40 protein-coding genes are annotated in these 45,088 nt (G+C 68.5%); 20 read left to right on the plus strand and 20 right to left on the minus strand.

Going from position 1 to position 45,088, the window contains the following annotated elements; all coding sequences use genetic code 11:
* Position 1: 1 nt before the first annotated feature.
* Positions 2 to 301, minus strand: a complete 300-nt coding sequence (locus EXQ71_10685; protein ID MSO87964.1) for a Dabb family protein — start codon at positions 299 to 301, stop codon at positions 2 to 4.
* Positions 302 to 497: 196 nt separating this feature from the next.
* On the opposite strand from EXQ71_10685, the gene EXQ71_10690 reads away from it, so the two are divergent.
* Positions 498 to 1,253, plus strand: a complete 756-nt coding sequence (locus tag EXQ71_10690; protein ID MSO87965.1) for an SDR family oxidoreductase — start codon at positions 498 to 500, stop codon at positions 1,251 to 1,253.
* Positions 1,254 to 1,352: 99 nt separating this feature from the next.
* Entirely contained in the window at positions 1,353 to 3,074 is a 1,722-nt protein-coding gene (locus EXQ71_10695; GenBank protein ID MSO87966.1) for a carotenoid oxygenase, read from the plus strand.
* A 9-nt stretch (positions 3,075 to 3,083) separates the two neighbouring features.
* Here EXQ71_10695 and EXQ71_10700 read toward each other — a convergent pair whose 3' ends face one another.
* The 4 genes from EXQ71_10700 to EXQ71_10715 all read right to left on the minus strand — a co-directional run bounded on the left by EXQ71_10700 (position 3,084) and on the right by EXQ71_10715 (position 7,793).
* Positions 3,084 to 4,523 carry a 9-cis-epoxycarotenoid dioxygenase gene (locus EXQ71_10700; GenBank protein MSO87967.1) on the minus strand — a complete coding sequence of 480 codons (1,440 nt, stop codon included), beginning with the start codon at positions 4,521 to 4,523 and terminating at the stop codon, positions 3,084 to 3,086.
* A 104-nt stretch (positions 4,524 to 4,627) separates the two neighbouring features.
* On the minus strand, positions 4,628 to 5,665 hold the full coding sequence (locus tag EXQ71_10705; GenBank protein MSO87968.1) for a hypothetical protein: 1,038 nt from the start codon (positions 5,663 to 5,665) through the stop codon (positions 4,628 to 4,630).
* Between the two features lie 62 nt (positions 5,666 to 5,727).
* Complete coding sequence (locus EXQ71_10710; GenBank protein MSO87969.1) at positions 5,728 to 6,540, minus strand: hypothetical protein; 813 nt, start codon at positions 6,538 to 6,540, stop codon at positions 5,728 to 5,730.
* Positions 6,537 to 7,793 (minus strand): hypothetical protein, encoded by a 1,257-nt coding sequence (locus EXQ71_10715; protein MSO87970.1) that lies wholly within the window; start codon positions 7,791 to 7,793, stop codon positions 6,537 to 6,539. Before EXQ71_10715 ends, EXQ71_10710 begins: the two co-directional genes overlap by 4 nt.
* A gap of 53 nt (positions 7,794 to 7,846) precedes the next feature.
* Here EXQ71_10715 and EXQ71_10720 point away from each other — a divergent pair, with 53 nt between their 5' ends.
* From EXQ71_10720 to EXQ71_10745, 6 genes are read left to right on the plus strand one after another with little or no spacing between them, the layout of a single operon-like run.
* Positions 7,847 to 9,193, plus strand: coding sequence for an amidohydrolase family protein (locus EXQ71_10720; GenBank protein MSO87971.1), 1,347 nt, complete (start codon positions 7,847 to 7,849; stop codon positions 9,191 to 9,193).
* Positions 9,190 to 9,990, plus strand: coding sequence for an SDR family oxidoreductase (locus tag EXQ71_10725; GenBank protein ID MSO87972.1), 801 nt, complete (start codon positions 9,190 to 9,192; stop codon positions 9,988 to 9,990). The genes EXQ71_10720 and EXQ71_10725 overlap by 4 nt, the downstream gene beginning before the upstream one ends.
* A 3-nt stretch (positions 9,991 to 9,993) precedes the next feature.
* On the plus strand, positions 9,994 to 10,734 hold the full coding sequence (locus EXQ71_10730) for a ThuA domain-containing protein (protein ID MSO87973.1): 741 nt from the start codon (positions 9,994 to 9,996) through the stop codon (positions 10,732 to 10,734).
* The gene (locus EXQ71_10735; GenBank protein ID MSO87974.1) at positions 10,731 to 11,942 is read left to right on the plus strand and encodes a cytochrome P450; all 1,212 of its coding nucleotides are present in this window, start codon (positions 10,731 to 10,733) and stop codon (positions 11,940 to 11,942) included. The genes EXQ71_10730 and EXQ71_10735 overlap by 4 nt, the downstream gene beginning before the upstream one ends.
* Entirely contained in the window at positions 11,939 to 12,958 is a 1,020-nt protein-coding gene (locus EXQ71_10740; protein MSO87975.1) for an amidohydrolase, read from the plus strand. The genes EXQ71_10735 and EXQ71_10740 overlap by 4 nt, the downstream gene beginning before the upstream one ends.
* Before the next feature lie 12 nt (positions 12,959 to 12,970).
* Positions 12,971 to 13,753: a DUF1295 domain-containing protein gene (locus EXQ71_10745; GenBank protein MSO87976.1), complete on the plus strand. Its 783-nt coding sequence runs from the start codon at positions 12,971 to 12,973 to the stop codon at positions 13,751 to 13,753.
* A 7-nt stretch (positions 13,754 to 13,760) separates the two neighbouring features.
* Here the strand turns inward: EXQ71_10745 and EXQ71_10750 are convergent, their stop codons facing one another.
* Both EXQ71_10750 and EXQ71_10755 read right to left on the minus strand, forming a co-directional pair.
* Entirely contained in the window at positions 13,761 to 15,173 is a 1,413-nt protein-coding gene (locus tag EXQ71_10750; protein ID MSO87977.1) for an amidohydrolase, read from the minus strand.
* Positions 15,170 to 16,444, minus strand: coding sequence for a hypothetical protein (locus EXQ71_10755; protein ID MSO87978.1), 1,275 nt, complete (start codon positions 16,442 to 16,444; stop codon positions 15,170 to 15,172). Before EXQ71_10755 ends, EXQ71_10750 begins: the two co-directional genes overlap by 4 nt.
* Positions 16,445 to 16,514: 70 nt before the next feature.
* Here EXQ71_10755 and EXQ71_10760 point away from each other — a divergent pair, with 70 nt between their 5' ends.
* The 5 genes from EXQ71_10760 (at position 16,515) to EXQ71_10780 (ending at position 21,797) form a co-directional block, all read left to right on the plus strand.
* Positions 16,515 to 16,709, plus strand: a complete 195-nt coding sequence (locus tag EXQ71_10760) for a ferredoxin (protein ID MSO87979.1) — start codon at positions 16,515 to 16,517, stop codon at positions 16,707 to 16,709.
* A gap of 64 nt (positions 16,710 to 16,773) precedes the next feature.
* Positions 16,774 to 18,174: a branched-chain amino acid ABC transporter substrate-binding protein gene (locus EXQ71_10765; GenBank protein ID MSO87980.1), complete on the plus strand. Its 1,401-nt coding sequence runs from the start codon at positions 16,774 to 16,776 to the stop codon at positions 18,172 to 18,174.
* A gap of 22 nt (positions 18,175 to 18,196) precedes the next feature.
* Positions 18,197 to 20,299: an ABC transporter permease gene (locus tag EXQ71_10770; protein ID MSO87981.1), complete on the plus strand. Its 2,103-nt coding sequence runs from the start codon at positions 18,197 to 18,199 to the stop codon at positions 20,297 to 20,299.
* A complete protein-coding gene (locus EXQ71_10775; protein MSO87982.1) occupies positions 20,296 to 21,069 on the plus strand; it encodes an ABC transporter ATP-binding protein in 774 nt (257 codons plus the stop codon). The genes EXQ71_10770 and EXQ71_10775 overlap by 4 nt, the downstream gene beginning before the upstream one ends.
* A complete protein-coding gene (locus EXQ71_10780; GenBank protein MSO87983.1) occupies positions 21,066 to 21,797 on the plus strand; it encodes an ABC transporter ATP-binding protein in 732 nt (243 codons plus the stop codon). The genes EXQ71_10775 and EXQ71_10780 overlap by 4 nt, the downstream gene beginning before the upstream one ends.
* A 7-nt stretch (positions 21,798 to 21,804) precedes the next feature.
* Here the strand turns inward: EXQ71_10780 and EXQ71_10785 are convergent, their stop codons facing one another.
* A complete protein-coding gene (locus EXQ71_10785; protein ID MSO87984.1) occupies positions 21,805 to 23,646 on the minus strand; it encodes a primary-amine oxidase in 1,842 nt (613 codons plus the stop codon).
* Between the two features lie 4 nt (positions 23,647 to 23,650).
* A complete protein-coding gene (locus tag EXQ71_10790) occupies positions 23,651 to 24,892 on the minus strand; it encodes an oxidoreductase (protein ID MSO87985.1) in 1,242 nt (413 codons plus the stop codon).
* A 41-nt stretch (positions 24,893 to 24,933) separates the two neighbouring features.
* On the opposite strand from EXQ71_10790, the gene EXQ71_10795 reads away from it, so the two are divergent.
* Entirely contained in the window at positions 24,934 to 25,944 is a 1,011-nt protein-coding gene (locus EXQ71_10795; protein ID MSO87986.1) for a hypothetical protein, read from the plus strand.
* Between the two features lie 270 nt (positions 25,945 to 26,214).
* The gene (locus EXQ71_10800; protein MSO87987.1) at positions 26,215 to 27,585 is read left to right on the plus strand and encodes a xylulose kinase; all 1,371 of its coding nucleotides are present in this window, start codon (positions 26,215 to 26,217) and stop codon (positions 27,583 to 27,585) included.
* 19 nt (positions 27,586 to 27,604) lie between these two features.
* Here the strand turns inward: EXQ71_10800 and EXQ71_10805 are convergent, their stop codons facing one another.
* From EXQ71_10805 to EXQ71_10850, 10 genes are read right to left on the minus strand one after another with little or no spacing between them, the layout of a single operon-like run.
* Positions 27,605 to 28,054 carry a hypothetical protein gene (locus tag EXQ71_10805; GenBank protein MSO87988.1) on the minus strand — a complete coding sequence of 150 codons (450 nt, stop codon included), beginning with the start codon at positions 28,052 to 28,054 and terminating at the stop codon, positions 27,605 to 27,607.
* Entirely contained in the window at positions 28,051 to 29,112 is a 1,062-nt protein-coding gene (locus EXQ71_10810) for a hypothetical protein (GenBank protein ID MSO87989.1), read from the minus strand. Before EXQ71_10810 ends, EXQ71_10805 begins: the two co-directional genes overlap by 4 nt.
* Positions 29,109 to 30,803, minus strand: a complete 1,695-nt coding sequence (locus EXQ71_10815; protein MSO87990.1) for a GMC family oxidoreductase — start codon at positions 30,801 to 30,803, stop codon at positions 29,109 to 29,111. The genes EXQ71_10810 and EXQ71_10815 overlap by 4 nt, the downstream gene beginning before the upstream one ends.
* Entirely contained in the window at positions 30,800 to 31,219 is a 420-nt protein-coding gene (locus tag EXQ71_10820) for a hypothetical protein (GenBank protein MSO87991.1), read from the minus strand. Before EXQ71_10820 ends, EXQ71_10815 begins: the two co-directional genes overlap by 4 nt.
* Before the next feature lie 31 nt (positions 31,220 to 31,250).
* Positions 31,251 to 31,850 carry a fuculose phosphate aldolase gene (locus EXQ71_10825; protein MSO87992.1) on the minus strand — a complete coding sequence of 200 codons (600 nt, stop codon included), beginning with the start codon at positions 31,848 to 31,850 and terminating at the stop codon, positions 31,251 to 31,253.
* 55 nt (positions 31,851 to 31,905) lie between these two features.
* On the minus strand, positions 31,906 to 32,886 hold the full coding sequence (locus tag EXQ71_10830) for a 3-phosphoglycerate dehydrogenase (GenBank protein MSO87993.1): 981 nt from the start codon (positions 32,884 to 32,886) through the stop codon (positions 31,906 to 31,908).
* The gene (locus EXQ71_10835) at positions 32,883 to 34,073 is read right to left on the minus strand and encodes a hypothetical protein (GenBank protein ID MSO87994.1); all 1,191 of its coding nucleotides are present in this window, start codon (positions 34,071 to 34,073) and stop codon (positions 32,883 to 32,885) included. The genes EXQ71_10830 and EXQ71_10835 overlap by 4 nt, the downstream gene beginning before the upstream one ends.
* Positions 34,070 to 35,704 (minus strand): long-chain fatty acid--CoA ligase, encoded by a 1,635-nt coding sequence (locus EXQ71_10840; protein ID MSO87995.1) that lies wholly within the window; start codon positions 35,702 to 35,704, stop codon positions 34,070 to 34,072. The genes EXQ71_10835 and EXQ71_10840 overlap by 4 nt, the downstream gene beginning before the upstream one ends.
* Positions 35,701 to 36,666, minus strand: a complete 966-nt coding sequence (locus EXQ71_10845) for an acyl-CoA dehydrogenase (protein MSO87996.1) — start codon at positions 36,664 to 36,666, stop codon at positions 35,701 to 35,703. Before EXQ71_10845 ends, EXQ71_10840 begins: the two co-directional genes overlap by 4 nt.
* Positions 36,663 to 37,811, minus strand: a complete 1,149-nt coding sequence (locus tag EXQ71_10850; GenBank protein MSO87997.1) for an acyl-CoA dehydrogenase — start codon at positions 37,809 to 37,811, stop codon at positions 36,663 to 36,665. The genes EXQ71_10845 and EXQ71_10850 overlap by 4 nt, the downstream gene beginning before the upstream one ends.
* A 60-nt stretch (positions 37,812 to 37,871) precedes the next feature.
* On the opposite strand from EXQ71_10850, the gene EXQ71_10855 reads away from it, so the two are divergent.
* Positions 37,872 to 39,353 carry a long-chain fatty acid--CoA ligase gene (locus tag EXQ71_10855; GenBank protein MSO87998.1) on the plus strand — a complete coding sequence of 494 codons (1,482 nt, stop codon included), beginning with the start codon at positions 37,872 to 37,874 and terminating at the stop codon, positions 39,351 to 39,353.
* Between the two features lie 30 nt (positions 39,354 to 39,383).
* On the opposite strand, the gene EXQ71_10860 is transcribed toward EXQ71_10855, so the two are convergent.
* On the minus strand, positions 39,384 to 40,205 hold the full coding sequence (locus tag EXQ71_10860; GenBank protein MSO87999.1) for an SDR family oxidoreductase: 822 nt from the start codon (positions 40,203 to 40,205) through the stop codon (positions 39,384 to 39,386).
* Here EXQ71_10860 and EXQ71_10865 point away from each other — a divergent pair.
* The 4 genes from EXQ71_10865 to EXQ71_10880 form a co-directional block, all read left to right on the plus strand.
* Complete coding sequence (locus EXQ71_10865) at positions 40,186 to 42,027, plus strand: NAD(P)/FAD-dependent oxidoreductase (protein ID MSO88000.1); 1,842 nt, start codon at positions 40,186 to 40,188, stop codon at positions 42,025 to 42,027. The two genes, EXQ71_10860 and EXQ71_10865, sit on opposite strands and share 20 nt — an antisense overlap.
* The gene (locus tag EXQ71_10870) at positions 42,024 to 43,679 is read left to right on the plus strand and encodes an SDR family oxidoreductase (GenBank protein ID MSO88001.1); all 1,656 of its coding nucleotides are present in this window, start codon (positions 42,024 to 42,026) and stop codon (positions 43,677 to 43,679) included. Before EXQ71_10865 ends, EXQ71_10870 begins: the two co-directional genes overlap by 4 nt.
* A complete protein-coding gene (locus tag EXQ71_10875) occupies positions 43,676 to 44,542 on the plus strand; it encodes a hydrolase (GenBank protein MSO88002.1) in 867 nt (288 codons plus the stop codon). The genes EXQ71_10870 and EXQ71_10875 overlap by 4 nt, the downstream gene beginning before the upstream one ends.
* Positions 44,517 to 45,088: arylsulfatase (locus EXQ71_10880; GenBank protein ID MSO88003.1), on the plus strand; the 572-nt coding region annotated here is incomplete at its 3' end. The genes EXQ71_10875 and EXQ71_10880, both read left to right, overlap by 26 nt.

The following is a 45,088-nucleotide window of genomic DNA, read 5'->3' on the forward strand; positions in this document are numbered from 1 at the left end:
GTTAGTCCCGTGCTTCGTATTGCACCGCGGCGCGCTCGGCCGAGATGGGGGCGATGTAGTCGGCGATGATGGCCTGATGGGTCGGGTCGGCCCGGTACGCCTCGTACCCGGCGCGGTCGTCGAAGTCGGCGACGACGGCGAAGTGGAAGTTTCCGGCGTTGACCTCAGCGTCGGGGCCGAAGCGGAACGCTCGGATCGAGGGGATGATTCCCGGCAAGGAACGGAGGCCGTTACTGACGGCCACTTTCTGGGCCTCGGTAGCTTCGGGGACCCACCGGAACATCACGACGTGGCGGAACATCACCTCACCGTAGGCCAGCGGCGACGGTCGGTAAACAGTGTTCAGGCTCCTGTTACGGTGTGCCCAGCGGAAACGAGGGAGACCCACATGTCGCTTGTTGCAGGGACAGCCATCGGCACGACCGCCTCGGCGGAGTGCTGCGATGGGGCCACCATCGCCGACCCCGCGCTGCCCACCGCCGAGGCGGGCTGATCCGATGGATCTTGGGCTCACGGGCCGGCGGGCCGCCGTGGCGGCATCATCGGCCGGTCTCGGGTTCCACGCCGCTCGCGCCCTGGGTCGCGAGGGGGCACGGGTGGCCATCAGCGGGCGCGACGACGCCCGGCGAGCTGCCGCCCTCACCGCCTTGCGAGCCGAGGGCATCGACGCCGTGGCCGTGGCGGCCGATGTCTCCACTCCCGCTGGGGCCGAGGCCTTCGTCGGCTCGTGCATCGATGAACTTGGTGGCGTCGACATCCTCATCGCCAACGCCGGTGGACCCCCACCCGGCACCTTCGCCACCACCACCCTCGACGCCTACCGCCAGGCGCTTGATCTCAACCTCCTCTCTACCGTCGCCATGTGTAAGCAGGCGGTGCCGGGCATGCAGGAAGCCCGCTGGGGACGCGTGGTGGCCATCACCTCCATCGCGGTACGGCAGCCCATCGCCTCGTTGATGGCCTCCACCACGGCGCGTGCCGGGGTCACCGGCTTCCTGAAGGTGCTCGCCACCGAGGTGGCCGCTGACGGGGTGACCGTGAACTCCCTCCAGCCCGGTGTGCACGCCACCGATCGCCTGGCGTCGATGCCGCCCGCCGCCCTGGCGGCACTCATGGCCGACATACCCATCGGTCGGCTCGGCGACCCGGCCGCCTTTGGTTCGGCGGTGGCGTTCCTGTGCAGCGTTGACGCCGGCTTCATCACCGGTACCTGCCTCCCCGTCGACGGGGGCGCCGCCCGGGGATTGTTGTGACCGGGGTGTTCCCGAGACAGGGTTGATCTCCTCCGGTAGGATGGTGAACACCGTTAGGCCGCAGTTTTGCGGGCGGCGCAAAGCCACCACGAAGGACTCATGTCGACCCCACACTCTTTGACGACCGCGCCACACGCCGATTTCGAACTTGAGGTGGTGGAGGGGGTCTGGCCCGAGGACATCAGCGGGGAAATGGTGTTCTCCAGCCCCCTGCGGTGCACGCCGATGGACTACTCCATCTTCGACTGGGGCTCGATTTGCCGCCTGTCCCTCGCCGCCGGAACGCGCGGGGCGGGCCCGGGGCGCTTCGCCTGGCAGACACGTTCGATTCAGTCGCCCGGCAAGCGACTGTGGGATCGGCTGCCCGAGCAGTTCACCACCACTGGCACCGGATACCAGTCCCCGCTGGGCCCGGCGAACGCCTCCAACACCGCCCCGCTGCCGTGGGGGGGACGTCTCTACACGACCTGGGATGCCGGACGACCGATCGAGTTGCACCCCGACACCCTCGAGTTCGTGGCGGAGGTTGGCCACCGCGACAGTTGGGGAGGGAACTCGCTGGAAATGCCCGGCATCATGCCGTTCCTGTTGTCGACCGCCCATCCCGTGGTGGACCCTGAGCGCGACTGCCTCTGGTCGGTGAAGTTGGAATTCGTGATGGAGCCCAGCATTGGTCTGCGCCCATCGGTGGTGCGCTACGACGCCACCGACGGGACCCAGGTGCGCCACTGGCCGCTGGAGGGGGTTTCCTTTTTGGGCTCCACTCACACCGTGAGCCAGACCCGCGACTGGCTGATCCTCGCCGACTCCGGCAACTTCAAGCCCGATCCGGCGGAAATGTTCGGCGGCGAGCGCGTGCTGACCATTGACCATGAGGTACCCGTCTGGCTGATCCGCAAGGACCAACTCGACGGCCTCGCCACCGGTACGCCGGTGACCCCCATCACCCTCACCATGGCACCCCCCGCCGGTCACTTCTACGCTCGCTGGGACGATTCCGACGGCATCTCGGTGGTGTGGGAAGGCATGGACCTCATGGACCTCGCCTTCTACCTGAAGGCCGATGACCTCGACGTCAACGGCAACCCCATGGACCCCGCCGCCGTGGGTCTCTACAACATGGCGATGGCCCCCGAGACGATCGTGGAGGTGCTCTTCGACCCCGAGTCGGGCAAGGCCATCGAACGGGGCCTCTATCGCGAAGACTGGACGTTCAACCTGCAGCTTTCCGCCATGGACTGGTCGACCGAAGGTCTGACCAAGCCCACCCTGCACCACGTGACCTACCAGGGCTGCCGCCCCTCCAACATCTCGCTCCGGGCCGCCACGCTCTACGCCGACCGCATCGACCTCGACCAACTCCGCCAGGCCACCCCCGGCGCGCTCGCCACCTTCGAGCGGGGTTCGATGGAACTCAAGGCCAAGTGGGACTACCCCAACCTGGACGATCACATCACCTCTCCTACCTTTGCCCCGCGGGGGTGCGGGAGCTCCGGCGCCCAGAGCGCCTATGCCGGTGGGGAACCCGGCGGCCACGACGGCTACGTGCTGCAACCGGTGATGTCCGATGACGGCTTCCGCCTGGAGCTCTTCGATGCGGCTGCCGTGGGGAAGGGTCCCATCGCGGTGCTGAAGGGCACGAACCGGGAGTGTGTGCCGATGGTCCTTCACTCAGCGTGGATGCCCTCCTACCACGACCTCGTGGACGCTGAGCGGCTGCGTTTCTCCGATGAGTTGAGCGACGACCTCATGGCCAGCGTGCCCGAGGAGTTGCACGGTGCGATCCGCGAGGTAGCGACGGAGTGTGACGAACTCTTCTGAGGCCGCCGCCTACCGCTCAGCGGCGGCGAACCAGTTGGCGTGGAACCCGAAGGGCATGCGTTGGGTTAGATGCACCCGGGCGATCGGCCCGGCGGTCACATTGCCAGCATCCAGTACGCAGACGTCGGTGCGATCAGTGGCGTCGTCGTACACGGCATTGAGGAGCCAGCCGTCGTCCTCGCCGTGGCCCTGCGGGTTCGGCACGAAGACGCTCTCCCCCACATGGCCGGTGGGGCCGGAGTTCCAGATCTGACGCTCCCCGCTGGCATCGTCGTATCTCACGATGCTGTCGAAGTCGCCCAGTCGTCGTTGGGGGGCGACGGTGGCGGACATGTAGTGATAGCGCGAGCGCACTCCGTTGAAATCGTCGTTGAAGCGGGCAAAATCGCCACCGAGGTCGTCGGTCTGATCCCAGCCGGCTTTGTCGGCGGCGAGGTCTACCCAGAAGCGCGCCGGATACGGCGGGGTGTTGTCGCCGCCCGGCGCATCCGGTGGGGCAGTGGAGTCGATGCCGAAGTCGGGGTGCTCGAATCGGGTACCGGAGAACTCGATACGGTCGCCGTCGGCCCAGCCGTTCCAGAAGTGCTGGACATGCCCGGCGTCGATATCGAACCAGCGCACCTCGTCGCCGGTGCCGTGGCGGGGGATCACGCCGATGCGGGCACCATTTTCCGGACGCCACTGCACCATGGGCCCTTTCCCCAGGTTGGCAATATCGAAGACGATGGGGGAGTCGAGGAACACGGCATGGTGCTCGGTGATGATGAAGTCGTGCATCATCACCGGCGCCGGCAGGGTGATCTTGGCGCGGTGCACGAGCGCGCCGTGGGCGTCGACGACGTAGTAGCGAATGACGGGTTCCAACACCGAGTAACCGAAGAAGAACATCTCGCCGGTGCGCGGATCGATCCGAGGATGGGCCGTCATGGCGCCGGTGAGACTTCCGTCGAAGGTGTACTCGCCCACCGTGTCGAGGTCGGCGGTGACCTCGGTGGGGAGCCCTCCCTCCCACAGCGCCAGGTACCGCCCGGCGTGGCGCACGATGTGGGTGTTGGCCGGGTTCTTCACCGGTCCGGCGTCGCCCACCAGCGCGGGTTCCGGGAAGTTCATGACATCGCCCAGACCCGGATAGACCGCCCGCCCGAGGTCGGCTTCGGCCCGCAACCCGCGCGACCGGATCCACCGATTGCGGTAGGACGCTCCGCCACCGTCGAAGGTCACCCCGTGCAGCATGCCGTCGCCGTCGAACATGTGGTACCGGCCCACCGGTTGGAACAGTGGGTTCGGCCCGTTACGGATGAAGGAGCCCTGCAGCCCGGCGGGAAGCTGGCCGGTGATGGCCAACTTGGCCACGTCAACCTCAACGTCCACCGGAAACAGATTGCCGGCTAGGTCGGGCTGGTTATCCTGGCGGCTGACGTTTCCGGTAAGGGTGGTGGCGACGTGCATGGATGCTCCTTGGTGGTGGCCCTGACGGGGCCGCTACCCCTATAACTTTACACCGTTTACCATCAGGGCACGCGTGCCGTCGTTGCTCAGGGTGGTCGCCCGCCCTACCCGGCCCGGCCCGGAAGGGCGGCGAAGAAGTCCCAGATCAGGCTGGTGGCATCGATGTCCAGGTTGGTGAGCAACACGTTTTGGGCCATCGAGGCCGGGGTCTCACCGATGGCGGGGGGGAGCGGATTGGCGGGTTGGGTAGCGTTCCCGGTGAGGACAGCAGTGAGGAGGTCCTCGGTAACGGGCATCGGATGCCCAGGCCAGGAGTGACCGTGCTTCCGTAACCGGTACAGCACCGTGGGGGCCGCACACCGAGTCCAGCGGACCGACTCCACCGTTGGGGTCACCGCCGCCACCTCCGGCGTTCCGGCACAGCCGTTACGGGCCGCGACGGCTTCGAGCGCGTCGGTTACGGGGACGAAGGTGCCGGCCTGTTCACTGCGGCGACCTTCGAAGGGGGTGATGATGTCGTCGAGGCCATGAAAAGCCAGCGTAGGGATGGCCCGGCCCGTCGGGGGACATTCGGCGGACTGGTAGGCCGCCGCCACCGCCGCCACCGCCACGATGCGCTCGGGGAGGGCGCAGGCCACGACCAGGGCGATGTAGCCGCCGGCGGAGAACCCGGTGGCGTAGACCCGCGACGGATCGATGCAGGTCTGAGCGCCGAGTTCGTCGAGCAGCGCCGCCACGAAGGCAGGTTCGTCAACCTCGTTTCCCTCGGGGTCCCATCCGCTGGCCCCGGTGACCTGGTCGGACAAGCCCACGAGGAGGCCCTCGGGGTGGACCGACACGAATCCGTGCTCGTCGGACTGGGCGGCCAAGCCGTCGGTGGCGCCTTGGAGGGCGGCGTTTCCGCTGAAGCCGTGGAACGACAGCACCACCGGGAGGGGCTCGGCGCGGGCGACCGTGGCGGTGGGGGAGGCGGGCAGATGCACGAGAGCGGTTCGCTCCCTGCCTTGGACCGTCACCTTGATCCGGTCGATGGGACCGTGGGGCAGACCATCGCTACAGGCGGCACTGGCCACGGCGGCGACGGTGGTGGGGGTGATGGCGGGCGTGGCGGTGTTGTTGCCCCCGCAGGCGGCGGTGGTCATCGCCAGAGCCCCGACCAACCCCGCAACCCGGACGATTCGGGACCCACGATGACCCCTGGTAATCACCAGTCGGCGAGGGGCTGGGGCGGGAAGATGCTGGCGCGCTCGGCGGCGAGTCGGTCGCAATCCCAGTCGGCTCCGACGCGTTTCCAAATCACCGGATTCCGGGCCGGATCGTCGATCTGCTTCCACTGGGCGGCCACCAGGAAAGCCGGATTGCTGGCGCCCAGGATCAGTTGCTCGGACTTATCGGTGATCGTCCCGGTGAGGAGGTCGGGGCTCTGGCTGGTGAGGTTGTAAATGAAGATCTCCCGCCGGGCCAGGTAGATATCGCCGCGCAGCGCGTCGCTGACCTTCACCGAGGAGGTCACCCCGGGATGGCCATCGCCGTCGGCATCAAAGATGCGAGGGTCGTTGGGATCACTGGGTAAGGCTTCGGTGGCGGGGTTGTCGATCTTGATGCCGATCGGGGTGGGCGTGGGGGGGCGTGCGATGTGCAGTTTGCCGTTTACCTCTGTCACCTCGACCGGCGTGGCGATAGGCACAATCGCCTGAGTGGCGGCGTCGGAGATCGTGATCTCCAGGTTCACGTCGTTGGCCACATCGGCATGACAGAACGTCATGGCGTTCCACAACTCGCCGTCGCGCAGTTCGAGGTCGGAGAATCCGGTGCTGATGATCAGGACCTTCATCGTGGTGTCTTCGTACGCCACTACGTCGTAGTGGGCGTAGCGACCGACGAGGTCCTCCGTCCCGGCGGGCAGGTCGCCGGCGTCGCTGGCCGTGTCGGTGTTCGAGCCCGAGGAACACGCCGCTACCACCAGGGCCAGCAGTAGGCCCAGCCCCAGAAGCCGTCGGGTCGGTGCCATGCTCATGCCGATTCCACGTAGCCGTCGAGCGCATCGGATACGGCCGTGCCGACCGGGAGGAGGTCGGGCCCGATGGCCAGGTCGACCGCCCGCTCGAAATGATGGATGAGCCGTTCGTGCCAGCCGATGTGGAACGGCCGGGCACCGGGCGAGGAAATCGAGGCCTGGATGGGGGCCATGTTGGCCTGGTCCTGCGCCATCACCGTGTCGAAAAGCACCATGCGGTCGAGGTGTTCTTGGGGCACCTCATCACCGGCCCAGGCCGGCGCATACCAGCGCAGTTCGAGATCGGTGGTGGTGCCACTGGTGGGCCACATGCACAAGAAGGTAAATGCCCCGGTGTCCATGGGGACCACCAGGTTGGGGAAGATACCGAAGGAGGTTGAGGTCTGACGCCACAGCAACGGGACCGCCGGGTTGTCGTTCTCCTCGGAGACCATGGCGAAGTCGCGGAAAGCGTCATGCTTCTCCACCGTGAGTCGACTGTTGCCGTGGGGCAGCATCGTGACCGTCGCCGACTGGTCGTTGTAGAGGAAGGCGGCGTTGTCGGGGTGCACCGTGCGCACGTGGTACACCTCGAGAAAAGCGTCGACCATGAGCTTCCAGTTGCAATCGAGCCGGTGCACCTGGGTGCCCACCGCCCGCATCGCCGGACCGTCGATCTCCGCCATCTGATCCGCAATGGGCCCGAGGAACTCAACCAGCGGCACGGCCTGGGCATCCTCGCTGATGAAGACCCAGCCGTCCCATGTCTCGCAACGCACCGGCACCAGCCCCAACGATCCCTGGTCGAGATCGGCGAAACTGCGGGAATCGGGAACCGACTTGAGGGTGCCGTCGGTGCCGTAGGACCAGGAGTGGTACTGACACGTCAGTCGCCGGGCGGTGCCGCACTCGTCGCGGGTGACGGGGGCGCCGCGGTGGCGACAGGCGTTGTAGAAGCCGCGTAGCTCGCCGTCGTCACCGCGCACCACCACGATGGGTGCTCCCGACCGAGTGGTGAGCCGATACGAGCCCGACTGCGGCCATTCGGACTCATGGCCGACGAACAGCCAACTGCGGCCAAAGATCCGTTGCTTCTCCAGTTCGTAAAACGCCGAGTCGGTGTAGCGGCCCACCGGAATGACCGGGATCTCTACCGCCTCGGCGGGCGGCGCGGTGCGGGCCTTCTCCTGGTCGATGCGCTCCCGGATGGTCCGTTCCAACGTGGCGTCCATGCGTCTCCTTGTGTCGGGCCCAGAGTGGTGGTGCGGCCTCATTTGCTACGGTACTGAACACTGTAAACTGTGCACGAGCAAAGGGGGCTCCGGCGGTGATTCCAAGCAACCCATCCGGGGTGCTGATCTCCGGTGGTTCGGTGATTTCCGGCCGGGGTGACGCGCGGCAGGCCGACACGGACGTGTTCATCAGCGGCGATGTGATCGTGGCGGTGGGGGAGCCGGCCCGGGAGTTGGCCCGCGTCGCCGGCCCGGGGGTGGAGCAGGTGGATGCCACCGGGCTCACCGTCATGCCCGGCCTCATCGACGCTCATTGCCACATCAGCTTCGGCGAACCGGCCAGTAACGACGAATTGTTCTTCCATCGCGATCAGTCCACCGCCGCCATGCTGGCGGCGTTCAACGTGCGGAAGTTGTTGCTCGCCGGTGTCACCGGCTTCCTCGATGCCGACTGCCTCTGGAACATCGGACCGGCGTTACGCGACAGCATCGAGGCCGGGATTGTTCCGGGCCCGAGAATGACCTCGGGGATGAACGCGCTCCTCACTACCGCCGGAGGCACGGCGGGCCGCCTGATTCCCGATACGGGCACCGCCGCCTACGCCCACGTGATGGGCAACCGCGACGAGATGGTGCGGACCACGCGGCAGCAGATCAAGTACGGAGCCGACTGGGTCAAGATCCACGTCACCGGGTCGCTCCCCAATCGCCAGGGCGAACTCACCGTGTGGAGCTTGGACGAACTCCGAGCCGTCACCGATACCGCCCACGCCCTCGACACGCCCACGATCGCCCACTGCCGCAACGCCCACGCCACCCGGTTGGCCGCCGAAGCGGGCGTGGACATGATCCTGCACGCCAGTTTCATCGACGAGCCCGCCCTGGCCGCCGTGGTGGAAGCAGGCTGTGCCATTGTCCCCACCTTCACCTTTCTGGCCAACCTGGCCGACCACGGCGCCAAGGTGGGCGCGCTCAGCACCCAGGTGGAGTTGTTCCGAGGTGAGATCGATGCCACCGCGACGATGTTGCGCACCGCCCACGACGCCGGCGTGCCAATCCTCTCGGGATCCGAGAGCGGCTTCGCCCTCACGCCCTACGGCCACTGGCACGCCCGCGAGATGGAGGTGCTGGTGGAGGCGATGGGACTCAGCGCGCTCGAGGCCATTCGCTGTGCCACCTATAACGGGGCACGGGCCCTGCGCATGGATGAGGGCACCATCGGGGTGGTGGAGGTGGGCGCGGCAGCCGATCTCCTCGTCGTGCACGGCGACCCATCTCGAGATGTGACGGTGCTCGGCGACCGATCCAACCTGCGTCACGTGTTCTCGCGGGGTCGGGCCGTAGATCTCGCCGGCCCCTGGCCCGAGCGTGACCCACTCCCCGGCGAGAAGGTGGGCCAGTGGGCTGCTGATCTACTCACCTGGGAACGGGCCCACCGATGAGCCTCACCGTGGTGGTCACCGGCGCGGGTCATGGCTTGGGCGCGGCCATTGCGGCCGCCGCCGCCGCCGTGGGCTGGCGCGTGGGGGTGCTCGACCGTGACGGGGAGGCCGCCGCCCGCACCGTCGCCGCCATCGGCGACCACGCCGTGGCCCTAACCGCCGACATAACCGTGGAAGCCGACATGGACCGGGCCCTCGATCTCTTTGCCGATGCCACCGGCCAAGCGGCCCCCGACGGGTTGGTGGCCAACGCCGGCATCGTGCGGTTCGGACCCCTCGCCACGGTGTCGGTGGAGGATTGGCGGGCCGTGGTGGACGTGAACCTGACCGGGACGTTCATTGCCGCCCGTGGGGTGGCCCGGCGCATGCGGGCGGCGGGGACCGCCGGGTCGCTGGTGACGGTCACCTCCATGAACGGGGTGGCGCCGGGACCCAACGCCGGCGCCTACGGCGCCACCAAAGCCGGGGTGGCGCTGCTCACCCAGCAGATGGCCATCGAGTGGGGTCCCGATCGGATCCGCTGCAACGCCGTGGCCCCCGGGCTCATCGATGCCGGCATGTCCGAGCCGGTCTACGCCGATGCCGAGATTCGGGAACTCCGAGCCGCCCGCGTGCCCTTGGGCCGATTGGGTACGGCGCAGGACGTGGCCCAGGCCGTGTTGTTTCTGCTCTCCGAGGAGGCCGGCTACATCAACGGGATCGAACTGCTCGTGGATGGGGGGGTCACTTCCACGGTGATGAGCACCCTGCCCCGACCGGCGTCGGTCGACACGGTCGGACCTGCGGGGGGCTCCTAAGCGATGATGGCCCGTAACCTGATGATCTCTGGTGGTCCCCTCCACGATTTCGCCGCCACCACCGCAGTGCTGGCCGAGGTGCTAGCCGAGGAGGGCGTGCAGTCCACCGTGTTCGACGACCCGCACGCCGGTCTGCTGGCCCTGGCGGACGGCGCTGGCACCTGGGACCTCGTCACCGTGAACGCGCTGCGATGGCAGATGGGATCCGCCCGCCACGCGCCGCTGCGAGACCGCTGGGCGTTCACCCTGAGCGACGGCGAAGCGGAGATCATCGACGGCTACGTGCGCGGCGGGGGCAGCCTGCTGGCGTGTCATGGCGCATCCATCTGCTTCGACGGCGATCCGCGGTGGGCGGCGTGCATCGGGGCCACGTGGAACTGGGACCGGTCGTCGCACCCTCCTCAGGGGTTGGCGGTTATCTCGTCCACCGGGATGGGTCGGAGTCATCCCATCACCGCCGGCATCGCCGAGTTCACCACGGTCGATGAGATCTACGGCTTCCTCGACTACGACACCGGGTTGGAGCCGTTGCTCACCAGCGCCCATGGGGGCCAAGATCATCCGGTGCTCTGGGCCCGCTTGGTGGGACGCGGGCGGGTGGTGACCGACGTGCTTGGGCACGACGCGGCGGCGATGACCCATCCGATGCACCGATTGATTCTGCGGCGAGCCGCCCGGTGGCTGATGTCGGTCGATGCGCCCACCGACAGGTGGCCACAACCGGCGGGTGACCCCACCCCATGACCGACCGTCTCGAGATCACCGTCTCCAGTTACCACCAGGCCCGGGAAGCGTTCCGTCAGAAGGGGTTGCGCCAGGCCCTCTACGACGAGGGTGAGGTGGTGATGTCCGATGTGCTCGTGAACCTGCATGGCGCCGATCACCAGGCCCGTCGCCGCCTCGAGAACCGCCTGTTTCGCAAGGACACCCACCGCCTCTACGAGCGCGAGTTCTTCCCGCCGGTGGTGGCGGCCACGCTCGCTCCCCACGCGGCCAACGGCCACGCCGAGTTGGTGACCCTGAGCCACGAGCTGATGATGAACCTCGCCGCCTTCACGGCCGGGGTGGATCGTCCGCACGGCACTCGTGAGGAGACCATGCGCCTCTACGACTATCTGATGCTCTTCATCCAGGGGGCCACCCTCGCTCATTACACCGGCGACCGCGCCGCCAAGCGGGAAGAAGTAGCCCAGGCCCTGGCGGCGTTCGAATCCGAGTTTCTGCGGCCGTCGATTCAGCGACGCCGGGGGCTGCTCGCCGCCGTGGAGGACGGATCGGGGGAGGAAGCGGACCTCCCGCGCGATGTGCTCACGACCCTGTTACGCAACGACGCCGAACTGCACCTGCCCTCGGAGGTGATCCTGCGAGAAACCTGCTTTTTCCTCCTGGCCGGCGCCCACACGAGTGCCACCGCCTTCGTGCGCACCCTCCACAACGTGTATGCCATGGGCGAGGAGCACCCGGAGGACTTCGAGCAGGCCTGCACGGACCTGGCGTTTCTTCAGCGATGTGTGCACGAGACGGTGCGCTTGCAACCGTCGAGCCCGATCGCCATGCGGTACGCGCTGGACGAGGCCGACCTGCTCGGCGAAGTGCACATCCCCGCCGGGGCCTTTGTGATCATCGACCTGATGGCGGCTAACCGTGATCCGTCCGTCTTTGGTGAGGGCGCCCATGACTTCGACCCCCATCGCCTCCTGGAACCGGGCGTGGCCCCGTGGGGATTGAGCTTCGGTCTCGGCATGCACGCCTGCATCGGTCAGGACCTGGCGGCGGGCATCGACCCGATGGGCCATCCCGTGGGCGATGACCACCTCTACGGGCTCGTCCCGGTGGCGATCCGGGCGCTGCTCGATGCCGGAGGGCGGCCCGACCCGGCTGATCCGCCCACGATGGATCCCGACAACAGCCGGGGCTACTGGGGCCGCTACCCGGTGGTGTTTCCGGCGTGATCGACCTGCACGCCCATGTGGTGTTGGAACAGACCCTCGGCGCAGCCGGTCGCTACGGTCCGGACCTCGACGAGGGCGACGCCGCCGTCGCTCGCCTGCCCTGCTACCGCGTGGGCGACTACCAACTGCTTGGGGTGCGTTACCGAGACAGCGCCTTCATGGACGTAGATCGGCGCCTTGAACAGATGGACGAGCGCGGCATCGACCTACAGGTCCTTTCCCCCAATCCGCTCACCTTCTTCCACCACATCGACTCGACCACCGCGATTGCCTTCAGTCGTTGTCAAAACGATGGCCTGGCCGCCATCGTGGGCCGCCATCGTGGGCGGCTGGCCGGTCTGGCCCAGTTGCCGATGCAGGACCCCGCCCACGCGGTGGCGGAGTTGCATCGGGCGGTGTCCGAATTGGGGCTGCTCGGCGCCTACATCGGCACCGATCTCGGTCGACCGCTCGACGACCCGGCCTTCGACGTGGTCTACCGGGCCTGCATCGACCTCGATGTTCCCCTGTTCATCCATCCCGCGCCCGGCGGCATCGATGCCCCCCGGCGAGACGACCGGATGGCTCGCTTCGACGCCGACCTGTGGCTCGGCTTCGCCCACGAGGAAGCCCTGGCGGTGGCCACCCTGGTGCTCGGCGGGGTGTTGGCTCGCCACGAGGAACTCGACGTGTGTGTGTCGCACGGGGGCGGGTCCACTACCTGGCTAGCCGAGCGAATGCGCCATGCCGCCACTACCCGACCCTGGGCCGACGCCGCCCTACGCGCCGAGGGTGTGGTCGATGCCCTGGTGGGCCGCCTGTGGTGGGACGCCCACGTAGGAGGTCCCCGGGCGTTGGCCATGCTAGTGGCGGCGGCGGGGACGGATCGATTAGTGGGGGGAACCAATTTCGCCGGCTGGGACGAGACCGCCGATCCCAGTTATGGCGATGCCAGCCTGGCGGCCACGCTCGATGCCAACGCCCTTCGATTGCTGCGGCTCCCGCCCGGGGTTCCGGCCCCTCGCCCCCCCACCTAGCCGCGCCGCCGCATGATCGTCCTTCTCGGCACCACCCTGGCCGCCACCCTCAGCTGCATGCTGGCGCTGTGGGCCCTCAGCATCCGGCGCCGTGATCCGAGTTTCGTCGATGCCTGGTGGCCGCTCGGGTTTGTGCTGGTGGCCTGGATCTCCCTGCTGATGAGCCACGGCGATCCCACTCGTCAGGCCCTCCTGGTGGGCATCACCACTCTCTGGGGCTTGCGTCTCAGCGGCTACCTCTTTTGGCGGTGGCGGCGCAACGGACCGGACCCGCGCTACGCCAGCATGCTCCGTCATTCCTCGGGCAACCCCCACCTCTTCACGTTGCGCAACGTGTTCCTCTTGCAAGGGGCACTTCTTTGGATCGTCTCCCTGCCCTTGCAGTTGGGTCAGTGGTATCCCAACCCGCCGGGATTGCTGTTCCCGGGGATGGTCGGGGTGGTGCTGTGTGTGGTGGGGGGCGCTTTCGAGATCATCGGTGACGCGCAGTTGGTGCGTTTCAAAGCCCAACCAGCCAACGCCGGTCGGGTGATGGACCAGGGGCTCTGGCGCTATACCCGTCACCCGAACTACTTCGGGGACGCTTTGCTCTGGTGGGGCCTCACGCTCATCGCGGTGGTGAACCCCGTCACCGCCATCGCCATTGCGAGCCCGTGTGTGATGACGTTCCTGCTGGCCCGCTGGAGTGGGGTGGGGCCGCTGGAACGCCGCCTCACCCGCCACAAACCCGACTACGCCCACTACGTGGCCCGCACCAGTGGCTTCATTCCGCGGCCTCCTCGGGGTGGGGGATGATGAGCCGTTACGACGCCTCGTAGACCACCTGCCCGGCGCACACGGTGGCGGCGACATTCTCGGCGGTGAGTTGAGCCAAGGCGGTCGCGAGCGGCACGCGCAGGAGGCACAGATCGGCGGGGTGTCCCACCCCCACGGTCCGCACGGCCCCGCCGGGGTGATCGGACGCGCCGAGGAACAGGCCAAGAGCCGCCCGAGCGCTGATTCGCTCGGCCGGGCCGAGGGCCACCTCCTGGCGGGTGCGGCGATTGACCGCGGCGCGCATGGCCCGCCACGGATCGGCGTGGGTATAGGGGGCATCGGTGCTCCCGCCCACGGCCACTCCGGCGGCGAGGAGTGACGCGCAACGGTAGAGGTGGTCCTGATCATCGGCGTCTACCTCGCGTTGGTAATCGTCGCCGCGTTCGGCGATGAAGCCGGGCTGGGTGACCACGGTGATGCCGTGCCGGGCCAGATGAGCGACCTGCTCGGGCGCCAGGACCGAGCCGTGTTCCATCCGATCACCGTGGTGACTACCCGCCTCGTCCCAGGCGGCGAGGGCCAACACCGCCGCCGGGCGGGTGACGCAATGGATGGCCACGGGCCGACCGGCGGCGTGGGCGAGCGTGATATCGGAGGCCAGGGTCACGAGGGCGGGGTAGGCGCTGTCGTCGATAATGAGTTTGACCGGTCCGCGCCCGAGGCCCTCGGGCAGATCCACGCCGAGGAGGTCGATGCCCCCGGTGACGGTGACCCGTTGGGGTAGTGCGCCGGTGCGCACCGCCTCGGCCAAGGCCGCCAGTTCGTGTCGGTGACGGTAGGGCGTGGCATCGGTGACGCCGATGACGCCATAGGTGGCGAGGCGGGCGCCGAGCGGTGCCAACTCCGGCGGGTCGGCCTCGATCAGCCCCGCGAGCAGGTCGTCGGCGCGATGCACTCGCCCGGTGGGCACCCCGTCGGGGTCTCGCTCAATGCCCGGATGAGCGTGCTCGGCCAGGGCTAGGCGTTCTAGGGCGAGGCTGTTGAGTGTCCAGCGGGCCCCGCTGCGGTGCTGCAGGCGCACCGGTCGGGGCGGGCTCAGGGCATCGAGGGCGTGGCGGTCGAGATCGCCCGCCACCGCTTCGTGGTACCCCACCGCCCGGAGCCAGACCCCCGGGGCGAGGCGACCATCGGCCTCGTGCAGCACCCGGGCGAGGCTCGCCCGATCCTCGACTTCGGGAGGGCCCGCCGCTACCGACTCCGCCGCCGCCGCCGTGGCGAGGAGATGCAGATGGTGGTCGTGCAACCCCGGCAGCAGCGCACCGCCTCCGCCGTGGATCACCGTGTCCGCCGTCGAGGGCCGAAGGCCCGGCCCGATCGCCGCCACCACGCCGTGATGGAGGCGCACATCCACCGCGGTGCCGTTCACCTCGACGTCGCGCAACAGGACCGGCGGGTTCATCGACGGACCCCGGTTCCGAACACGGCGGCGTTGTGGGCGCCGAGGGGTGCGGCGGCGTGTCGAACCGGCCGCGCCCGGGGGGCCGCCACCACCGGGGCCGAAGCGATGGGACGCGTGGGGCCGGCCACGGCGGCAGCGACTTCGGCCATCGCCACGTCGAGCCGCCAGCGTCCGCCGCCCCGCAGGCTATCGAGGGTGGCCAGCGCCGCCACGAGGCCCGTAAGGGGATCAGCCACGGCGTCGGCGCAAAAACATGGTCCGGCGGCGTCCCAGACGACGAGGCCGCCGGCCACGGCCGTGTCGTCACCGAACCCCACCCGCTCGCGACCGGGGGCGGTTTGTCCGTGGGCCGTGATGGAGGTCCATACCCTTACCCGGCCGGTGGCCATCACGGCCTCGGCGTGGATGCCGAGTTGCTCCAACGCCCGCGGCCGCGATGCTTCGATCACCACGTCGGCATCGCGCAGGAGATCGATCAACACGCTCACCCCTTGCGAATTGGTGAGGTCGAGGGCCACGCTGCGCTTGCCGGCGTTGAGGAGATCGAAGAACCCCGGCGGCCCGAGGCGCGCCCCGTCGGGCCGACCGGTGGCCTCCACCTTGATCACCTCGGCACCCGTGGCGGTGAGGAGGGATCCACACAGCGGGCCGGCCCACAAGGCGCTGAGGTCGATGACCCGTAGGGGCCCGGGTCGGGGAGGAACCGGCGCCAGGGGCATCTCGCGCAGGCGCACCGGAAGCGACCCGGGGCGGCCGGGCGCGGTAGTGGCCGACGAAGTGGGGGCAGGAAGCCCTGCCACCGGCAGGCCCAGCAGGGTGGCGCGTTCCACTGCCGCTGCGGTGGAACAGGACCCTACGAACGCCGCCACCGCGACCCAGGGCAGGGGCAGAGGTGGCGTCTGCTCCAGCCACGCCGGCAGGAGATCGACGTCGTCGGGTCGGGCCAAGGTCACCGCCAGCCACCCGTCGCGGGTGGCAAGGAGGCGAGTGGCCCCCCCACAACTGATGGATCCCTGACGACTCAGGCCTCCGATGGCCGCTCGCTCGCCGAGCAGCGCTAGCGGATCCACCCGCAGCGGGCGGCCGGCGGCGTCGGGATGCTCGGCCAGTTGATCGGCAAATCGGGCCAGCGTGGGGACCAAGCCCGCTGGCGGTCCCAGCGGCGCCCGGTGGGCGCGCCCGGTGAGGGCCATCGCCCCACTAGCGGCCCAAGCATTGATCTCGGCGGTGTGGGCGCCCAACTCTGGCCAGCGCATAGGCCATGATCCCATTGGAGACACCCGGGGCGCGCCCCGGCGGCGGCGAGCCCCGGGCTGCCCCGGATCGACGTAGGCTGCGACGATGCGGATCGCGGTGGACACCACGCTGTGCACCGGTCACGGCCGTTGCTACTCCCTCGCCCCGGAGGTCTTTGTGGGCGACGACGACGGCTATTGCGTCAGCGTGGCCGTCGAGGTGCCGATCGGATTGGAAGCCGAGGCGCTCAAGGGTCTGCGCAACTGCCCCGAGCGGGCTATTCGTGTGGTGGATAACTGAAGGTTGCCGCGACCAGCACGAGACTCCCGGGCGCGTTACTGTCGGGATTTCGAACAGTCGTGTCATGTACTTCGATGGCATCGATCACACCTCGGGGGGAACCGTGTCGCGATCCGTGAGAAACGTTGGAGTTGCGTTAATCGTCGGGCTGGTGATGGCGGCTTGTGGAAACTCAAGCGACGATGCCAGCCCCGCTAGCACCGCGGCGAGCGATTCCGGTGCGGGTACGGCCAATAGCGACCGCGATGAGTTCGTGTCGATCTCCGGTGTGCCCGGGGTAAGCGACGACGAGATCGCGTACGCCGTGGTGGGAACCAAGAGCAACAACCCCCTCGGCAGTTGCATCCTCGACTGCTACGCGGCCGGGGTGGAGGCCTACTTCGCCTACCAGAACTCCCTCGGGGGCATCTACGGCCGAGACCTAGTGGTGCGGGACGTACTCGATGACGAACTCGGCCAGAACCAGGTGCGAGCCCTCGAAGTGATTTCCGCCGAACAGGACTTCGGCGTGTTCCAGGCCACCCTCCTCGCCACCGGGTGGGGGGCGCTCGATGATGCGGGTGTGCCTACCTACGCATGGGGCATCAACGCCACTGAAGCCGCCAACCGAATGCACATCTGGCCCAGCCTGCCGGTGCGGTGCCAGGACTGCCCCACTCGATCGGTGCCCTACGCCGCTAAATCCTCCGGCGCCCGGCACGCCGCCTCGTTGGGCTACGGGGTGAGCGAGAATTCCAAGGTCTGCGCCCAGACCGTGGCCAAGGCCATTGAGAAGTACGAACCCGACACCGGGGTGGATATCGTCTACACCAACGACGATCTCGCCTTCGGGCTTCCCAACGGGATTGCTCCCGAGGTGACCGCCATGAAGAAAGCGGGGGTGGATTTCATCTCCACCTGCATCGACCTCAACGGCATGAAATCCCTCGCCCAGGAACTAGCCCGGCAGGGGATGGACGACGTGGTGCTTTATCACCCCAATAGCTACAGCCAGTCCTTCGTGACCGAGGCGGACGGCCTCTTTGAGGGCGATTATGTGACCGTCCAGTTCCGGCCCTTCGAAAGCGATCCCGGCGACAGCAGTCTCACCGAGTTTCTCGAGTGGATGAAGAAGCAGGGCGACGAACCATCCGAAATGGCCATGGTGGGCTGGATCAACGCCACGCAGGCCTTCGATGGCCTCCTCGCCGCCGGCCCCAACTTTGATCGCGAAAAAGTTACCGCCGCTACCAATGCCATGACCGACTTCGATGCCGGTGGCCTCCTCATGCCGGTCGACTGGACCGTGAGTCATGTGCCTTACACCAACGCGACGCGCAGCGCCAACGATGCGGATGAATGCACCGTGCTCGTGAAGGTCGTGGACGGGGTCTTCGAGACCGTGGGGCCGGTCGCCGAGCCCGGGTTGTGCTGGAGCGGATCAGACCTCGCTTGGTCCGAACCGAAGCCCGCGGCATTCGGCTGATCCCCATCAGGTCGGTCCGTTGATGGTCCTCGCCACGGCACTGGGGGAGGACCTATCCCGCGCCTTTCTCCAGGGCCTGCCCCCCGGCTCGGTCTATGCCCTGATCGCCATCGGGTTCGTGCTGGCCTACAAGACCAGCGGTGTGTTCAACCTGGCCTTCGGGGCACAGGCGTACGTGTCGGCGGCCCTGTACTTCCAGGCCCGACTGGAGTGGGGCTGGGGGATCCTGCCCGCCTTGCTGGTGTCGGTGTTTATTCTGGCCCCCGTCCTAGGACTCATCCTGGAGCGGCTGATCTTTCGCCACCTTCGCACGAGTTCCTCGGTGGCCAAGTTGGTGGTGGCCATCGGGCTGACGGTGGCGATTCCCAGTCTCTTCGACGTGCTGGTCGGCTTCGAACCGGTGGCCGGACAGACCCCCACGGGCATCATCCCCGGCGGGGCCAGCGTGTTCTACCAACCCGTGGGCGTCTACGCCTTTAGCCGCGACGAGTTGATGGCGATGGGCGTGGCCGTGGTGGTGATGCTGGGTCTAGCGGCCCTGTTTCGGTTCTCGGGCATCGGGCTCCAGATGCGAGCGGTGGTGGAGAGCCCGCGTATGACCGAGTTGAACGGCATCCAGGCCGACCGTGTCTCGGCCTTTAGTTGGGCGCTGTCGAGTGTGTTCGCCGGCCTGGCCGGGGTACTGATTGCCCCGCGCTTCAACACGCTGGCGGCCCCAGATTTCTTCAACCTGGTGGTGGTGGCTATCGCCGCTGCCGCCGTGGGCCGCCTGATAAGCCTGCCGCGAGCCTTGGCGGGCGGCTTGGGCTTGGGGGTGTTCATCGCCTTCGCCAACACGTTTCTCCCCGCGTGGGCGCTGTCGTATCCGATCCTCGCTCCCATTCAGGACAACGTGGCCCCGGCGGTGCCCTTCCTCGTGTTGTTTGCCCTCCTGGTGCTGTGGCCGGCGGTGCGGGCCACCAAGGAACAGGCCGACCCGCTCTCGGGGGTAGACCCGCCACCACCGTCGCTGGCCTCCCATGAGCGCAGTGCCGGCCTCACCGTGGCCACGCGGGTGTTTGCGGTGGTGTTCTTTCTCACGGTTGGCTTGGTGGTGTTCACCCAAGCCGACGTGAGTTGGCTCTTTCTCGTCACGCAATCGGTGATCCTTGCCACCCTTTTCTTATCCATCACCGTGATCACCGGGCTGGCCGGGCAGATCTCGCTCTGCCAGGGGAGCTTTGCCGCCATCGGCGGTTTCACCGTGTTCCAACTCAGCGATCGCTACGGCACATCGGTGTTGGTAGCGGCGCTGATCGGGGCGGGGGTGGCGGCGGCCTGCGCGGCCTTGTTGTCGTTGCCGATCCGGCGCCTCGGGGGCGTCTGGGTGGCGATCGCCACCCTTGCCTTCGCCTTCTTCTTCGATGCCGTGATGGTGAAACTGCCCTGGGTCGGCGGCGGCGGTACCTCGTTGCTGCAAGGCACGCGCGTGCCGCGCCCCACCATTGGGCCATGGGACCTCGGCAACGACAAAGCATTCCTGGTGCTGGCCCTAGTGGTGTTCCTGGTCGCCTCGTTGGCGGTCATCCAGATCCGCGAGGGCACCACCGGTCGCACGCTGCGGGCCTTGCGGGGTAGCGAGTTGGCCTCACAGTCCATTGGCATTTCCCCCGCTCGCTCCCGGGTGATGGCTTTTGCACTGTCGGGGTTCCTCGCCGGCCTCGGGGGAGCGATGCTCACCATGCATCAGGAAAACGTCAACTACACCCTCAACTTCTCTCCTTTTGCCGCCCTGTTCTGGCTGGTGCTGGTGGTGTCGCTGGGATCCCGCACCGTGGAAGGGGCCGCCCAAGCCGGGGCCGCCTATGCGCTGTTCGAAGCGATTGTGCTGCGGGGGGCGGTGTTCGGGTGGATCTTCCGGAATACCGATCGCATCCCGGGCATCTTCCCAATCTCGCCGAAATGGCGCTTCATCATCTTCGGCCTCGGCACCATTCAGTTTGCCCGTCACCCCGAAGGGCTCGTGGAGTTCAACACGCGTCGGGCCCACCGCCGCGTCGAGGCCATCATGGCCCGACTGCGTGGCTCCCCGGCCGCGCCGCCACCCGAGCCGGATGCTCCCGTAGCGGAGGAGTCGGTGCCGTGACCCCCATCCTCGAGACCAGAGGCATTTCCAAGTCCTACGCCGGGATCGGCGCGCTCAGGGACGCGACCGTGCAGGTGGGCGAGGGCGAGCGCGTCGGCCTCATCGGGCCCAACGGCGCCGGTAAGACCACGCTGTTCAACTGCATCCTCGGCCTGCTGGCTCCTGATGCGGGGTCGGTGCGACTGGCGGGCGACGACATCACTTCCTTGCCGGTGCACCTGCGGGCGCGGCGGGGCATCGGCCGTTCGTTCCAGCGCATTGAACTCTTCACCGAGTCCACCGTGCGAGAGCATCTGCTCATCGCCGAGCGGGTGCGCCGGGGCAACGGATCGCTCTGGAAAGACCTCTTGGGCCGTGGCCGGCCCAAGGCCGATGAGTTGCAGGCCTGTGATGCCGTGTTGGAACGACTCGGACTGGGCGAGCTGGCCGACGAACCCATCGAGCAACTGAGTTTGGGACAAGGGCGGTTGGTGGAGGTGGGGCGGGCCTTGATGACCCACCCGCGCATCCTGTTGCTCGATGAGCCATCTTCGGGTCTGGATCGTCAGGAGACGGCTGATCTGGCGGCCACCTTGCGCGACCTGCAGGGGGAGCAGGGCTTCGCCATCTTGTTGGTGGAGCACGACGTGGAGTTCGTGGCGGCCTTCACGCAGCGGTGTTATGTGCTCGACTTCGGCACGCTGATTGCCGATGGACCCACCGCCGAGGTACTCGAGCGCGCCATCGTGCGCGAGTCGTACCTCGGGAGTGTCAAGAGGGATGACCCATGACACCGATTCTCGATCTGCGGAGTGTGTCGGCGGGCTACGGACCATTCCATGCGCTCTTCGATGTCTCCCTGTCGGTGCGGCCCGGTGAAGCGGTGGCACTGCTCGGCGCCAACGGCGTAGGCAAGACCACCGTGGCGCGCGTGGCCACCGGCTTGATTCCGCCCTCGGAGGGTTCGGTGTGGGTCAATGGCACCGAGATGACGGGGGCGGCAACGTTTCGCTTCGCTCGCGCCGGGGTGGCCCACGCGCCCGAAGGACGCTCCGTGTTTGCCACGTTGTCAGTGGAGGAGAACCTGCGCCTGTCGTTCCGACAGTCCAAGGGGCGCCGGGGCGTTGCCCCGGCTTTGGATCAGGCCTTCACCCAGTTTCCATCCTTGGCACGTCGGCGCCGCATGCTCGCCGGCGATCTTTCCGGGGGGGAGCAGCGCATGCTGTCCATGGCTCGGGTCCTGGTGGAAGCGCCCCGGCTACTGGTGGCCGATGAACTCTCGCTCGGGTTGGGACCGATCATCGTGGACGAGATCTATAACGACCTCGCCCGGCTCCGATCCGAAGGCACCGCCCTGCTGATCGTGGAACAACAGATCTCCCATGCCTTGGCGTTGTGCGATCGCGTGGTGCTTCTCGAGCACGGCACGGTGATCTGGCAGGGACCGACCGAAGACGCCGAAGCGCGGTTGGTGGCCAAGATCTTCGACCACGCCGCCGGTGAGGAACCCCCCTCGTGATCGTGGGTTAGTGGCAGTGGTCCGGCGGGGGCACGTCGAGGGCCGGGTTGCGATCGAAGAACCCGGCGGGAATCAGTTGGAAGCCGCAGGTCTCCACCGGCATCACCGGCCAATCCTCCGGGCGCGGGATGTGGGTCACCCCGAAGGTGTGCCACACCACCACTTCGGTATCTACGAGGGAGCGGTCGGCCGCCGTCCACGCCGGCAGGCCCGCCCCTCCCGGATGCTGATTGGGGAAGTCGCCCGCCGCCCGCCGTTGGTCGGGGGTGTACGGGGTGACCCAGAGGTTCTTGGTGGCGAAGGCGGCCCGGGCGGCGATGCTGGAACCTTCGGAGGCGAGCAGGGTGGGGGAGGGCCCGGCGAGCAACTTGAAGGCCACCGGCGTGCCTAACGCGTTGGTGACTGACGGATTGACGATCCGCCAGGACCGACTGCGGCTGGCGTCGGTCACGCGTTGGGCCTGCTGTTCCGAATCCAGCCGGGTCGCAGAGGGAGCAAAACCGTTGCGCAACGGGTTGTCGGCGTCGAGAGGGAGGGGATCCACGTTCAGTTCGTAGACCTCGTTGCGAGGGCCGTCTATCGCCATATCGAGCCGGGCGCAGAACAAGTGCTGGTGCACCGGGGCGGCGAGGCCGGGGGCAACCGGGGGCGCGAAGGCTTCACACCGCTCGGAGGGAAGAGCCTTGGTGGAGAGGATCCCGGTGAGCTTCACTTCGAGTTCCAGTGAGCCATCGAGATGGAAGTACCAGTAGAAGCCGTAGTCGTAGTTGCCCACGGTGGCGATGGAGGAAACCACCAGTCGACGCTTGCGCCGCACCTCCACATGACCAGTGAGCAGGTCCACGTGCTTCCACAGGATTCCTACATCCTCCTCATGGATACAGATGGCGTTGGGCAAGGTGGTGGCGTGTCCGCGTTGGTCGGCCAAGACGGCATCGAGATAGCGAATCTCCCCGAGACAGTCGCAACCCAGCGTGAGGCTGTTGGCCATCCGGCCCAGCCCCCACTCACCCACATCGAAGGCGTTTTTCCAGTTGTGGCCGGGGGTGGGGTCGCCGTAGGGCACCACCATTTCGTTCACCGAGGCCCGCCGCAGGATGGACCGGCCGTCGTAGGTCACCTCGTGCAGCACAATGCCTTCGAGTGGGTCGAGGCTCACGAGCAGCGACCACCGCTGCCACCGCAACTCGTTGCCCTCCAGGGTGAAACTCACACCGTCGGGCTGGGTGATCGAAAGCGGGCGGAGATCGGCGCGGGCCGGCGCGTGGTCCTCGGCGCGGTAACGCCCCGGAGCCTCGGGCAGCGGGCTGATCCCAAGGTCCACTACTTCGAGGACCTCGCCCCGGGCCATGTCGACATGGATCAACAGACCCTCGATGGGACGGGCATACCCGTTGTCATCAGGCTGGTCTCGGTAGTAACAGATGCAGCGGGCGACCCGCCGACCTTCCTCGGCCGCTAGGCCGAAGTTCCCGGTGGGCCACGGGTCCACCTGCAAGCCGGTGAGGTCGGTGATGCCCCGCGCCGCAAGGGCGGCGCGGAATCCTGCGTGGTCGTGGAGGGCCAGAATGGCATTGAAGGCCTCCTCGAACCCGAGTGCCGGCACCGCCCCAGGGTGTTCGATCCAGGCCACCACCGCCGCGGTGGCAAGGGCCACGGTGGCTTCAATGAGCACCGTCTCCGGGCCCGGCACGATGATCAGACGGGCCTGTCGCTGGGTGAGGCCCCGGGTGTCGTCGAGGGTGATGGTGGAGAAATGGGCCGCCTCGCCTAGCCGGCCGGTGGCTCGCACAGCGGCCACGGCCACGCCGATCTCGTCGGCGGTGAGGGGGTGCAGGAGGGTGGTCATGGGATCAGCATGAGGGGTCGATGGCCACCTTGATAGCGCCGGTGTGTTCTTGGTCGGCGATGGTGAAGAAGGCCTCCTGCCACTCCGACAGGCCGAAGGTGTGGGTAACTAATCCGGTGAGGTCTACCCGCCCGTCGACCACGAGGTCGAGGTAGTGCTCAAGGCCGTGTTGGCGCACTCCCTCCACTTCCTCGATCCCGAACGCATTGGACCCAACCAGGGAGATCTCCTTGAAGTAGAGCGGGCTCCACTCCCATCGTCCGGGGGCGTGCACACCACTTTTCACCAACGTACCGCGCGCCTTGAGCACCCGAACGGCCACTTCGAGGGTCTCGGGTTTGGCGATGGTGTCGTACACCACATCGATGCCCCCGGGGTGACACATGGGGAGGCCACCGAGCCCGTCCAGGGTGGGCGCCAAGACACCACCGGACCACTGCGCCAACTGCTCCACCAGTTCGAGTTGGGAACCGAGTCGGAACACGACGGTGGCGCCGAGTTGCTGCGCCAGGTCGGCCTGGGCATCGAAGCGGGCCACTACCGCCACCTCCACCTCGGGGTAGAGGGCCCTCAGTATGGCGACGGCGGCCGAGCCCAACGCCCCGGCCCCCCACACGAGCACCCGGCCGCCGGGGGGCGGAGGATGCCGGGTGATCGAATGGAGCGACACTGCGAACGGGTCGGCCAAGATGGTGTGGGCGTCGTCCACCGCGTCGGGCACCGCGAAGAGCATCGATGAGTGCGCCGGCATCAACTCGGCGTAGCCACCGGTGGCATCGCGGGAGGTTCCGGTGTGGATCCCCGTACTGATCTCGCCGGCGGTGAAACTCCAACAGAGGCTGTAGTCGCCCATCACGCACGCCGGGCAAGGTGGCGAAATTCCCCGCGGGCCACACGAGAGCCACGGGTTGAGCACCACCCGTTGGCCCAGTTCGAACCCTTTCGCCTGCGGGCCGGCGGTCACCACCTCCGCCACCACTTCATGGCCGAGCACCTGCGGGAAGGAACAGAGGCCGCTCATGGCGCTGTCTTGGTCGCCTTCGAAGTCGAGGAGGATCTGCTTGGAGTCTGAGCCACAGATGCCGGTGAGGATTGGCCTGATGACATACCAATCCGGGCGCAGGGGCACGGCGTCGGGCACGTCGAGCAGCGCACACGGCGAGGCGGCGAGGTTGTGCACCAGGGGGTTGTCGGTGGCGGGGGCGGTCCACGCCTGGGGACGGGTGCCGAACACCAGCGCTTTCATCGTCGTCCCCCGATCGGTGAGCCCCGCCGGGCGGCGGCGGTATGACCGTAGCAAGAGAGATGAGACGCGTGTTCGAAGACGGCGTGCGCTCGTCGGGGCCCAGATCGCGATGGGCAGGGGACGGGCGCGTAGGGTTCGACCATGGGACGAAGCGGATGAAGAAGGGGTCGAAGCTGTTTGAGGTCGAGCCCGCACCCCGTCACATTCGGTTCGCGCGGTCCGCCTATGAGCGCTTGTCGCTGCCGTTCGCCATTTTCTTCCTGCTCGGAGGCGGCCGGATCCACCCCTCGTACGAGTTGAACTGGCGCCGGCGGTTCCGGTTGGGCTGGCGCATCTACCGAAACACGCAACGACTCGTCACCCTCACCTCGTACCGCGCGCACCTCGCGATGGCAGCGAAGCTGTTAGAGCTGTCGCCTCAAGTCTCAGGCGCGGTGGTCGAGTGCGGGTGCTACCTCGGCGGCGCGACCGCCAACCTGTCGCTCGTGTGCGAGATCGTCAACCGCGAGCTCATCGTCTACGACTCGTTCGAAGGCCTGCCCAAGGCGGAGGCAGACGACAAGTACGCCTCAGAGGCTAGCGAGGGCTTCCTTCGCGCCGACCTGGATGTCGTCAAGGACAATGTTCGCCGCTTCGGGGTGATCGAGCGGTGCACGTTCCGCAAGGGCTGGTTCGAGGACATCCTCCCTCACCATGACACGCCCATCGCCTTGTGCTTCCTCGACGTCGACTACCAGGCGAGCCTCCATACCTGTGTCAAGGAGCTCTGGCCCCACATCGTTGACAAGGGCTACCTGTTCATCGATGAGTACGTCTTCCTCGACTACTGCGCGTTGTTCTTCTCGGAGAAGTGGTGGCGCACGTACCTCGACTGTGACCCGCCCGGTCTCGCCGGCGTGGGCACCGGCGTGGCCGTGGGGCACTACTACCTCGGCCCGTACCCGGGCGATCCGCTGCACTCGCCCGCCAGCGTCGCCTACACGCGCAAGGGCGGCACGCGGTTCTCCGGTCTCTGGGGCTACTTCCCCGAAGGCGAAGAACCCGAGAGCTGAGCCCGCCCAGCCTGGCTGGCGTCGGACCCTGCATGGGTCAGTGTGTCGGGACTCTGGGGCTCGAGCGCTGAGGTGGCGGGGGCGGTCCACGCCTGGGGACGGGTGCCGAACACCAGTGCTTTCGTCGTCGTCCCCCGATCGGTGAGCCCCACCGGGCGGCGGCGGTATGACCGTAGCAAGAGAGATGAGACGCGTGTTCGAAGACGGCGTACGCTCCCGGCCGCAGTCCGCTCGCGCAGCGCGGGGGGTTCGGCCATAGGGGGAGAAGGCGTGAGCGACATCACCGTGGGTCTCGACATCGGCACGACGTCGGTGAAGGCGGTGGCGGTGACCGGCGACGGGGTGATCCTGGCCCGAGCCCGGGTGCCCCACGAGATCCGCACCCCCACCCCGGGTGCCTTCGAGCACGACATCGACCAGGCATGGCGCACCAACGTGCTGGGCGCCCTCGCGGCGGTGGCGACCGGACGAGACGTGGCGGCGGTGAACGTGTCGGCCATGGTCCCCTCGCTGGGGGCGGTACACGCCGATGGTTCCGCCGCCGGCCCGGGTCTGCTCTACGGGGATCATCGAGGTGAACGCGCCACCGTGGATTCAGCCAACCCGGGCGACAGCGGCGAGTTCCTGGCCTTTCTGGCCTGGCACGCCGCCACCAACCCCCACGCCGCCGGATTCTGGCCGGCCCAGGCGGTGGCCAACCATGCCCTCACCGGCCGGGGGGCCATCGACACCACCACGGCGATGACCGCCCACCCCTTGTTTGACTTCGTGGGGTGGGACTCCGCCATGGCGGCCGCCGCCGGAGCCGACCCGGCCACGTTGCCCGGGATCGTCGCCGGGGTGGCTCCGGTGGGCCGGATTGGTGAAGGCGGGACGGCGGCGGGAGCGCTCGTGGGGGGAGGAGCCATTGACGCCCTTGCCGAACAGTTGGTGGCGGGTGCCGATCATCCTGGTGACGTGCTCGTGCTCTGCGGCACCACCATGATCACCTGGGGGGTGCTGGAGCAGGAGCGGACGGTTCCGGGCCTCTGGACGATTCCGCACACCGCGGCGGGCCTATCCCTCATCGGCGGTCCGAGCAACGCCGGTGGCCTGTTCCTCGATCGGGTCCGGCGGTGGCTCGGACCCTCGGCGGCGGCTCGGGTAGGTGAGGTGGCCCCGGCCGAGGTTCCGGTCTGGCTTCCTTATGTGCGCGGAGAACGCACCCCCCTGCACCGCCGCGACCTGCGCGTCTCGGTGCATGACGTGGGTCTCCAGCACGGCCCGGAGCATCTCCTGCGGGGGGCGTACGAAGCGGCCGGCTTCGTGGTGCGTCACCACCTCGATCTGGCTGCCGAGGCAGGCCTGGTGCCCCAACGCATCGTGGCCACCGGCGGCGGTACCCAGGTGGAGCCGTGGATGCAGGCGCTGGCGGATTGCACCAACCTGCCCGTGGCGGTGGCCGCCGTGCCCGAGGGGGCGGCGCTGGGCAGCGCCTTCGTGGCCCGGTGCGTGGCCGGACTGGAATCGTCGATGACCGATGCGTCGCGCTGGGCCACCACCGCCCGCATCGTGGAACCAAACCCCCCCTGGGTAGAGGCGGCGGAGGGGCGCTATCGGCGCTTTCGGGGGCTGAGTGCGGCGGCGGTGGAGAGGGCCTGAGGCACCCGGGTCCAGGGCGTTAGAAGAGGTAGTCGAAGAACTGGGTTTCCACCATGAGGGGCAATCGGTACCCCAGGTAAAAGGAGTGGAGGGCAAGGGCGCCCACGTATTCCTCCACGGTCGGTTCGATGAGGTCCACCTCGCCAGGATGGGCATCACGCCAGGCGGCGGCTCGGGCGTAGACCTCGTCGAACTCGGCCTTCGACGACACCGACAGGCCGAAGTGGTCGAGGCGGGGGGCCACCATGGGGTTGGGGGTGGCGATGAGGAACACGAACTGCTCGTGGGTATGGGCGCGCAGCACGAGGCGGGCCCGGTCCTCGGTGAGTTGCGGATACTCCTCGAATCCGAAGACGTCTCCGTAAAACGCCACCAGGTCGGCGCGCCCGGCATCGTCGAGGGCTTCGGGGGCTACCGACAGGGCCACGTGGTTCAAGCGGGGCGGTTTGGCAAACAGGGGGCCGCTCATGGGCGCACGAGGACCTTTCCGGCGAGGCGTCCCTCGGCCAGGCCTCGCATGGCGTCGAGGAGTCCGTCGAGAGGTACGAGGTCGGGTTCGAGCAGTTCGTCAACGGGCAGGGCCCCGGAAGCCAGCAGGCTCAGGGCCTCAGTGAAGCCGTTGTCGCTGTAGGTGAACGCCCCGGTGATGATCAGTTCGTTGAGCAGGATGCGGTTGGGATCGAAGCGGGGCGATTCGATCCCCGCCCCCACCAGCACGAGGGTGCCGCCGCGCACGAGTTGGGCCAGGCCGGCTTCCATGGCGGCGGCTTTCCCGGAGCATTCGAGCACGACATCCACGGCCCCGGGCACGATGAGGCCCGGTTCGGCGATGGTGGGCACCACGAGATCACGAGGGTGGCACACCTCACTGGCGCCCACGGCGCGGGCGAGGGCTTGGCGGCGCTCGGTGGGTTCGGCGCACACTACGTGGTGGATGCCGCGGGCCCGCAGCGCGGCAATGGTGAGCGCGCCGATGGGGCCTGCGCCGAGGACCAACGCCCGTTGATCAACCCCGATACCGGACTGGTGAATGCCGTGGAGGGCCACCGCGAGCGGCTCGGCCAGGGTGGCGGCGCGGGGATCGAGATCGACCGGTAGCGCCAGCAACTCTCCTTCGGGGCTCACCTTGTAGGTGGCGAAGGCCCCCTGCTCGGGGCCGATGCCGGGGGTATCGCGTTGGGCACACAGGGCGGGTCGGCCGGCCACGCAACTGGCGCAGGTGCCACACCGGATGGGAGGACCACCCACCACCGCATCACCGGGCTGCCATCGTTGTACCTGCGGGCCCACCGCCAGGACGGTGCCCGTCCACTCATGGCCCTGCCAACTGCCGCGCTGGCCCCACCCGTCGAGCACCATGTGGAGGTCGCTGCCGCACACCCCGCAGAGGTCGATCTTCACGAGCACGTCCTGAGCACCCAGGGGCGGCACGGCCACGTCGCTTACCTGCAGTTGGCCCGGTCCTTGCAGCACGGCGGCGTTCATGCGAAGCGGAACCGGGCCCATGGGTCTCACACTAGAGGTCATGGCTTTCCTCCGCTGAGGAGGGTGGCGGCGCGGTGGGCGAGAGCGGCCAGGGTCAAGGTGGGGTTGTAGCCCGCGGAGGTCACGAACACCGACGAGTCGCACACGAGCACGTTGTCCACCTCCCACAGGCGTTGTTCGGGCGACACCACCGAGGTGGCGGGGTCGGTGCCCATGCGGGCGGTGCCCATCACGTGACGACTCGCCGGCGCAATGCCGAGCGGACCCAAGGTGGCATGGAGGGTGAGGTCGCCCTGCGGGGGTGAGGTGGCCGAGAAGGCCGCCTGGGCCCCGGCATCGCGCATGATCGCCTCGTGCAACGGCGCCGCGTAGGCCGAGGCGGCTCGCTCATGGGCATGCGGCGCGTAGGTGACGCGTCCGGCGGGGAAGCCCCAGGCGTCGCGTACCGACGGGTCCAGGTCGAGGCGGTTGTGGGCCTGGGGCAGGTCCTCGCCTTGCATGGTGAACGCCCAGATCCGTCGCCGCAGGGCGCTGTTGGTCATCGCTTCGAGATGGGCCGCCCCGGCGGAATAGGTGGAGGCTTCGTCGATGGGACCGGGTCCCGACCCGTGTTCCACGACACCGCCGCGAAGCCACGGCAGGCCTGCGCTCTGCGCCGCCGCGCGCAGGGCGGGCGTATCGATCATGAGATCATCGTGGAGGTGGGTGACGCTGCGGCCGCGCTCGCCGCCGGTGGGCTCGGGGAAGATGCCCACCGTGAACGTCTGGAAGTGGTTGGTGAGGAAGCGTCCCACGAGGTCGCCGCCCAACCCGGTGCGCAGGAGGAGACGCGGCGTCTCGAAGGCCCCGCAGGCCAACACCACCGCCTCGCGGGCATGGACCTCCCGCACCGGTGGGGTGGGGTAGCCGGTGAGATCGAGGTAGCGAACGCCGGTGGCCCGCCGCCCGTCGGCCCGCCGGAGCACATCGGTCACGAAGGCCTCCGGGCGGAGTTCACAACGCCCGGTGATCAGGGCCCGCCGGAGGGCGGCTACGGGATCGCCCTTGGCCTCGATGGGACAGCCGTAGCCCCCACAGAACCCGCAGTCCATGCATGCTGGGCGACCGTCGTAGGGCACGCTGTTGACCCCGCTCGGGGCACGGTAGGGATGAAACCCGGCCCGGCGGGCGGCGGCGGCTGATACCACCGCCATGGGCATGTCGGGCCCCGGCGGCATCGGAAAATCGTTGCGGCGGGGGGCGGCAAAAGGATTCGTCCCGGCCTCGCCGGCCACCCCGAAGCTGATCTCCACGGCGGCGTAGTGCGCTTCGAGGTCGTCGTATTGCACCGGCCAGTCCTCCACCGCCGCTCCCGGCATGGGGCCGCGGGTGCTGCGCAGGTGGAAGTCCTCCTCACGGAAGCGCGGCAGTTTGGCGTCGGCGTGCACGCCGCCGCCGCCCACCGTGGAGGGCAGGTTGTTCACCTCCCCCACGAGCATCCGATCGCCGTCGGTTTCGTCGCGGCGGTAGGTGCGGGGCTCGAGGTAGGGGTCGGGTCCAAGGAGGTGACGTCGGGTGGCGGCCACTTCGTCGTTGGCGAAGTGGCGCCGGGAGGCGAAGGGAGGGGTGAGATCGAGGAGGTGGTTGCGGCCTTTTTCCAGGATCACCACCGACCACCCGGCCTGGGTGAGCACCTCGGCGGTGGTGGCCCCGCCGGGTCCGGAACCCACGATCACCACATCGCAGTCGGTCATTGGGGTGCTCGGGTGGGGGGGAAGAGCGGTTCGGGAAAGGCGATCCGCTGCCAGCCGCCGCCGTGGCGGTTGCCACCGTAGGCGGGGTCGCCGTAGGTGGCTTCACACGCATGGGCGTGCACCACGCGCTCATCGGCGGGGGTGGCCTCACCGTCACTCACGCGTTGATACACGGCTCGCACTTCGCTGAGGCGCTGCGTCCAGGCCTGGCGCTCCCACGGCCCCAGTTCCAGCCACGCCGGGCCCTCCCCGGCCCAATCGCCCGGGGCGGCCCACAGGCGCGGGGGATCGTGATCCAAGGCGGTAAGGAGTTGTTCCACATACTCCACCGACCCGAGAGCGGCGGCCCCGGGCACCTGCGCATCCATCGCCGTCGCAATAGCCGCTCGGTCTTCTTCGTTGAAGACGGGCGTCATCCTCTCGGCGTTCCCGACTGGTCTGGGCGCGTCACGGGTTCCCCCGGAGGTAGGTGTACACCCCGGCCATGTCGCGGTTCACCGAGTCGGGTAGCGGGTGGATGGTGGCGCCCATGGCCCGCGCCCCCCAGATGATCTTGGCGGTGCGTTCCACCAGCGCCGCGTTGTGGAGGGCTTTCTCGGGGGAGGCGGCACAGGTGACGAGGCCGTGGTTCGCGAGGAGGGTGGCGCCACGCTCCGCAAGGTGGTCGGCCACCTCATCGCCGAGGGCCACACTGCCGGTCCCGCGGTAGGCGCAGCAGGGAACGTCGCCGCCCAGGTAGACCACCACTTCTTCGATGACCGCCGGGATGGGTTCGTGGGCCAGGGCGAACATGGTGGCGTAGACCGCGTGCGTGTGGATGACCGACCCGAGTTCCGGGTAGCGCCGCAGGGCGGCAAGGTGCAGGTCCTTCTCGGTCGTGGGGGCCCGGGTGCCCTCCACCACCGTGCCGTCGAGGCCGACCACCACGAGGTCCTCGAGCCGCATCGCTTCGTAGGAGACCGACGAGGGGGTAAGGCAGACCAAACCGTCGGGTAGCCGCCCGGAGATGTTGCCAGAGGTGCCCTCTACCAATCCCTCGGCCAGCATTTTCTTGGCCGCCGCCAGCACGGCGGCGCGGGTGGTGGTGGGTGAGGCGGTGGTGTCAGCCACGGTGGAGGACCTCCGGGTTCACGAGGTTAGACGGGGCTTCGCCGCGCAACACGGCCACCAGGCCATCGGCGATCATGGTCGTGTGGTTCGTCTCGGTGTTGTAGGTGGCCCCGCCGATGTGGGGCGTGAGCAGCACGTTGTCCATCGTCATCAACGGATGGGTGGCGGCGAGGTGTTCGCCATCGAAATGGTCGAGGGCGGCGGCGGCGAGATGGCCGGAGAGTAGAGCGGCGGTGAGGGCATCAAGATCATGGAGGCCAGCGCGGGCCGAGTTTACGTACACCGCCCCTGGTCGCATACGGGCGATCTGCTCGGCGGAGATGAGCCCCACCGTGTCGGGAGTGACGGCCGCGTGCATGGATACGACGTCGGCTTCGGCCAGAAGGTCCTCGAGGGTGTGGGACGCATCGGTCGCAAACGGATCGGCGGTGATGACCACCATGCCGAGGCCTTCCAGGCGCCAACGGGTGGCTCGTCCTACCGCGCCCAGGCCCACCAGCCCGGCGGTCCGGCCCGCTAACTGCCAGGCCCGGAACCGTTGGTAGGGGATGGTCCCATCGCGGTACACCTCGCCGGTCCGCACGTCGTGGTCGGCGGCCACCAGGCCTCGGGTGACCGCCAGCAATAGCCCCACGGTGAGTTCCGCCACGGCGTCGGCGTTGCGGCCCGGAGCCCGCAGCACCGGGATGTGTTTCGCGGTAGCCCCGGCCACATCCACGTTGGTGGGATCACCGCGGGTAACCCCGATGGCTTCGAGGGGTAGGTCGAGCACCGGGCCCTGGCACTGGTCGGCCTCGCAGATCACCACGCTCGCTCCCACCGCCGCGGCGCGCTCGGCGAACTGTTCGGCGTTGTAGATGCGCAACGGACGCTGCTCGATCCACGGGTCGAGGATCACCTCACCGAGGCCCCGCAAGGTGTCGAGCCCCGGGCCCCGCAGCGGGGCAGTGGAGAGAATCACGCGCGAACTCACGGCGTGGCCTCGGAGGGGAGTTCGACGTCGACGGTGGCCTTGGCCATCACCGTGTGGTCCTGGTTCCTGAGTTCGACCTTCACCACCGCGAGGTGGCGTCGCCGGCGCTCCACGCGCTTGTCCACCACCTCGCCGGCGAAGAAGGTGGCATCCCCGGTGAAGGCCGGGTGGCGGTACTGCGCCGAGGAGTGCGTCACCGCGCCCCACTCACCGGCCCAGGCCGCCACGTAGTCGATGATCCACGCCCCCATCGAGGCGCCGTAGCCGTAGCCCCTGGGCATCCCCACGTGCTGGGCCCAGCGGGGCTGCAGGTGGCCGCGCGACGGGCCGTAGTAGGCGCCATCGGTGAGTTCGGGGTTCACCCGCTCCATGCGGCGATCACCCTCGAAGCCGGCCATCTCCTTCGTGTAGCCGAGCGCCTCCGCCCGCACCGTGGTGGGGCCTTTGGCGGTAGCGCCCCAGGTGGTCATGGGGAACGCCCGCCACTCGGTGGTGAAAGTGGCGAGGCTGTGTGGCCCGATGACGTTGCTGGCGAGGGCATCGCCAATCTGCACGCTTTCGAAGGGGCGCGGTTGGTGCTGCAGTTGTTGGATCTGGTCGATGAAGGGAAGTTTCTGTTGCTCCAGGTCGGCGAGAGCGTCATCGGTCCATTCCGGCTCGGTGGGCTCGGAGAACAACTTCTTCTCCTTGGCCTCGCGCACCTGGTAGCGGATGGCGGTGGATCGTTGCTGGGCCACCCGTTCGCCGCGTTGGTTGATGTAGAGCGTGTCGCCGCGCTGGAAACAGGTTGGTCCGGCGAAACTCGTGTCGGTGACCCGGTAGTCGTAGGGCATCCGATGGCACACCATCCGGTCGCCGGGGCGCACCCGGGGCCCGAAGAACCACCAGTCGTCGCCGCCGAAGATCAGATGCGAATTCGGGATCAAACCCACCTGGGCCGGAGAGCAGCCGTGACTGGTGTCGCAGGCCACGGTGAAGGACTGGGGCGCCACGATGGAATTGAAGCGGCTGGCCGCCGCCCAGCGCTCGTCGTAGTGCAGCGGGTTCGGATAGTGCATGGCCTGCACCCAGCGACGGATGTCGTTGGTGGCCACGGGTTCTTTGAGCTCGCCGGGTTCCATGGGTACGCCCATGTACTGGTCGAGGTCGGACACATCCAGGGTGGGGGAATCTTCAGCGCGGCTCATGGGGCTCCGGGGGTGGTGGGGATAGGATCGATAACGAGGCGGTGCTGCACGAGGGCGAGAAGGGCGTCGTCGCGCACCTTGGTGGCACTGGCGGTCATGGGGATCTCGCCATCGGCGAAGAACAGGACGTGCCGGGGCAGTTTGTAGGCCGCCACCCGGTCTTTGAGAAAGGCCCGGATGTCCTCGGCGCTGGCCTGGGCGCCGTCCTTCAGGGTGATGCAGGCCACCACCACTTGGTCCAAACGGGGGTCCGGTATCCCCACGATGCGGCTCAATTTCACCGCCGGCATCGCCCGTAGCTGCACCTCGATCTCGGCGGGAGACACGTTGGCCCCGCCCGTTTTGATCATCTCGGTGCGCCGACCGGAGAAGTGCACGTACCCCTCGGCGTCCACGTGACCGGCGTCGCCGGTGTGGAAGAACCCGTCGGCGTCCAGGCTGGCCCCGTCGGCTTCGCCGAGATAGCGCAGCAAAAGGGTGGGACCGGCGACCGCGAACTCGCCTTCTTCGTCCACGCCGAGCACCCGAGCGGAATCAGGGTCCACGATGCGCAGGCGGTTCCCGGGGAGAAGCCGACCCATGCTCTGCTTGGTTAGGGGGCGCGGCGTGGTGCACCAGTGGCTCACGAAGAACGCGCAGGTCTCGGACAGTCCGTAGCCCACCGGCATCATCCAGGTGGGGTCGCCGGTGACGCGGGGATGGTGGGCGAAGGCGCTCTTGCCGAATACGCAGGTGAGCGACGACAGGTCGGTGGTGGCCCACGCCGGATGCTCCGCCAAGGCGGCGGTCTGGTGGGGGAGCGAGTAGGGCTCGGTCACCCGCTCTCGTTCCATCAGGGCCAGCGCGGCGCCGGGTTCGAAGGTCTCTTGCATCACCCAGCACCCGCCGGCGGCGAGGGTGGAGCCCATGGCGGTGTTGAAACCGGCGGTCCAAAACAGCGGGAGGGCTGTCCACATCCGCGTGGCCGGGTGACGACCAAAGATTTGCGCCTGCACCCAGAACTGCAGGGTGGGGGCCCGGTGGGCGTGCAGCATCCCCTTGGGGACGCTGGTGGTCCCGGAACTGAAGATCACCACGGCAGGATCGTCGGGGGTCACCGCCTCGGCCGCCGCCGCCGGATCGGGCGGGGCGGTCAGAAAGCCATCCCAGGACGGGGTGCCCACCACCGCCACCGTGGTGAGGTCGGGGAGTTGGGCCCGGAGCGCGTCGAGGTCGTCACCGAAGCGCCGCTGCAGTAGGCGGTCCTGGGTGAGCACCACCCGTACCTGCGCCCGGCGAAGCATGAGAGCCAACTCACTTCGGGGAGCGAAGGTAGACAACGGCGCCGCGATCGCCCCGGCGAGGGCGGCCCCGAAGATCCCCGCCACCGCCTCGGGGCGGTTGCCCATCAAGATGCCCACCGCGTCGCCCCGTTTCACCCCGGCGGCCCGCAGGCCCTGGGCCACGCGGTGGGCCTGACGACCCAACTCGGCGTAGGTCCACCGGAGGGTGGCGCCGTTGCGCATCGGATCGTCGAACACGAGGGCCTCGTGGGGGGCGAAGCGGAGGGTGACCTCCTCTAGGAACCCCCCGAGGGTGAGGGCACCGATCCCGGGGAACTCGGCGAGCGGGGGTCCCTCGAAGGTGGTCACCGCGGCGCCGTACCCTGGGGAAAGAGGCCCTCGAAGCCGTGGCGGGCGATGGCCTCGGCGAGGGCCGCCGTGGTGCGCTCGGCGCCCCAGGGTAAGCGCAGGGCGGGTTGTACGAGGCGGATCAGCACACAAATGTCGTACTCGTCGCACACTCCGGCGGCGCCGTGGAGTTGTTGCGTGGTGCGGAGCACCGTGCGGGCTACGTCGATGGCGTGCAGGCGCAGGGCAAGGGCGTCGGTCAGCGCGTCGTCGGGGGCGGCGGTCAAGCGCCACAGCGTGAAGCAGGCCAACTCCCGCAGCCCCGCCACCGCCACGGAACAGTCCGCCAGTTGGAACTGCACTGATTGGAACGCCGCAATGGGTTTGCCAAACTGCACCCGGCCCTGCACGTGTTCCACCGCCAACTCCAGCGCCCGGCCGGTGGTGCCCAGGATGTGCCAGGCGGTGAGCGTGAGGTGGATGGCGAGATCGGGGTGAGGGGTGGCGTCGAGGTGGCGGGGGTCGCCGGTCGGGCGGTCGAGCGCGTGGAGGTCGGTGACAAACGGCCCGAGGCGACTGCCGAGGGGGGCGGCGTTAGCGGCGGCGATGGTGTCGCCGCCGGTGAGCGAAGCCACCCGCCACTGCGGGAATAAGTCGCCGTGGTCGACCCGCCAGATGCCCTCGGGCACCACGGCGAAGGGGCGCTGTTGACGATCGCGCAGCAGGGTGCCCACCAGCGGGAACGGCAGGGCCACTGTGCCGGCGGTTTCGCACAGGGCCGCCGCGGCCGCCAGGGAGTCGGGGTTGGCGCGCGGGTCGAGGTCCTCGGCTCCGATGGCGGCGAGGGCGGCCGTCACCTCGCCTTCACGACGGGCCGGTTCTTCCTCGGCTCGGCGGGCGGCATCCACCCCGCCGAGGGCGGCGAAGGATTTGGCCGCGGTGGCGGCGAACTCGATCGCTTCGGTAGGCAGGACCGGGTTCATGCCCGCGGTCCCAGCAGGGCCTTGGCCACGATCATGCGCTGCACTTCGATGGTGCCCGACGCCACGGTGGCGGCCTGGGCGTAGCGCCAGTGGTCCTCGATGGCGCCGTGCAACGGGGCGGTCGGTCCTGCTTCCAGGGCTCGTTCCTCCACGGCCTGGCAGAGCACTTCGGCCACCGCCTGGTCGCATTGGGTAACGGCAATGCGGGCGGAGGACGCCAGGACGTCGGGAACCTCGCCGGTGGCCTGGGCATGCACCGTGCGGTAGGCGAGTAGTCGAGCCACCCGTACCTGCACCAGGGCCTTGGCCCACTGTCCCTGCAGCGACGCTGGCAGGTCGTCCCAATGGGGGGCGAGAGCCGCGCCGAGGGCCGAGAGGAGTCGTTCGCAACGGGCGTAACGGGCGATGCCCACGCGTTCGTGGGCGAGGGCCCGGCGGATCACGGCCCAGCCCTCGCCCACGCCCCCCAGCACCGCGTCGGGTCCGACCGCCACGTTGTCGAAGAACACCTCATTGAGATGGTGATAACCCAGCATCGAACGAATCGGCCGCACGGTGATGCCCGGTGCATCCATCGGGAGAAGGAACATCGTGATGCCCTCGTGACGCTCCCCAGACCCCACCCGCGCCGCCAGTACGCACCATTGCGCCATCCCGGCGTAGGACGTCCAGATTTTTTGTCCGCTGATGCGGTAGCCGTCGCCGTCGACACTGGCCCGGGTGGTGAGCGAGGCCAGGTCTGACCCGGCGTCGGGTTCGCTGAACCCCTGGCACCAGATCACCGTCCCGGCCGCGATGGCGGAGAGGTGCTGCTGCTTTTGGGCTTCGGTGCCGTAGGCCATGATGGCCGGGCCCACCCAGTTGAGGCCCATGTACTGCGCGCCACGCGGTTCGTGGTGGGCCCACATCTCCTCTCGCACCACCGTCTGGTCCCACATCGACCCTCCTCCGCCGCCGTAGTGGGTAGGCCAGGCAATGGTGAGGAGGCCTTCCCGGGCGAGCCGTTGGCAGAACTGTTGGGCCACCTCGAGATCGGCGGGGTCGTTCGTGAAGGCCCCGAGATAGTCCTCGGGGATGGCCTCAGCGATCAGGGCGCGCAGTCTGGTCCGCAGGGCGGCCGCCTGCTCGCCAAGATCGAAGTCCATGCGCACTCCTCGTCCACAAAGGTGACACGAACGTTAGTCCGAGGACTACCGTTCGTTTCCATGAGGTCCGTTCCGGCTTCGGTGGCCCGTGTTCTCGATGCAGCACTGGCCGCCGATCCGGATCGTGAGGCGCTCGTCACCCGCACTCGACGCCTGTCCTATGCCGAGTTGGATCGGGAGGCCAACCGGGCGGCCCACGCGCTCGCCGAGATGGGGATCGGCCCCGGCGACCGCGTGGCGGCGTCGCTGCCCAACGAGGCTGATGTGGTGATCGCCTTCCACGGCGCCATGCGCCTCGGGGCGGTGTGGGTGGGGGTGAACCGGGCCCTGGCCCCGCCCGAGAAGCGGTTTCTCCTCACCGACTCGGGGGCATCGTGGCTGCTGTGCGACGACGAACTCCCGGCGATGGGGGTGCCGGTACTCGGCCTGTCGGGGTGGCGAGAGGCCTGCGCGGCGGGCGATCCGAGGCCGGTGGACCGGTCGCCGGATCCTTTTGCCCCCGCCGGCATCGCCTACACCAGCGGCACCACTGGTCATCCCAAAGGAGCGGTGCACAGCCAGCACAACCTGCTGGTGCCGGGCGCGGTGCTGGTGGAAACCCGGGGGTACGGCCCCGAATTGCGCAAGGGCGACTGCTTCCCGTTCACCGTCCTCAACATGGCCGTGCTCACCACCTTGCTCGTCTCGCAGGCCGGTGGCTGTTCGATCGTGATGGACCGCATCGATGCGGAGGGCGTGGCCGATTGGATCCGCACTGAGCGGGTCACCACCTGGAATGGGCCGCCGGCGCTACTGCACAGCCTGGCCACCGAATCCTCGGTGGCCCCCAGCGACCTCGCGACTTTGCGCGAGGTGTGGACGGGCGGGGCCGACTGCCCCGAAGCCATCCGGCAGGCGTTCGAGGCGAAGTTTTCCCGGCCGGTGCTGGCCACCTACGGCCTCACGGAGGCCCCCACCGTGGTGAGCATCGACGCACCCGACGGGCCGCATCGGTCGGGCGCATCGGGCTGCCCGCTGCCGCATGTGCGCGTGCGTATCGCAGCCCCCGACGGGGCCACGGTGCCCCCCGGTGAGACCGGCGAGATCTGTGTGGCCCCCGCCGATGACCGGTATCGCCTCATGCTGGGCTACTGGGACCACCCCGAGGCCACCGCCGCCGCGCTGGCCGGGGGGGAGTTGCATACCGGCGACCTCGGGTTCCTCGACCACCGCGGCTACCTGCATGTCCGCGACCGCCAGAGCCTGGTGATCATTCGTGGCGGAGCCAACGTGTACCCCGCCGAGGTGGAGCGCGTGCTGCACGAACTCCCCGAGGTGGGTGCCTGTGCGGTGATCGGCGTCCCCGACGAGCGATTGGGGGAACGCGTGCTGGCCCTCGTGGAGCCTGCCGTCGGGGCGGTGTTCGGCCAAGCCGCCGCCCGTGAGCACTGCCTCGCCAACCTGGCCCGCTACAAGATTCCCGAGCGCTTCGTGGTGGTCGAGGCCCTCCCGCGCAACGCCATGGGAAAGATCATCCGGGCCGACCTGGCGGGTTTGGTCTGAAGCGCGGCGGGCGCGGTAACCCTCACCGGGCTAGATCGAGTGGAGGGTGCCGCCGTCCACTTCGAGGGTGGCGCCGGTGATCCAGCGGGCCTGGTCCGAGGCCAAGAACACGACGGCGCTCGCGATCTCCTCGGGTGTGCCGAAGCGACCCGTGGCGATGTCGTGCTTGGCCAGCATGCGTTCCATGATCTCGGAGGCGGATCGGTTGGTGCGGGCGGCGGTGGCGGCGGCGTTGGCTTCCACCAATTCGGTGATGGTCACCCCGGGGATGACACAACTGCTCAGCACCCCCTCGGCGGCGAAGGCGCGGGAGAGAGAGGTGGACAGGTTCAACAGGGCGGCTTTGGCGGCGGCGTAGGGCGCAAACAGCGGGTCGGGTTCGCGACCGCTGATGGAGGCCACGTGGACGAGTCGGCCCCACCCGGCGGCCTGCATCACCGGTACCGCCGCCACCGACAGCCGGGCAGCGGCGAGGAAGTTCAACTCCAGGCCCTCCTGCCAGTCCTGCGCGGTGAGGTTGGCGAGCGGCTTGGCGGTGGCGCCTCCGGCGTTGTTCACCACGATGTCCACTCGGCCGAAGCGGCGTTGACATTCCGTCACGATCTCCTCGGCGGCGTGGGGGTTGGTCACATCGACGGGCCAGGCGGCCCCGGCGCCGTCGAGCTCCGCCACCACCGCGGCGAGCGCGTCGGCATCTCGGGCGCACAGGAGTACCCGAGCGCCCTCCGCCGCGAGGGCCCGTGCCACCTGCCGGCCGATGCCTCGGCTGGCGCCGGTCACGATCGCGGCGCGGTCACGCAGGCCCAGGTCCACGACCGCACGGTAGTGGAGGATGGCTAATCTGACACTCATGTCAGGTAGGGGGGAAGCCGAGGGCTACGACCCGGAGGTGGTGCGGGCTCGCTATCGGGCCGAGCGAGACAAGCGCCTCGTCTCGGGAAGGGCCGACATCCAGGACCTCTCCGATGATGCCCATTTCGGCGCGTTCCGGCTAGATCCCTTCACCCCCGTTGCCGCGCGAGACCCGCGGCGCGACGACGTTGAGGTGGTGATCGTGGGCGGCGGGATGGCCGGGATCCTCGCCGGCGTCCAACTCCGCCAGGCCGGTATCGAGCAGATCCGCATCGTGGATCAGGCCGGCGGCCTCGGCGGCACCTGGTACTGGAATCGTTACCCGGGCGTGATGTGCGACGTCGAGTCGTACATCTACCTGCCGATGCTCGAAGAGTTGGGGTACGTCCCGACGAGTCGGTACGCGTCGGGGGAGGAGATTCGGCTCCACCTGCAGGCCATCGCCGACCGATTCGACCTCGAGGCGAACGCGCTCTTTCACACCGGGGTAACCCGTGCGGAGTGGGACGACCGCGCCGCCCGGTGGCGTATCAGCACCGATCGCGGCGACGCCTTCACCACCCGCTACTACGTGCTGGCGGTGGGGATTCTCAACCTCCTGAAACTGCCCGCCATTGCCGGCATGGAGCAGTTCGAGGGACAGTCGTTTCATACGGCGCGCTGGGATTACGCCCGCACCGGAGGTGGCCCGGGGGAGCCGCTGGATGACCTCGGCGACAAGGTCGTGGGGCTCATCGGCACCGGGGCCAGCGGGATCCAGTGCTTAGCGCCCCTCGCCGAAGCCGCCCAAGCGGTCTACGTGTTTCAGCGCACGCCCTCCGCGGTGGGGGTACGGGGCAATAGACCTACCGCGACGGAGTTTGCGGAGGCGCGGTCGCCGGGCTGGCAGCAGGCCCGGATGGATAACTTCCAGGCCGTGATGCTGGGTCAGCCCGTGGAGGCTGATCTCACCAATGACGGATGGACACGCCACTACGCCGCCGTGCATCACCCGCCCCGTTGGAAGGGCATGACCCTCGAGGAGTACCTCCGCAACGGCGAGGAAGTGGACTACGGGATCATGGAAGAACACCGGCGGCGCGTGGCCGAGGTGGTCACCGATCCTGTGACCGCCGAGACGCTCAAGCCGTACTACCGCTACCTGTGCAAGCGTCCGTGTTTTCACGACGAGTACCTGGAGGCGTTCAACCGGGCCAATGTGACCCTGGTGGACTGTCCGGCCGGTATTGACCGGATCAGCGAAGGAGGCCCGGTGGTGAACGGCGAGACCTACGACGTGGACTTGCTCATCTACGGCACGGGCTTCGAAGCCGAACTCACCCCGCTGTTTCGGCGGGCCGGCCACGACATCATTGGTCGGGGGGGCGTGAGCCTGGCAGAAAAGTGGGGCCCCGGTGCGACCAGCCTCTTTGGGATGATGAGCCGTGGATTCCCCAACTTGTTCATGATGCCCGCGCCCGGTCAGCAGGCGGTGGTGACGGTGAGTTACACCCAACTTGCGGTGTTGGGGGCGCAGTTCATCGGCGGAGCGGTGGGCATCCTCGAACAATCCGGCGTCAGGATTTTCGATGTGCGCGCCGAGGCCGAGGAGGCGTGGAGTCAGAAGATCGTGGACTCCTTCGTGGATGGGAGCGCGGTGATGTCGGCCTGCACGCCGTCGCGCATCAATCAGGAAGGCAACCCCCAGTCGCTGAACCCGCGCAACGGCAACTACGGCCGCGGCTACGGCGACTATTTCGGGTATCGCGAGTTGCTGGAGCAGTGGCTCCAACGGGGCGACTGTGAAGGCCTAGAGCTTGAGGTTGGGCCGGTGGCACGATGACCGGATCGGGTGCACCCGCCGCCGGGCAGCCGGTGGTGGTGGTGACCGGCGGGGGTGGTGGCATCGGCGCGGCCATCGCCACCGAACTGGGTCGGAAGGGCGCCTTCGTGGTCACGATGGACCCGCTGGTGTCCCTCGATGGCACCGAGCAACTCCCGGCCCCCGCCGAAACTACCGCAGGCCGCATCATTGCGGCCGGCGGCGCGGCCCGGGCCTCGGGGGTGTCGGTGACCGATGGTGCGGCTGTGCGCGATCTATTCGAGAACCTGGACCGGCTTGATGCGGTGGTGAACGTGGCGGGTATCACCCGGCCGACGAGCTTCGCCAAGGGCACAGAGCAGGACTGGCGGGGGGTGCTCGAGGTGCACCTCAAGGGGTACCTCAACATCCTCACCGCCGCGCTACCGATCATGGCGGAGGCCCGCTACGGCCGAGTCCTCGGGGTCACCTCGGGCTCGGGGTGGCGACCAGCGGACACCGGGGCCTACGGGTGTGCCAAGCGGGCCGTCGCCTCCCTTACCTGGCAGATGGGCAACGAAGCGCCGCCCGGCGTCACGGTCAACGCCGTGTCACCGATCGCGCTGACCCGGATGGTCACCGCCGCGCTCGGCCGGGCCCGGAGCGCTGGCGGAGGTGGTGGGGGTACATCGGCAACGGGCGGGCTGTCGCTTGGGTCGATGCCGGCACCGGAGGATTTGGGACCGTTGGGGGCATACCTGGTGGGGGCGGACGTGGGGTGGTGCAACGGCCGCGTGCTCTTTGCGGGCGGGTCGGAGGTGGCATTGATCGACGAACCCCAACTGTTGGAGGTCATTCGCAGCGACGACGTGAGGTCGCTGCCGCATCTTTTCGAGGCCGCCGCGGCGGCGGTACTGGCTCCGGCCGAGGCAACGCAGCTCACCAACGGCGGGAGCAATCCGCGCCTGGCCACGATCTTCGACGATCCCGGTGCAGTGGAAGGCCGGGCGGGGAAGGTGGGTTCGTGCTTCATCGTGGGCGAATCGCCGGGGGTGGCGGCGGCGGTCACCGCGGCCCTCGCGGCCCGGGGTGTCACCTGCGCCGCCGTCGCCGCCGCCCCGGCGAGCGGGTTCGCGGGGGCGGCCGAGGCGTTAGCCGCCACGGTCAGCCGGGTGGGCGCCCCCGATGCGGTGGTGGTGGCCCTCGACGGCACCCCCGGCGCGCCCGGGGGGGCGAGTGGTTGGGAGCGGTTGCTCGCCGAGCACGCCGAAGTGGTGGACCACATCCACCGCGACGCCGGGTGGGTGCGCGCCGTGGCCGATTACGCGGCGGCGGCGGACCGCCCGCTTCGGCTGGTGACCCTCACCGATGCCACCACCGCCGGCGGCCGCAGCCGGGCCCAGTCCTCGGCGCAGTTGGCGCGCTCCTCTCGGCGAGCCACCGGCGAGCGCGTGGCGGCGTTCGCGGTGAGCATGGAGGCGCTGGGTGACGATGCCCTCGGTCCGATCGGCGAACTCACCGCCCACCTCCTTTGCAGCCCCGCGGGCATCGACCTCGCTGGGGCGGAGTTGGTGACGGGCGCTGGCTGGTGCGGCCTGCGTAGCCACCCGCACCCGAGCGGCAGCATCGTCTTTGGAGGTCCGGAACTCCCCGAGTGGTTCGACGCCACGTTGCGAGCGCTGGTGGGTCGATGACCGCTCGCCCCACCCGGGTGGTGGATGCGCACGTGCACCTGTGGGATCCGGCCCGCACCGACTGGTACCCGTATCTCTCGGGTCGTCAAGCCCTGAACATGGGCGACGTATCGGGGATGTCGCGCCGGTTCGACGTGCCCATCTACCGGGCGGAGTCGGGGGGGTGGAACGTGGAAAAACTGGTGAACGTGGCCGCCGCCACGGGTGGCCACTCGATCGCCGAGACGCTCGAACTCGACGAGCGAGCGCAAGTCGATGGCCTTCTGGCGGCGATCATCGGCGGCCTTCCCCCTACCGACACCGTTGCGCAGGCCCTGGCCCTGATCGACGAGCAGATGGCCGCGTCACGCTTTCGGGGTGTCCGTCCCATGGGGATGAGCGGTGGTCCCCTTCCCGCCGCCGAGGTGCTGCGGGGCCTGCAAGAGCGGGGTCTGGTGTTCGAGTTGATGGCGCAGCCCGATCAACTTCTCGCCGCCGCCGCTGGCCTGGAGAACTTTCCGAGTCTCGTCGTGGTGGTGGAACACACCGGCTGGCCCCGGGCCAACACCCCCGAGGAGTTCGCGCTGTGGAAGGCCGGTATCGCCGCCCTGGCCGGGACCGGTGAGCAGGTGGTGTGCAAACTGTCGGGGTTGGCGATGCCGCTGGGGTCGATGCAGGTGGCGGCCTTTGCCCCCTGGCTCGAGTACGCCATCGAAGCCTTCGGGGTTCATCGGTGCATGTTCGCCAGTAATTTCCCGGTGGATGGGATGCACGGCAGTTTCGACGAGCTCTACACCACCTTTGCCACGGTGACCGCCGGGCTGAACGACCAGGACCGCGCCCAGTTGTTCGCCACCAATGCCGAGCGCGTGTACCGCTGCTAAGGAGAGGACCCGCGTGGAACCAGAGGAGTTCAAGGGTCGGATCGGTCGCTATCACTGGGACTCTGAGGCCCATTGGCCCCCCGAACCGCGACCCCCCGCCGGTGCGCCGAATGTGCTGTTGGTCATCCTCGACGACGTTGGGTTCGCCCAACTCGGGTGCTACGGATCCGCCATCGCCACTCCCACCATTGATCGGCTGGCGGCGGGGGGACTCCGCTATTCGAGTTTCCACACGACCGCGCTCTGTTCGCCCACCCGGGCCTGCGTGCTCACCGGGCGCAACCACCACGCCGTGGGCATGGGTCGGATCGTGGATTTGGCCACGGGCTTCCCCGGCTACGACGCTCGCATCCCCCCGTCGTGCTCGATGCTCCCGGCCATGTTGGTGCCGCAGGGGTACGCGGCGTGGGCGGTGGGCAAGTGGCACCTCACGCCGGAAGACGAAGAGCACCTCGGGGCTCGCCGCGACCGCTGGCCGTTAGGCCGCGGCTTCGAACGCTTCTACGGGTTCTTCCCCGGTGAGACGCATCAGTTCGTGCCCGCCCT

The sequence above is a fragment of the Acidimicrobiia bacterium genome (assembly GCA_009694375.1).
Taxonomy (GTDB): Bacteria; Actinomycetota; Acidimicrobiia; order Acidimicrobiales; family VFJN01; genus VFJN01.

Coding starts and splice junctions, on each gene's coding strand:
- EXQ71_10710 (MSO87969.1), bottom strand. CDS start 6,540: ATGAGCATGGCACCGACCCGACGGCTTCTGGGGCTGGGCCTACTGCTG.
- EXQ71_10850 (MSO87997.1), bottom strand. CDS start 37,811: ATGGACTTCGATCTTGGCGAGCAGGCGGCCGCCCTGCGGACCAGACTG.
- EXQ71_10715 (MSO87970.1), bottom strand. CDS start 7,793: ATGAGGCCGCACCACCACTCTGGGCCCGACACAAGGAGACGCATGGAC.
- EXQ71_10755 (MSO87978.1), bottom strand. CDS start 16,444: ATGGGATCATGGCCTATGCGCTGGCCAGAGTTGGGCGCCCACACCGCC.
- EXQ71_10870 (MSO88001.1), top strand. CDS start 42,024: ATGACCGGATCGGGTGCACCCGCCGCCGGGCAGCCGGTGGTGGTGGTG.
- EXQ71_10875 (MSO88002.1), top strand. CDS start 43,676: ATGACCGCTCGCCCCACCCGGGTGGTGGATGCGCACGTGCACCTGTGG.
- EXQ71_10815 (MSO87990.1), bottom strand. CDS start 30,803: ATGACCGACTGCGATGTGGTGATCGTGGGTTCCGGACCCGGCGGGGCC.
- EXQ71_10695 (MSO87966.1), top strand. CDS start 1,353: ATGTCGACCCCACACTCTTTGACGACCGCGCCACACGCCGATTTCGAA.
- EXQ71_10735 (MSO87974.1), top strand. CDS start 10,731: ATGACCGACCGTCTCGAGATCACCGTCTCCAGTTACCACCAGGCCCGG.
- EXQ71_10835 (MSO87994.1), bottom strand. CDS start 34,073: ATGAGCCGCGCTGAAGATTCCCCCACCCTGGATGTGTCCGACCTCGAC.
- EXQ71_10690 (MSO87965.1), top strand. CDS start 498: ATGGATCTTGGGCTCACGGGCCGGCGGGCCGCCGTGGCGGCATCATCG.
- EXQ71_10860 (MSO87999.1), bottom strand. CDS start 40,205: ATGAGTGTCAGATTAGCCATCCTCCACTACCGTGCGGTCGTGGACCTG.
- EXQ71_10730 (MSO87973.1), top strand. CDS start 9,994: ATGATGGCCCGTAACCTGATGATCTCTGGTGGTCCCCTCCACGATTTC.
- EXQ71_10825 (MSO87992.1), bottom strand. CDS start 31,850: ATGCTGGCCGAGGGATTGGTAGAGGGCACCTCTGGCAACATCTCCGGG.
- EXQ71_10760 (MSO87979.1), top strand. CDS start 16,515: ATGCGGATCGCGGTGGACACCACGCTGTGCACCGGTCACGGCCGTTGC.
- EXQ71_10705 (MSO87968.1), bottom strand. CDS start 5,665: ATGACCACCGCCGCCTGCGGGGGCAACAACACCGCCACGCCCGCCATC.
- EXQ71_10865 (MSO88000.1), top strand. CDS start 40,186: ATGGCTAATCTGACACTCATGTCAGGTAGGGGGGAAGCCGAGGGCTAC.
- EXQ71_10795 (MSO87986.1), top strand. CDS start 24,934: ATGACCGTAGCAAGAGAGATGAGACGCGTGTTCGAAGACGGCGTGCGC.
- EXQ71_10785 (MSO87984.1), bottom strand. CDS start 23,646: ATGACCACCCTCCTGCACCCCCTCACCGCCGACGAGATCGGCGTGGCC.
- EXQ71_10770 (MSO87981.1), top strand. CDS start 18,197: ATGGTCCTCGCCACGGCACTGGGGGAGGACCTATCCCGCGCCTTTCTC.
- EXQ71_10780 (MSO87983.1), top strand. CDS start 21,066: ATGACACCGATTCTCGATCTGCGGAGTGTGTCGGCGGGCTACGGACCA.
- EXQ71_10790 (MSO87985.1), bottom strand. CDS start 24,892: ATGAAAGCGCTGGTGTTCGGCACCCGTCCCCAGGCGTGGACCGCCCCC.
- EXQ71_10725 (MSO87972.1), top strand. CDS start 9,190: ATGAGCCTCACCGTGGTGGTCACCGGCGCGGGTCATGGCTTGGGCGCG.
- EXQ71_10700 (MSO87967.1), bottom strand. CDS start 4,523: ATGCACGTCGCCACCACCCTTACCGGAAACGTCAGCCGCCAGGATAAC.
- EXQ71_10745 (MSO87976.1), top strand. CDS start 12,971: ATGATCGTCCTTCTCGGCACCACCCTGGCCGCCACCCTCAGCTGCATG.
- EXQ71_10750 (MSO87977.1), bottom strand. CDS start 15,173: ATGAACCCGCCGGTCCTGTTGCGCGACGTCGAGGTGAACGGCACCGCG.
- EXQ71_10805 (MSO87988.1), bottom strand. CDS start 28,054: ATGAGCGGCCCCCTGTTTGCCAAACCGCCCCGCTTGAACCACGTGGCC.
- EXQ71_10820 (MSO87991.1), bottom strand. CDS start 31,219: ATGACGCCCGTCTTCAACGAAGAAGACCGAGCGGCTATTGCGACGGCG.
- EXQ71_10685 (MSO87964.1), bottom strand. CDS start 301: ATGTTCCGCCACGTCGTGATGTTCCGGTGGGTCCCCGAAGCTACCGAG.
- EXQ71_10810 (MSO87989.1), bottom strand. CDS start 29,112: ATGACCTCTAGTGTGAGACCCATGGGCCCGGTTCCGCTTCGCATGAAC.
- EXQ71_10845 (MSO87996.1), bottom strand. CDS start 36,666: ATGAACCCGGTCCTGCCTACCGAAGCGATCGAGTTCGCCGCCACCGCG.
- EXQ71_10855 (MSO87998.1), top strand. CDS start 37,872: ATGAGGTCCGTTCCGGCTTCGGTGGCCCGTGTTCTCGATGCAGCACTG.
- EXQ71_10765 (MSO87980.1), top strand. CDS start 16,774: ATGTACTTCGATGGCATCGATCACACCTCGGGGGGAACCGTGTCGCGA.